Annotated in this window: 57 protein-coding genes and 3 pseudogenes; 30 read left to right on the forward strand and 30 right to left on the reverse strand. The window is 62.7% G+C overall.

Annotated elements, in window-relative coordinates:
* Positions 1–197: 197 nt before the first annotated feature.
* Both NKJ32_RS27425 and NKJ32_RS27430 read right to left on the reverse strand, forming a co-directional pair.
* Positions 198–824 (reverse strand): annotated as a pseudogene (locus NKJ32_RS27425) (glutathione S-transferase family protein).
* Positions 825–835: 11 nt separating this feature from the next.
* Positions 836–2,047: an NADP-dependent isocitrate dehydrogenase gene (locus NKJ32_RS27430; protein ID WP_352637806.1), complete on the reverse strand. Its 1,212-nt coding sequence runs from the start codon at positions 2,045–2,047 to the stop codon at positions 836–838.
* Positions 2,048–2,253: 206 nt separating this feature from the next.
* Here NKJ32_RS27430 and NKJ32_RS27435 point away from each other — a divergent pair, with 206 nt between their 5' ends.
* The 4 genes from NKJ32_RS27435 to NKJ32_RS27450 all read left to right on the forward strand — a co-directional run bounded on the left by NKJ32_RS27435 (position 2,254) and on the right by NKJ32_RS27450 (position 5,080).
* The gene (locus NKJ32_RS27435) at positions 2,254–3,120 is read left to right on the forward strand and encodes an RNA methyltransferase (protein ID WP_352829459.1); all 867 of its coding nucleotides are present in this window, start codon (positions 2,254–2,256) and stop codon (positions 3,118–3,120) included.
* 80 nt (positions 3,121–3,200) lie between these two features.
* A complete protein-coding gene (locus NKJ32_RS27440) occupies positions 3,201–3,845 on the forward strand; it encodes a DUF805 domain-containing protein (protein ID WP_352750200.1) in 645 nt (214 codons plus the stop codon).
* A gap of 157 nt (positions 3,846–4,002) precedes the next feature.
* Complete coding sequence (gene murI, locus NKJ32_RS27445; RefSeq protein ID WP_352788505.1) at positions 4,003–4,815, forward strand: glutamate racemase; 813 nt, start codon at positions 4,003–4,005, stop codon at positions 4,813–4,815.
* A gap of 76 nt (positions 4,816–4,891) precedes the next feature.
* Positions 4,892–5,080: a DUF3008 family protein gene (locus tag NKJ32_RS27450; protein ID WP_023674705.1), complete on the forward strand. Its 189-nt coding sequence runs from the start codon at positions 4,892–4,894 to the stop codon at positions 5,078–5,080.
* 90 nt (positions 5,081–5,170) lie between these two features.
* Here the strand turns inward: NKJ32_RS27450 and NKJ32_RS27455 are convergent, their stop codons facing one another.
* Entirely contained in the window at positions 5,171–5,383 is a 213-nt protein-coding gene (locus tag NKJ32_RS27455) for a hypothetical protein (RefSeq protein ID WP_023674706.1), read from the reverse strand.
* 380 nt (positions 5,384–5,763) lie between these two features.
* On the opposite strand from NKJ32_RS27455, the gene rpsD reads away from it, so the two are divergent.
* The 4 genes and pseudogenes from rpsD to NKJ32_RS35565 all read left to right on the forward strand — a co-directional run bounded on the left by rpsD (position 5,764) and on the right by NKJ32_RS35565 (position 8,695).
* On the forward strand, positions 5,764–6,381 hold the full coding sequence (gene rpsD, locus NKJ32_RS27460) for a 30S ribosomal protein S4 (RefSeq protein ID WP_023717376.1): 618 nt from the start codon (positions 5,764–5,766) through the stop codon (positions 6,379–6,381).
* A gap of 159 nt (positions 6,382–6,540) precedes the next feature.
* Positions 6,541–7,422, forward strand: a complete 882-nt coding sequence (gene ttcA, locus NKJ32_RS27465) for a tRNA 2-thiocytidine(32) synthetase TtcA (protein WP_352457797.1) — start codon at positions 6,541–6,543, stop codon at positions 7,420–7,422.
* Positions 7,412–8,238 (forward strand): annotated as a pseudogene (locus NKJ32_RS27470) (inositol monophosphatase family protein). Before ttcA ends, NKJ32_RS27470 begins: the two are co-directional and overlap by 11 nt.
* Before the next feature lie 49 nt (positions 8,239–8,287).
* Positions 8,288–8,695, forward strand: coding sequence for a UCP034077 family protein (locus tag NKJ32_RS35565; protein ID WP_352457787.1), 408 nt, complete (start codon positions 8,288–8,290; stop codon positions 8,693–8,695).
* Positions 8,696–8,713: 18 nt separating this feature from the next.
* On the opposite strand, the gene NKJ32_RS27480 is transcribed toward NKJ32_RS35565, so the two are convergent.
* Positions 8,714–9,913 (reverse strand): multidrug effflux MFS transporter, encoded by a 1,200-nt coding sequence (locus NKJ32_RS27480; protein WP_352829503.1) that lies wholly within the window; start codon positions 9,911–9,913, stop codon positions 8,714–8,716.
* Between the two features lie 207 nt (positions 9,914–10,120).
* Positions 10,121–10,456, reverse strand: coding sequence for a Grx4 family monothiol glutaredoxin (grxD, locus tag NKJ32_RS27485; RefSeq protein WP_023674712.1), 336 nt, complete (start codon positions 10,454–10,456; stop codon positions 10,121–10,123).
* Positions 10,457–10,619: 163 nt separating this feature from the next.
* On the opposite strand from grxD, the gene NKJ32_RS27490 reads away from it, so the two are divergent.
* The gene (locus tag NKJ32_RS27490; protein ID WP_352829465.1) at positions 10,620–11,426 is read left to right on the forward strand and encodes a phosphodiester glycosidase family protein; all 807 of its coding nucleotides are present in this window, start codon (positions 10,620–10,622) and stop codon (positions 11,424–11,426) included.
* Between the two features lie 12 nt (positions 11,427–11,438).
* On the opposite strand, the gene NKJ32_RS27495 is transcribed toward NKJ32_RS27490, so the two are convergent.
* The 3 genes from NKJ32_RS27495 to NKJ32_RS27505 all read right to left on the reverse strand — a co-directional run bounded on the left by NKJ32_RS27495 (position 11,439) and on the right by NKJ32_RS27505 (position 15,557).
* The gene (locus tag NKJ32_RS27495; RefSeq protein ID WP_023674714.1) at positions 11,439–11,672 is read right to left on the reverse strand and encodes a BolA/IbaG family iron-sulfur metabolism protein; all 234 of its coding nucleotides are present in this window, start codon (positions 11,670–11,672) and stop codon (positions 11,439–11,441) included.
* Between the two features lie 86 nt (positions 11,673–11,758).
* A complete protein-coding gene (gene purL / locus NKJ32_RS27500) occupies positions 11,759–13,996 on the reverse strand; it encodes a phosphoribosylformylglycinamidine synthase subunit PurL (RefSeq protein ID WP_352829467.1) in 2,238 nt (745 codons plus the stop codon).
* A 148-nt stretch (positions 13,997–14,144) separates the two neighbouring features.
* Positions 14,145–15,557, reverse strand: a complete 1,413-nt coding sequence (locus NKJ32_RS27505) for an aminotransferase-like domain-containing protein (RefSeq protein WP_352829469.1) — start codon at positions 15,555–15,557, stop codon at positions 14,145–14,147.
* A gap of 93 nt (positions 15,558–15,650) precedes the next feature.
* On the opposite strand from NKJ32_RS27505, the gene NKJ32_RS27510 reads away from it, so the two are divergent.
* From NKJ32_RS27510 to NKJ32_RS27520, 3 genes are all read left to right on the forward strand, one after another.
* Positions 15,651–15,902 (forward strand): DUF1127 domain-containing protein, encoded by a 252-nt coding sequence (locus NKJ32_RS27510; protein ID WP_023674717.1) that lies wholly within the window; start codon positions 15,651–15,653, stop codon positions 15,900–15,902.
* A 210-nt stretch (positions 15,903–16,112) separates the two neighbouring features.
* Complete coding sequence (locus tag NKJ32_RS27515; RefSeq protein ID WP_245274625.1) at positions 16,113–16,370, forward strand: type II toxin-antitoxin system prevent-host-death family antitoxin; 258 nt, start codon at positions 16,113–16,115, stop codon at positions 16,368–16,370.
* 97 nt (positions 16,371–16,467) lie between these two features.
* A complete protein-coding gene (locus NKJ32_RS27520) occupies positions 16,468–16,770 on the forward strand; it encodes a hypothetical protein (RefSeq protein ID WP_245274623.1) in 303 nt (100 codons plus the stop codon).
* Positions 16,771–16,792: 22 nt separating this feature from the next.
* Here the strand turns inward: NKJ32_RS27520 and NKJ32_RS27525 are convergent, their stop codons facing one another.
* Genes NKJ32_RS27525 through purC form a run of 6 tightly spaced genes read right to left on the reverse strand, consistent with a single transcriptional unit; the run spans position 16,793 to position 20,302 of the window.
* On the reverse strand, positions 16,793–17,440 hold the full coding sequence (locus NKJ32_RS27525) for a Pr6Pr family membrane protein (protein WP_352829471.1): 648 nt from the start codon (positions 17,438–17,440) through the stop codon (positions 16,793–16,795).
* 4 nt (positions 17,441–17,444) lie between these two features.
* Positions 17,445–17,855, reverse strand: coding sequence for a hypothetical protein (locus NKJ32_RS27530; protein ID WP_023674721.1), 411 nt, complete (start codon positions 17,853–17,855; stop codon positions 17,445–17,447).
* Positions 17,856–17,857: 2 nt separating this feature from the next.
* Entirely contained in the window at positions 17,858–18,523 is a 666-nt protein-coding gene (locus NKJ32_RS27535; RefSeq protein WP_352829473.1) for a glutathione S-transferase family protein, read from the reverse strand.
* Between the two features lie 31 nt (positions 18,524–18,554).
* Positions 18,555–19,223 (reverse strand): phosphoribosylformylglycinamidine synthase subunit PurQ, encoded by a 669-nt coding sequence (gene purQ, locus NKJ32_RS27540; RefSeq protein ID WP_352623640.1) that lies wholly within the window; start codon positions 19,221–19,223, stop codon positions 18,555–18,557.
* A 1-nt stretch (position 19,224) separates the two neighbouring features.
* Positions 19,225–19,467, reverse strand: coding sequence for a phosphoribosylformylglycinamidine synthase subunit PurS (purS, locus tag NKJ32_RS27545; RefSeq protein ID WP_023674724.1), 243 nt, complete (start codon positions 19,465–19,467; stop codon positions 19,225–19,227).
* A gap of 40 nt (positions 19,468–19,507) precedes the next feature.
* Positions 19,508–20,302, reverse strand: coding sequence for a phosphoribosylaminoimidazolesuccinocarboxamide synthase (purC, locus tag NKJ32_RS27550; protein ID WP_023674725.1), 795 nt, complete (start codon positions 20,300–20,302; stop codon positions 19,508–19,510).
* A 270-nt stretch (positions 20,303–20,572) separates the two neighbouring features.
* On the opposite strand from purC, the gene NKJ32_RS27555 reads away from it, so the two are divergent.
* Positions 20,573–20,893, forward strand: coding sequence for a DUF1476 domain-containing protein (locus NKJ32_RS27555; RefSeq protein WP_023674726.1), 321 nt, complete (start codon positions 20,573–20,575; stop codon positions 20,891–20,893).
* Positions 20,894–21,011: 118 nt separating this feature from the next.
* Positions 21,012–21,785 carry an HpcH/HpaI aldolase family protein gene (locus NKJ32_RS27560; protein WP_352623638.1) on the forward strand — a complete coding sequence of 258 codons (774 nt, stop codon included), beginning with the start codon at positions 21,012–21,014 and terminating at the stop codon, positions 21,783–21,785.
* A gap of 97 nt (positions 21,786–21,882) precedes the next feature.
* Here the strand turns inward: NKJ32_RS27560 and NKJ32_RS27565 are convergent, their stop codons facing one another.
* On the reverse strand, positions 21,883–22,431 hold the full coding sequence (locus tag NKJ32_RS27565) for an RBBP9/YdeN family alpha/beta hydrolase (RefSeq protein ID WP_023674728.1): 549 nt from the start codon (positions 22,429–22,431) through the stop codon (positions 21,883–21,885).
* A 271-nt stretch (positions 22,432–22,702) separates the two neighbouring features.
* Here NKJ32_RS27565 and NKJ32_RS27570 point away from each other — a divergent pair, with 271 nt between their 5' ends.
* Positions 22,703–23,515, forward strand: a complete 813-nt coding sequence (locus NKJ32_RS27570) for a VOC family protein (RefSeq protein ID WP_352590699.1) — start codon at positions 22,703–22,705, stop codon at positions 23,513–23,515.
* A 1-nt stretch (position 23,516) separates the two neighbouring features.
* Here the strand turns inward: NKJ32_RS27570 and NKJ32_RS27575 are convergent, their stop codons facing one another.
* The 4 genes from NKJ32_RS27575 to NKJ32_RS27590 are packed head-to-tail and all read right to left on the reverse strand — an operon-like array spanning position 23,517 to position 26,693.
* Positions 23,517–24,089 (reverse strand): RBBP9/YdeN family alpha/beta hydrolase, encoded by a 573-nt coding sequence (locus NKJ32_RS27575; protein WP_352646820.1) that lies wholly within the window; start codon positions 24,087–24,089, stop codon positions 23,517–23,519.
* The gene (gene purB, locus NKJ32_RS27580; RefSeq protein ID WP_352829476.1) at positions 24,089–25,396 is read right to left on the reverse strand and encodes an adenylosuccinate lyase; all 1,308 of its coding nucleotides are present in this window, start codon (positions 25,394–25,396) and stop codon (positions 24,089–24,091) included. Before purB ends, NKJ32_RS27575 begins: the two co-directional genes overlap by 1 nt.
* 59 nt (positions 25,397–25,455) lie before the next feature.
* Positions 25,456–25,956, reverse strand: a complete 501-nt coding sequence (locus NKJ32_RS27585; protein ID WP_352829478.1) for a hypothetical protein — start codon at positions 25,954–25,956, stop codon at positions 25,456–25,458.
* 11 nt (positions 25,957–25,967) lie between these two features.
* Positions 25,968–26,693, reverse strand: coding sequence for a DUF2259 domain-containing protein (locus NKJ32_RS27590; protein ID WP_352526619.1), 726 nt, complete (start codon positions 26,691–26,693; stop codon positions 25,968–25,970).
* A 262-nt stretch (positions 26,694–26,955) separates the two neighbouring features.
* Here NKJ32_RS27590 and NKJ32_RS27595 point away from each other — a divergent pair, with 262 nt between their 5' ends.
* The gene (locus NKJ32_RS27595; RefSeq protein WP_352829479.1) at positions 26,956–27,210 is read left to right on the forward strand and encodes a DUF2171 domain-containing protein; all 255 of its coding nucleotides are present in this window, start codon (positions 26,956–26,958) and stop codon (positions 27,208–27,210) included.
* 31 nt (positions 27,211–27,241) lie between these two features.
* On the opposite strand, the gene NKJ32_RS27600 is transcribed toward NKJ32_RS27595, so the two are convergent.
* Positions 27,242–28,261: a P1 family peptidase gene (locus NKJ32_RS27600; RefSeq protein WP_352829505.1), complete on the reverse strand. Its 1,020-nt coding sequence runs from the start codon at positions 28,259–28,261 to the stop codon at positions 27,242–27,244.
* A 14-nt stretch (positions 28,262–28,275) separates the two neighbouring features.
* Complete coding sequence (locus NKJ32_RS27605; protein ID WP_352829481.1) at positions 28,276–29,349, reverse strand: branched-chain amino acid ABC transporter substrate-binding protein; 1,074 nt, start codon at positions 29,347–29,349, stop codon at positions 28,276–28,278.
* Positions 29,350–29,528: 179 nt separating this feature from the next.
* Here NKJ32_RS27605 and NKJ32_RS27610 point away from each other — a divergent pair, with 179 nt between their 5' ends.
* From NKJ32_RS27610 to NKJ32_RS27630, 5 genes are all read left to right on the forward strand, one after another.
* Positions 29,529–30,023: a flavin reductase gene (locus NKJ32_RS27610; protein ID WP_023674737.1), complete on the forward strand. Its 495-nt coding sequence runs from the start codon at positions 29,529–29,531 to the stop codon at positions 30,021–30,023.
* Positions 30,024–30,249: 226 nt separating this feature from the next.
* A complete protein-coding gene (locus NKJ32_RS27615) occupies positions 30,250–30,588 on the forward strand; it encodes an XdhC family protein (RefSeq protein ID WP_352637841.1) in 339 nt (112 codons plus the stop codon).
* Between the two features lie 6 nt (positions 30,589–30,594).
* Positions 30,595–31,299, forward strand: coding sequence for an XdhC family protein (locus tag NKJ32_RS27620; RefSeq protein ID WP_352829483.1), 705 nt, complete (start codon positions 30,595–30,597; stop codon positions 31,297–31,299).
* Positions 31,296–32,906 carry an NTP transferase domain-containing protein gene (locus NKJ32_RS27625; protein ID WP_352788533.1) on the forward strand — a complete coding sequence of 537 codons (1,611 nt, stop codon included), beginning with the start codon at positions 31,296–31,298 and terminating at the stop codon, positions 32,904–32,906. Before NKJ32_RS27620 ends, NKJ32_RS27625 begins: the two co-directional genes overlap by 4 nt.
* 92 nt (positions 32,907–32,998) lie before the next feature.
* A complete protein-coding gene (locus NKJ32_RS27630) occupies positions 32,999–33,856 on the forward strand; it encodes an alpha/beta hydrolase (RefSeq protein ID WP_023674741.1) in 858 nt (285 codons plus the stop codon).
* On the opposite strand, the gene NKJ32_RS27635 is transcribed toward NKJ32_RS27630, so the two are convergent.
* Positions 33,853–34,902 (reverse strand): DUF1176 domain-containing protein, encoded by a 1,050-nt coding sequence (locus tag NKJ32_RS27635; RefSeq protein ID WP_023674742.1) that lies wholly within the window; start codon positions 34,900–34,902, stop codon positions 33,853–33,855. The genes NKJ32_RS27630 and NKJ32_RS27635 overlap by 4 nt on opposite strands.
* 123 nt (positions 34,903–35,025) lie before the next feature.
* On the opposite strand from NKJ32_RS27635, the gene NKJ32_RS27640 reads away from it, so the two are divergent.
* On the forward strand, positions 35,026–35,532 hold the full coding sequence (locus NKJ32_RS27640; RefSeq protein ID WP_023674743.1) for a DUF1993 domain-containing protein: 507 nt from the start codon (positions 35,026–35,028) through the stop codon (positions 35,530–35,532).
* Positions 35,533–35,584: 52 nt separating this feature from the next.
* Here the strand turns inward: NKJ32_RS27640 and NKJ32_RS27645 are convergent, their stop codons facing one another.
* Both NKJ32_RS27645 and NKJ32_RS27650 read right to left on the reverse strand, forming a co-directional pair.
* A complete protein-coding gene (locus NKJ32_RS27645; RefSeq protein ID WP_352829485.1) occupies positions 35,585–35,749 on the reverse strand; it encodes a hypothetical protein in 165 nt (54 codons plus the stop codon).
* 32 nt (positions 35,750–35,781) lie between these two features.
* Positions 35,782–36,135, reverse strand: coding sequence for a hypothetical protein (locus tag NKJ32_RS27650; RefSeq protein WP_352829487.1), 354 nt, complete (start codon positions 36,133–36,135; stop codon positions 35,782–35,784).
* Between NKJ32_RS27650 and NKJ32_RS27655 the strand changes: the two genes are divergently transcribed.
* Positions 36,134–37,201 (forward strand): aldo/keto reductase, encoded by a 1,068-nt coding sequence (locus tag NKJ32_RS27655; RefSeq protein WP_352570861.1) that lies wholly within the window; start codon positions 36,134–36,136, stop codon positions 37,199–37,201. The two genes, NKJ32_RS27650 and NKJ32_RS27655, sit on opposite strands and share 2 nt — an antisense overlap.
* Positions 37,202–37,249: 48 nt before the next feature.
* Entirely contained in the window at positions 37,250–38,515 is a 1,266-nt protein-coding gene (locus tag NKJ32_RS27660) for a cysteine desulfurase-like protein (protein ID WP_352788541.1), read from the forward strand.
* A gap of 18 nt (positions 38,516–38,533) precedes the next feature.
* Here the strand turns inward: NKJ32_RS27660 and NKJ32_RS27665 are convergent, their stop codons facing one another.
* The 5 genes and pseudogenes from NKJ32_RS27665 to NKJ32_RS27685 form a co-directional block, all read right to left on the reverse strand.
* Positions 38,534–39,565 (reverse strand): histone deacetylase family protein, encoded by a 1,032-nt coding sequence (locus tag NKJ32_RS27665; RefSeq protein WP_352623622.1) that lies wholly within the window; start codon positions 39,563–39,565, stop codon positions 38,534–38,536.
* A complete protein-coding gene (locus tag NKJ32_RS27670; protein WP_352829489.1) occupies positions 39,562–40,083 on the reverse strand; it encodes a GNAT family N-acetyltransferase in 522 nt (173 codons plus the stop codon). The genes NKJ32_RS27665 and NKJ32_RS27670 overlap by 4 nt, the downstream gene beginning before the upstream one ends.
* A 1-nt stretch (position 40,084) precedes the next feature.
* On the reverse strand, positions 40,085–41,014 hold the full coding sequence (gene kce, locus NKJ32_RS27675; protein ID WP_352829491.1) for a 3,5-dioxohexanoate:acetyl-CoA acetone transferase: 930 nt from the start codon (positions 41,012–41,014) through the stop codon (positions 40,085–40,087).
* A 9-nt stretch (positions 41,015–41,023) separates the two neighbouring features.
* On the reverse strand, positions 41,024–42,391 hold the full coding sequence (locus NKJ32_RS27680) for an aminotransferase family protein (RefSeq protein WP_352829493.1): 1,368 nt from the start codon (positions 42,389–42,391) through the stop codon (positions 41,024–41,026).
* A 1-nt stretch (position 42,392) separates the two neighbouring features.
* Positions 42,393–44,032 (reverse strand): annotated as a pseudogene (locus NKJ32_RS27685) (N,N-dimethylformamidase beta subunit family domain-containing protein).
* A gap of 156 nt (positions 44,033–44,188) precedes the next feature.
* Between NKJ32_RS27685 and NKJ32_RS27690 the strand changes: the two are divergent.
* The 5 genes from NKJ32_RS27690 to NKJ32_RS27710 all read left to right on the forward strand — a co-directional run bounded on the left by NKJ32_RS27690 (position 44,189) and on the right by NKJ32_RS27710 (position 46,950).
* Positions 44,189–44,437: a ParB N-terminal domain-containing protein gene (locus tag NKJ32_RS27690; RefSeq protein WP_023674751.1), complete on the forward strand. Its 249-nt coding sequence runs from the start codon at positions 44,189–44,191 to the stop codon at positions 44,435–44,437.
* A gap of 121 nt (positions 44,438–44,558) precedes the next feature.
* A complete protein-coding gene (locus NKJ32_RS27695) occupies positions 44,559–45,044 on the forward strand; it encodes an SRPBCC family protein (protein WP_352829495.1) in 486 nt (161 codons plus the stop codon).
* Positions 45,045–45,066: 22 nt separating this feature from the next.
* Entirely contained in the window at positions 45,067–46,023 is a 957-nt protein-coding gene (locus tag NKJ32_RS27700; protein ID WP_352829497.1) for an alpha/beta fold hydrolase, read from the forward strand.
* Between the two features lie 196 nt (positions 46,024–46,219).
* On the forward strand, positions 46,220–46,618 hold the full coding sequence (locus NKJ32_RS27705) for a GFA family protein (RefSeq protein WP_352457758.1): 399 nt from the start codon (positions 46,220–46,222) through the stop codon (positions 46,616–46,618).
* 119 nt (positions 46,619–46,737) lie between these two features.
* Positions 46,738–46,950 carry a hypothetical protein gene (locus NKJ32_RS27710; RefSeq protein WP_023674755.1) on the forward strand — a complete coding sequence of 71 codons (213 nt, stop codon included), beginning with the start codon at positions 46,738–46,740 and terminating at the stop codon, positions 46,948–46,950.
* Between the two features lie 13 nt (positions 46,951–46,963).
* Here NKJ32_RS27710 and NKJ32_RS27715 read toward each other — a convergent pair whose 3' ends face one another.
* A complete protein-coding gene (locus tag NKJ32_RS27715; protein ID WP_352829499.1) occupies positions 46,964–47,878 on the reverse strand; it encodes a hypothetical protein in 915 nt (304 codons plus the stop codon).
* Positions 47,879–48,129: 251 nt separating this feature from the next.
* Here NKJ32_RS27715 and NKJ32_RS27720 point away from each other — a divergent pair, with 251 nt between their 5' ends.
* Positions 48,130–49,149, forward strand: a complete 1,020-nt coding sequence (locus NKJ32_RS27720) for a glycoside hydrolase family 25 protein (protein ID WP_352829501.1) — start codon at positions 48,130–48,132, stop codon at positions 49,147–49,149.
* Positions 49,150–49,411 lie beyond the last annotated feature (262 nt).

Here is a 49,411-nt window from a genome sequence, read left to right on the forward strand (position 1 = left end):
TCCGCTAAACACGGGGGCTGCGCGGCGGACACGCCGACGTCACCGCAATGCCACGCCATTTTGCAGAACTTGACGCACACAACTCTTGTCAATGATTGAAGAAAAGCGGGGCAATGAACCTGCCAATCTCCCCCCTTGAGGGGGAGATGTCCGGCAGGACAGAGGGGGGTGCTGTCCCTCGGCCTCTCGTATCTTTGTCACCCTGCCTTTTCGGCTTTCGCAAAACTCGCGCGTTGAGTGATGCGCGCATACCAATCCCGAATATCGGCAAACTCGGCCAGCAGGGCTTGTCCCTCGGCGACCTTGACGAAATAGCCGATGATCGGTGCGGCGTGCAGGTCGGCCAGCGTCAGGTCCGTTCCCAACAGCCAAGGCCCTTCGGCTTTCAGCGAGGAGAGCGCCTGCAATGCCGTTCTTGCCTGCCGCAACCCGTTGGCGATCACGGCTTCGTCGGGCGGCGTTTTTTCCAGCCGCTCGACAGCGACATCCCAGACCATGGTCCTGTAGGCGTAGGCGTCGAGCAGGCCGGTGATCTGGTTCAGGCGTGCTCGAGGCCGAGGTTCGACCGGTTGCAGCGCCGGGCCGTCAAAGGCTTCGTCGACATAACGGGCAATCGCGCCGGTCTCGTAGAGGCGAAAGCCGTCCTGCTCGAAGGCCGGGATGCGGCCGAACGGCTGGTGCTCGAAATATCAGCCGGGAATGCCATCCGCGGCAAAGATGTCGACGGGCACGAGCTCGTAGCCGACGCCCTTTTCCTCCAGCACCAGCCGCACGATGCGCACATAGACGCTGTAGTCCGCGCCGTAGACGACGGGCTTGCCCATGCCGGTTGGGCTCAGGCCATCGCTTTCTGCAAATTCTCGTCGATCTTGTCGAGGAAGCCGGTGGTCGAAAGCCATGGCTGGTCGGGGCCGATCAGCAGCGACAGGTCCTTGGTCATGAAGCCGGACTCGACCGTCTGGATGCAGACCCTTTCCAGCGTCTCGGCAAAGCGCCTCAGTTCGGCATTGTCGTCGAGCTTGGCGCGGTGCGCGAGGCCGCGCGTCCAGGCAAAGATCGAGGCGATCGAATTGGTCGAGGTCTCCTCGCGCTTCTGGTGCTGGCGATAGTGGCGGGTGACGGTGCCGTGCGCGGCTTCCGCCTCGACGGTCTTGCCGTCCGGCGTCATCAGCACCGAGGTCATCAGGCCGAGCGAGCCGAAGCCTTGCGCCACCGTGTCGGACTGCACGTCGCCGTCATAATTCTTGCAGGCCCAGACATAGCCACCCGACCATTTCAGGCTCGAGGCCACCATGTCGTCGATCAGCCGGTGCTCGTACCAGAGTTTCTTCGCTTTGAATTCTGCTTCGAACTCCGCCTCGTAGACCTCCTGGAAGATGTCCTTGAAGCGTCCGTCATAGGCTTTGAGGATGGTGTTCTTGGTCGAGAGGTAGACGGGGTAATTGCGCAGCAGGCCGTAGTTCAGGGAGGCGCGGGCGAATTCGCGGATCGATTCGTCGAGATTGTACATGGCCATGGCGACGCCGGCGCCGGGTGCGTCGAAGACGTCGTGCTCGATCACCTGGCCGTCCTCGCCGACGAATTTGATCGTCAGCTTGCCCTTGCCGGGGAAGCGGAAGTCGGTGGCGCGGTACTGGTCGCCGAAGGCGTGGCGGCCGACGATGATCGGCTTGGTCCAGCCGGGCACCAGCCGCGGCACGTTCTTCATGATGATCGGCTCGCGAAAGATGGTGCCGCCGAGGATGTTGCGGATGGTGCCGTTCGGCGACTTCCACATCTTCTTCAGCTTGAATTCCTCGACGCGCTGCTCGTCGGGCGTGATCGTCGCGCATTTCACGCCGACGCCGTATTTCTTGATGGCGTTGGCCGAATCGATGGTCACCTGGTCGTTGGTGGCGTCGCGGTGCTCGATGCCGAGGTCGTAATATTCGAGCTTGAGGTCGAGATAAGGGTGGATCAGCTTGTCCTTGATGAACTGCCAGATGATGCGGGTCATCTCGTCGCCGTCGAGTTCGACGACCGGGTTCGCCACCTTGATCTTCGCCATGGAAAGAATGCCTCGCTTTTGGGGAACGGAACGGCCTTGCCCGCACGGCTGCCGGACCTGGGATGCGGCCCGTATATCAAAGGCTTTTTGGCCGCGCAAACGGCGAACCGCGCCGTAGTGCCGGCATTCCTTGCGAAAGCTTCATTTTCGCCGCCAAATGTGGCAGGGGACTGCGAAATGCCGCAAACAGCAGTTCACTGACAACTATGGCCGCTACCCAGGATCCCGACAACCCTCTTGCCTCCGGAACTCCAGCGTCCGGACCGACGATCATCCTGGTCGAGCCGCAGCTCGGCGAGAATATCGGCATGGTTGCGCGCGCCATGGCCAATTTCGGCCTTACCGAGCTGCGGCTCGTCAATCCGCGCGACGGCTGGCCGAGCGAGAAGGCGCGTGCCGCCGCAAGCCGCGCCGACCACGTCATCGATGCCGTCAAGGTGTTCGATGATCTGGCCTCGGCGGTTGTCGATTTGAACTTCGTCTTCGCCACCACGGCGCGCGCGCGCGACAATTACAAGCCGGTGCGCGGTCCGGTCGAGGCGGGCAGGGCGCTGCGGGCGCGGCAGCGGGCCGGCCAGCGCACCGGCATCCTGTTCGGCCGCGAGCGCTTCGGCCTCTATAATGACGAGGTCGGCCTTGCCGACGAGATCGTCACCTTCCCCGTCTATCCAGCCTTCTCCTCGCTCAACATCGCCCAGGCGGCCCTGCTGATGTCCTATGAATGGATGAAGTCCGGCCTGGAAGACGAGACCAGGACCAACTTCTCCGGCCCCGAAATGCCGCCGGCCACCAAGGAAGAATTGCACGGCCTGTTTGCGTATCTGGAAGGTGCACTCGAGGCGCGCGGCTATTTCCGCCCGGCAGCGAAGAAGCCGAAGATGGTCGACAATTTGCGTGCAGTGCTGACCCGCGCCGGCTTTGCCGAGCCGGAGCTCAAGGTGCTGCGCGGTATAATATCATCGCTGGACAGGTTCTCGCCGGCCATGCCGCGCGGCGACGGATCGCCCGGCGACGATCCAAGACGGCTTCCGGCAGCCGCGGCACGCGCTGCGAGGGCGAAAGACAAAGACTAGCCTCGGAACTGCCCATACCTCACCAGTAACCGAATGTTATTTGGTGTGATCCATTGTCTGGAAAACGATGGGTCCTTTCGATGTTCAATTCAAATATCGGGCGTCTTCGCTTTTTCTTCTATTCCGCGGCCTTGCTGGTTGCGGAAATCGTGACCTTTGTGCTGTGCGTCGTGGGGACCGTCGGCTTCGAGGGTTTGGCCAATTCGAAACCCGGTCCTTCCAGGGAAGGGCTGGCCGCGGCTGTTCTCGTTACCTCGCTGGTGATCGTTCTGTTCCGCGCGAATTTCGCCTGGCGTCGAAGCCGCGACGCGCAAGGGTCGGGTTGGATCCTTTGGTCGTATATCGTGTTCTCGACGCTGTTCGCGATCCTGCAGGCCGGCACTGTTCTTGTCGTGAAATTCGACGGCGAAGATTCGCATTCCGGCCTTAACCTGTTGGGATTAGCTCTTGTCGGGCTGTGGGCCGTCATCTTGGCGGGCAAGCCGGCGGGCGGTGGCTCTGCGGATATGGCGTCATCCCTGAGTTTCGACGATTTCGACCCGCCCGGGCCGCTGCGCGGCGCCGCCGCGCTCCATTCAGCGTCAGCCGCCGGCGCGACGGCCCTGGCTCCAGCCTACGCCACGCGGGCCGCGCCGGTGCCGTCGAACCACCCTGCATCTCAACCTGCATCTCCGGCGAACGGCCGGCCGCGGCCCGGCGGCTTCGGCAAGCGCGGCCTTGTGTGACCGGCTCGCCGCATCAAGGCCATGATGGTTCCACATAGAAGCGGCCGGGATAAAGCATCATTGGCCGAAGCAGAAAGCATGGGCCGGGCCTGCCCTCGTGATCTCGTTTGTGATTCCCAGCCCTTAGTGATTCCCAGCCTTTAGTGACTCAATGACAATGACCGATCCATCGAGCGCCCGTCCGATCCTGATGTTCGATTCCGGCATTGGCGGCCTCACCGTGCTGCGTGAGGCGCGCGTGCTGATGCCTGACCGCCGCTTCATCTATGTCGCCGACGACGCGGCGTTCCCCTTCGGCGCCTGGGAGGAACCGGCGCTGAGAACACATATCCTGGAGTTGTTCGCCAGGCTGCTCGACCGGTTTTCGCCGGCCATTTCGGTCATCGCCTGCAACACCGCCTCAACACTGGTCATAGATGCGTTGCGCGAAAGGTTTCCCGGCCACCCTTTCGTCGGCACCGTGCCGGCCATCAAGCCGGCGGCGGAACGCACGCGCTCAGGCCTGGTTTCGGTGCTGGCTACGCCCGGCACCGTCAAGCGCCAGTACACGCGCGACCTGATCAGCAAATGGGCGCAGAAATGCCATGTCCGCCTGGTCGGCAGCGACAGGCTGGCGGGATTGGCCGAAGCCTATATGCGCGATGGTTTTGTCGACGAGGACGCCGTGCGCGCAGAGATCGCGCCGTGCTTCGTCGAGCATGACGGGCTGCGCACCGACATCATCGTGCTTGCCTGCACCCATTATCCGTTTTTGGCCAACCGCATGCGCAAGACAGCACCGTGGCCGGTCGACTGGCTCGACCCGGCCGAGGCGATCGCACGCCGCGCGCTCTCGCTGCTTGCCGATACCGAGGCCGGTTATCGCAGAGAGGCACTGCCGGAAGGCGCCGACCTTGCATTCTTCACCTCGAACAGCGCCGATTTTCCGACGCGCCGGCTGATGCAGGGATTTGGCTTGGCGATATCCTGACCGCAAGCAATTTTCGCTTTGGGAACATCACACCAGACAATGCGTTTTCCTCTCATCGGAAACGGGAGAAACCATCATGCCAGCCACCTCAAAAGCCCAGCAGAAAGCGGCCGGCGCGGCATTGTCAGCCAAGCGCGGCGAGACCAAGAAGGGCGCGCTCAAAGGCGCGTCGAAGGGAATGTATAAATCCATGAGCGAAAAACAGCTCGAGGAATTCGCCGAGACCAAGCGCAAGGGCCTGCCGGAAAAGAAGTCGAAACACTGATCGACTGGCCATTCTGACGGCGGATGCCGGTCGATAAAAGGCCCGCGGCTGAACCGCGGGCCATGAAGTCTCAGCGGGCGAGGGCGAAAATTACCAGTTCCAGCCCCACCCGCAGCGCCGCACTTTGTAGCGGATGACCTTGCGATGACCATGGCGCCATACCACCTTCTTCTTGACCACGATGCGGCAGACCTGGTGATGCCTGTGCCCGTGCCAATGCCGGGCCTGCGCCGGCTCGGGCGCGACCGCCATCGTGCCGGCCATCACCGCGGCGCCTACCAACGTAAGGAAGAACTTCTTCATGCGAATTCCAGCTCCTCTGACTTCAGTCCCTTCCTGATGCCGCTGGCGCAACCTCCCGCCACATCCGGCATGTTCTACAACCGTAACACTATCCGGTTCGGCGATTCGCGCCAGCCAGAAGCTTGACAGCGGTTAAATCTCCGTTTAACCAGCCCACCAACACCGGGCCGCAATGCCCGGTGGTTTTCTTTATGTGTGCAAGACGTTTGGGAAGCCGGTTTTACTTTCCTTATGTCTTGTTTGAAATGACGTGTCCCGTGGGTTTTCCGTCGCGTTGCGTGGAAAACCCTGTCAGGTCTCGAAAACGGAGGCCAGAGGAGGGCGCGTTTCCTTCACCCGGACCATGAGGTTCCGGGTGCATTGTTTTGAAAGGGAATGCGATGAGCAAGCGCGAATCCGCGAAGTACAAGATCGACCGCCGTCTTGGCGAAAACATCTGGGGCCGCCCGAAGTCCCCGGTCAACAAGCGTGAATACGGCCCCGGCCAGCACGGCCAGCGCCGCAAGGGCAAGCTTTCCGATTTCGGCCTGCAGCTGCGCGCCAAGCAGAAGCTGAAGGGCCACTATGGCGACGTTTCGGAAAAGCAGTTCCGCAAGGTCTATGAAGAGGCGGACCGCCGCAAGGGCGACACCTCGGAGAACCTGATCGGCCTGCTCGAATCGCGCCTCGACGCAGTCGTCTACCGCGCCAAGTTCGTGCCGACCATCTTTGCGGCGCGCCAGTTCGTCAATCATGGCCACGTCAACGTCAACGGCAAGCGCGTCAACATCGGCTCGTACCGCTGCAAGCCGGGCGATGTCATCGAAGTGCGCGAGAAGTCGAAGCAGCTGGTCATTGTGCTGGAATCGGTGGGCCTGGCCGAGCGCGACGTGCCCGATTATATTGAAGCCGATCACAACAAGATGACCGCGGCCTTCACGCGCATCCCCGGCCTGGCGGACGTTCCGTTTGCCGTGCAGATGGAACCGAACTTGGTCGTCGAATTCTATTCGCGCTGATCGTCGCGTTCGTCGCGATACAATCGAAGGCCGCCCGTCGAGGCGGCCTTTTCTTTTTTCGTTCCTTTTCCGCGGCGTGATTCCGAAATCGATTTCGATTTTCGGTCCGATGCGCTACTGCGGGCGGCAACAGGATCTTGGGGCCGACGCGCCGTGAACATGCAGCCAGACGCCGAAACGCTCGAACCGGTCGCCGACGCCGAAGGCGGCTTTCATCCTCTGTTTGCCGATGTGCCGTCCTCCGTCGAGTTCAACAAGCTGCGCAAACGGCTGTTGCGGCTTGCCCGCCAGGCGATCGACGATTTCTCCATGGTGAGGCCCGGCGACCGTTGGCTGGTCGCTCTGTCGGGCGGCAAGGATTCCTACGGCCTGCTTGCCGTTCTGCTCGATCTCAAATGGCGCGGGCTGCTGCCGGTCGAGCTGTTAGCCTGCAATCTCGACCAGGGCCAGCCGAACTTTCCCAAGCACATATTGCCCGATTATCTCGATAGATATGCCATTCCGCATCGCATCGAATATCAGGACACCTATTCGGTGGTCACCGACAAGCTGGCCGAGGGCAGCACCTATTGCTCGCTGTGCTCGCGGCTACGGCGCGGCCATCTCTATCGCATTGCCCGCGAGGAGGGCTGCTCGGCGCTGGTGCTCGGCCACCACCGCGAGGACATACTGGAAACCTTCTTCATGAACCTGTTCCATGGCGGGCGCCTGGCCGCCATGCCGCCGAAGCTGCTCAATGACGAAGGCGATGTCATGGTGCTGCGGCCGCTCGCCTATTGTGCGGAAGCCGATCTCGAGAAATTCGCCGGCGCCATGAAATTCCCGATCATTCCGTGCGATCTGTGCGGTAGCCAGGAAGGCCTGCAGCGCAACGCCATGAAGGCGATGCTCGACGACATCGAGAAGCGCATGCCCGGCCGCAAGGACACGATGATCCACGCCATGACCAATGTGCGGCGTTCGCATCTGCTCGACAGGAAGCTGTTCGATTTCGCCGCCCTCAACGAAACCCTCACCACCAGGCGTCCCGATGACATTTGACGATAGCGCGATCGACTGGCTTGCCGACCTTCTGTCGGAAGCCGCCGTCGCCGAGATCATGCCACGCTTTCGCCGGTTGAGCGAGGGCGACGTCCGTCGCAAGACCTCGGCCGCCGATCTCGTCACCGAGGCCGACGTCAATGCCGAACGGCTCATCACCGCCAGGCTGCGCCAGCGTTATCCCCACGCAATGATCGTCGGCGAGGAGGCCTGCTCCGACGACCCGACGCTGCTCGACGGTCTCGGCGATGCCGAACTCGCCTTCGTCATCGACCCGGTCGACGGCACCTTCAACTTCGCCTCCGGCGTGCCGCTGTTCGGCGTCATGCTTGGCGTCGTGATCAAGGGCGAGACGGTCGCCGCATCATTCACGATCCCGTCGGCAAGGATTGGCTGATCGGCGTTAGTGGCGCCGGCAGCCATATCCGCCATGCCCATGGCGATCTGGAAAAGGTCCATGTCGCCAAACCGGCGCCGATGTCGGAAATGACCGGTGCGGTCTCATGGCACTATGTGCCCGAGCCGGACCGCTCACGTTTGGCGCGCAACCAGACCAAGTCGCTATCGCAGTTCAATTATCGCTGCGCCGCCCATGAATACCGCCTGCTGGCCAGCGGCCACGGCCATTTCGTCGTCTACAACAAGCTGATGCCTTGGGACCACTTGGCCGGCGTGCTGATCCATGCGGAGGCCGGCGGCCATGCCGCGCGCTTCGACGGCAGCGCCTATCTGCCGTCGCATGTCGGAGGTGGCCTGCTGGTCGCGCCGGACCGGGAGAGCTGGCGGGAGCTGCGCCGCGAGCTCTGGGCGGAATAACTCTTCGCTGCCAAAGTTGTCCAATCTTGTGCGAAACCGGAGATCTCGAATGAAACCTCGGTCCGCAATTGTTGCAACGGCCTTTGCCCTTGCCTTGGTTGCCGGTGTCAATGAAGCAAGAGCTGGGGAACGCGCATGTCGCAGTCCCGACTCCGTCGACACCATAGACGAGATGTTCTCCGCGATCTTCGCCTGTTGGAAGCCGCCGCGCGGAAGCGCGGGCATGACCCTGACGCTGCAGTTCTCAATTCGCCGAAACGGCACGCTTATCGGCAAGCCGCGCGTCACCTACTCACATCTAGGGGACGATGGTCCGCTCAACCGGGCCTTCGTGGCTTCCGTCCTCGAGGCGCTCGACAAGGCTCTTCCACTGCCCGTTTCGGACAGTATGGGTGGAGCAATCGCAGGACGTACGCTGTTCCCTCGCTTCACCGCGGTCAGTGAGGGTGCATCCTAGGCGCACGCGCAATGGGCATTAAACCGGCGGGTTATGCGGCTGGAACAGTCTGCCGCGCTCGGCCAGCAGGATCATCAGCAGCGCCGCCACCGACACGCTGCAGAACCCGGCGGCCAGCGGCGTCACCGTGCCGTTGAAGGCTTGGCCAATCAGCGTGCCGAGAATGCCGCCAAGAAATGTCTGCATGAACCCAAGGATCGACGACGCAGTGCCGGCCAGGTGCCCCAGCGGCTCCATAGCGAGCGCGTTGAAGTTCGCGCCGAGCGCGCCGAACGGGACCATGGCGCAGGCAAAGAAGGTAATGAAGAGCCAGAGCGGCATCTTTATTTCGATGGAAACGACCAGCCAGGCAAGGCTGATGGCCAGAAACAGCAGCAGCGCGCTTTGCGACAGACGGCGCATGCCGATGCGGCCGACGAGGCGCGAGTTGAGGTAGTTCGAAAAAGCAAGCACACCGGCAACCCCCGCGAAGATGACCGGGAACACCTCGCCGACATTGAACACGCTAACATAGATCTGCTGGGCCGAGGCGATGAAGCCGAACATGGCGCCGAAGATGAAGGTGCTGGCGAAGGCGTAGCAGAGCGCGATGCGGTTGGTGAGAACGATGCGGAAGCCGCCGATGATGGAGGACAACGTCAGCGGCCGGCGATATTCGGGGTGTAGTGTCTCGGGCAGGCGCAGCAGCGACCAGGCGGACACGATCAGCGCGCCGGCTGCCATGGTGACGAAGATCACATGCCAGGTCGCAAACAGCATGATGAACTGGCCGATACCGGGCGCCACCACCGGAATGGCCATGAACACCATGAAGATCAAGGACATGACTTCGGCCATGCGCCTTCCGTCGAACGTATCGCGCACGATCGAGACGGCAATGACGCGCGTCGCCGCCGCACCGATGCCTTGCACGGCCCGGCATAGCAGAAGCGTGGCGAATGACGGGGCGATTGCCGCAGCGCCCGCCGCCACGACGTAGATCACCAGCCCTGCGACAAGAGGCGCGCGGCGCCCGAAACGGTCCGAGATCGGCCCGAAGAACAGCTGTCCGCCGCCAAAGCCCAGGATGTAGGCGGTGATCACATATTGCCGGTGGTTTTCATTTTCGACGCCAAGCGAGGCGCCGATCTGCTGCAGCGCCGGCAGCATGATATCGATGGCCAGCGAATTGAGCGCCATCAGCGCCGCGCATAGCGCAATGAATTCCCAGCGCGGAATAGGCAAGATGCCTGCCTTTTGCTGCGCTTGTGCTTGCTGATCCACGGCCAGTCCGATCTTCAAACGAAAATGCGCCGGCGTGCCGACGCATCCATTCGTTGATTGCCCGATAGCGGGCAGAACTTTTTGCCAAGGTGGGGGCTGCCCCGGCGCTTAGCGCATGACCCCCGAAAATCGCAGGCGGAAGGTCATACGCAGAAACAGAAGTCAGGCGGCGCCTTTGACGCTGACGCCCTTTTCGACGAGGAAGGTCTGCAATTCGCCCGCCTGGAACATCTCGCGGATGATGTCGCAGCCGCCGACGAACTCGCCCTTGACGTAGAGCTGCGGGATGGTCGGCCAGTTGGAATAGTCCTTGATGCCTTGCCGCAGTTCGGCCGACGTCAGCACGTCGACGCCCTTATAGTCGGCGCCGATATAGTCGAGGATCTGCACGACCTGGCCGGAAAATCCGCATTGCGGGAAGCCGGGCGTGCCCTTCATGAAGAGAACGACGTCGTTGCCCTTCACTTCATTGTCGATGTAGTCGTTGATGCCGCTCATGGAATACCCTTTCATGCCTGTGGGAGTCAGGCTCGAACATTACCCTTCAAATAAACCCATGGGTTGCGCGAAACAAGATGTTTGCCGCCTTGCCATGCAAATGGCGCAAAGGAACGTCTGATCTTGGGCCAAGAGCGTTGGCCACCATCTTTCCCGAGTCGCGATGAAAAGACGATATCTCGCCGGGTTCCTCCTCGCCGTTCTGTTCGCCGCACTGTCCTTGATCTGGTGGGCCAGGTCGCCGAGACAGCCATCTCTCGTCGTCGGCGGTGAATTACCGGCGCCGTGCCGCGACGCGAGCTTCGAGGCGGTCGCCTATGTCGTCTGCGAAATCGATCTGCGCCGCTATGACGTCGGTGTGTTCCACACAGGCCTCGACGGCAAGGCTTTCGGTTCACTGGACAAATTCGACAAGGCGATGGCGGATCAGGGCCGGACGGTGCTGCTCGCCATGAACGCCGGCATGTATCACCAAGACCTGACCCCAGTCGGCCTTCTCGTCGAAGACGGCCGGGAGAAGGCGCCGATCAACGTCGCCGGCAGCGGAGGCAATTTCTTCCTGAAACCGAATGGCGTATTCCTGGTCCGCAAGGACGGCAAGGCGGCGGTCATGGAGACAAGCGCCTATGCTGCGACCAGACTGGACGTGATGTTTGCCACGCAATCCGGCCCGATGCTGGTGATAGACGGCCGGCTTCATCCCCGCTTCGAGCAGAACGGCACATCACGCTATATCCGCAATGGCGTCGGCGTGCGTGACGAAAATACGGTCGTGCTGGCGATCTCACGCTCTGAAGTCAGCCTCGGCAGCTTCGCACGGCTATTCCGGGATGCGCTCGATTGTCCCAACGCGCTTTTCTTCGACGGGGTCGTTTCTGCGCTGTCGAACGGCGAGCGGATGATTGTGGGTGGAAAGTATCCGGCGGGGCCGATCATTGCCGTGACCGGTAAGAAGCTTGCGAGCCGGTAACTGCAAGAGAGCTCAGTCCGGCACGCTGGTCTGCAGGGCAAGCGCGTGCAGTACGCCGCCCATGTTGCCCTTCAGCGCGTCATAGACCATCTGGTGCTGCTGGACGCGGCTTTTGCCGCGAAAGCTTTCGGCCACAACCTCAGCCGCATAATGGTCGCCGTCGCCGGCCAGGTCGCGAATCGTCACCTTGGCGTCCGGAATGCCTTCCTTGATCAGCCGTTCGATGTCGTGGGCGTCCATTGCCATGTGAGGATTCCTTGTTCAGGTCGTGATCTCATAGATATGGTCGAAATGGCGGATGAACCACAGGGAAAGGGGCCCACTCGATCACATCACGGGTCCACGACCTCATTTGCCATGAAGCGAGGGAACCAGGATTCGTGGGCGGCGGTCAATTCGCTGACCGGTATCGCACGCGCCTCGCCCAGCTTCAGTTCGCTGCCGCCGGTCGAGCCGATCCACGGCGCAAAAACGCCGAGCTTGTTTTGCTGTTCGCGAATGGCGTCCCATTGCTCGCTCTGCGGGTCGATCGACAGCGTCAGCAGATAACGGCCCTGGTCCTCGCCGAACCAGACCGGGATCGGATCTGCACCGATCAGGCCGGGAATGGTCGCGCCGATGCCGGAGGCCATCGCCATCTCGGCCAGCGCCACCGCGATGCCGCCATCGGAAACGTCATGCGCCGCGGTAACAACACCGGAGGCGATCAGTGCCCGCACATGGTCGCCGACCCGCTTCTCGTGGCCGAGATCGACCTGCGGCGGCGGGCCGTCGGCGCGGCCAAAGATGTCGCGCATATAGACCGACTGGCCAAGATGCGAGCCCCATATCGTCGGGGCGCCGACCAGCACGATCATCTGGTCTTCGGCGGCAAAGCCGATGCGCACCATTTTCGACCAGTCGGCAATCAGACCGACGCCGCCGATGGTTGGTGTCGGCAGGATGCCCTGTCCGTTGGTCTCATTATAGAGGGAGACGTTGCCGGAGACGATCGGAAAGCCAAGCGCCCGGCAGGCATCGCCGATGCCTTTCACAGCACCAACCAGCTGGCCCATGATCTCGGGCCGTTCCGGATTGCCGAAATTGAGATTGTCGGTGGCCGCGAGCGGCAGAGCGCCGGTGGCGGTAAGATTGCGCCAGCATTCGGCAACCGCCTGCTTGCCGCCCTCGTAAGGGTCGGCCTCGCAATAGCGCGGCGTCACGTCGGAGGAGAAGGCGAGCGCCTTGGTCGGATGACCGTCGACGCGCACGACGCCGGCGTCGCCGCCGGGAAGCTGCAGGGAATTGCCCTGGATCAGCGTGTCGTACTGCTCCCACACCCAGCGGCGCGAGGAAAGGTCCGGTCCGCCCAGCAGCTTGAGCAGTGCGTCGGCCACATCGGTTCGCGGTGCATCGCCGGCCAGCGGCGCCGGCTTCTTCGGCTCGACCCAGGGACGGTCATATTCCGGCGCCTGGTCGCCGAGATCCTTGATCGGCAGATTGGCAACCTCGTCGCCCTGATGCAGCACGCGAAAGCGCAGATCGTCGGTGGTCTTGCCGACGATGGCAAAGTCGAGGCCCCATTTGTGGAAGATCGCCTCGGCCTGTTTTTCCTTTTCGGGGCGCAGCACCATCAGCATGCGCTCCTGGCTCTCCGACAGCATCATCTCATAGGCGCTCATGCGCTCTTCGCGCACCGGCACCTTGTCGAGGTCGAGCTCGATGCCGAGGTCGCCCTTGGCGCCCATCTCGACCGCCGAGCAGGTGAGGCCAGCGGCACCCATGTCCTGGATGGCGATAACGGCGCCGGACGCCATCAGTTCGAGGCAGGCTTCGAGCAGGCATTTTTCGGTGAAGGGATCGCCAACCTGGACCGTGGGCCGCTTCTCGTCGATCTTGTCGTCGAACTCTGCCGAGGCCATGGTGGCGCCGCCGACGCCGTCGCGCCCGGTCTTGGCGCCGAGATAGACGACCGGCAGGCCGACGCCCTTGGCCTCGGACAGAAAGATTGCGTCCGTCTTCGCGAGGCCCGCGGCAAACGCATTGACCAGGATATTGCCGTTGTAGCGGGCGTCGAAATTGACCTCGCCGCCGACCGTCGGCACGCCGAAGGAATTGCCGTAGCCGCCGACGCCGGAAACGACGCCGGCAACCAGATGCCTGGTTTTGGGGTGGTCCGGCGCGCCGAAGCGCAGCGCGTTCATCGCCGCGATCGGTCGCGCGCCCATGGTGAAGACATCGCGCAGGATGCCGCCGACGCCGGTCGCGGCACCTTGATAGGGCTCGATGTAGGAGGGGTGGTTGTGGCTCTCCATCTTGAAGACGACGCAGTCGCCGTCGCCGATATCGACCACGCCGGCATTCTCGCCCGGGCCCTGGATGACTTGCGGCCCGGTGGTCGGCAGCGTGCGCAGCCACTTCTTCGAGGATTTGTAGGAACAATGCTCGTTCCACATCGCCGAAAAAATACCAAGTTCGGTAAAGCTCGGTTCGCGCCCGACCAGGTCGAGGATGCGCTGGTACTCGTCGGGCTTCAGCCCGTGCGCGGCAATGAGTTCAGGAGTGATCGGCACGGAATTGGAAATGGTCATGATCGGCAATTGTGTCCTTGGGATCGAGTCCCGTCTTATCGCAAGCGTTGCAGCCGATACACCCCGTTGGATGACTAAAACGATGGAAAGCAACAGCTGACCGCAAGTAGCGAAAGATCGCCACTCGACCCGCCGGTTTCAAGCCGGTTCAAGAAAAGCTGTCGTAGCCGGCGCGGCCTTCGTCCAGAAGCCGCCGGATTACCGCGACCCCGTGCGCGATATCGTCCCGCTGTCGCGGTTGCGAGATGCCAAACCGCACGCCGTGAAAGGCCTGTTCGGAACGCCCTGCCTTGAACTCGTCCTCGTCGTCGATGAGCACGCCATGTTCGAGGCAGGCCTGCTTGAAAGTGCCGGAAAGCCATGGGTCCGGCAAAGTGAGCCAGACGAACGGCACGTTATCCAGCGCCTTGAAATCGAAGCCGTCGAGTGTCTCGCGCACGATCGCGATGCGCGCACCGATCTCGGCAATGCTGCGCTTGCGCACCTCAGCGGCCTGACCGGACAGCACCAGCCGGCTGCCCACCTCCGCCAGCAGAAAGGGCAGGCCGCCCGTCATCATCTTGTGGGCAACCCGGATGCGGTGACGATAGGCCGGCGGGCAAGCGAGCCAGCCGCCGCGAACACCCGCCGCAACCGATTTCGACAGGCCGCCGGCAACGATGGTCCGTTCGGGAGCATATTCGGCCATTAAAGGCGTTGGGTCATCGGTCAGTCCGCCATAGAGATCGTCCTCGATCAGGACGACGTTATATTGACGGGCGACATGCGCGATTGCCTCGCGGCGCGATGCCGACAGCGTTGTCAGCGTCGGGTTCTTGGCCGTCGGCATCAAAAACATCATCTTCGGGTGCTTTTGTGCGCAGACGCGCTCGAAATCCTGGGGATCGATGCCCTCGTCGTCAGTCGCCACCAGTGCGGTCCGGCGACCGATCAGGCCGGCACTGCGCGAGATCTGCGAATAGGTGAGGTGCTCGAAGACGACATAGTCGCCGGGGGCGGTGAGCCCCGCAATGGTTGCCATCACTGCGGCGTGGGTGCCGAGCGTGGGAACGATTGCATCCGCCGCCGGGCGATAGGAATTTCGCGACAGCCAGCGCCTGCCCGCTTCGAACCAGCGGTCCGGGAAATCACGAGTATAGCTTGAAATCTCATGCGGATGGTCTTGCGCCGTGCGTGTCAACACGTCGGCGACGATGGCACCCTGGCCGACGTCCGGTGCGGCCGTGCTATCGAAGCGCAGCTTGTTGCCGGGCGCATCCATATAGCGCGTGCCTTGTTCGACCGGCACCAGGAAATCCGGCTTTGCGCTCTCCGACTGTTGAGCGATGACATAGGTTCCGCGGCCGACCTCGCCGCTGACCAATCCCCGCTCGCGCAGCAATTGATAGGCCCTGCCGACCGTGCCGACGGTCGTGCCGAGGTCGTATGCCAGATCGCGCTGCGGCGGCAGCTTTGCCCCTGCACCGATCAGGCCGCGGTCGATGTCCGTCTCGATGGAATCAGCAAGCCGCTGATAGAGCGGGCCGGTGCCGGCGGTAAGGTCTGGAAGCCAAGTTGTCATGGTGACAATTTTTTACATTGCACCGAAATGAGAGTCAATACATATGAAGCGGGCCGTACGAAAAGGCACAATTGCAATCTTGGTAGAAAGAAAATGGGTACAATAGAGACAATCCGCTACGCCGCAGTTGAATTGCAGGTGCAGGTGGCGCGCCCGCCGGGCAGGCCAACCTATGTCAGTCGGCTGGTGCGTACGCTCAGATCCTTCGCGAGGTGGATCGACGGGTTAATGGATCGCCGGCGCAGCCGGCTGGTCCTGCTCGAGATGACTGACGACCAGCTCAAGGACATCGGTATCTCGCGTTGCGATGCCCATCGTGAGGGGCTGAGGGCGTTTTGGGACTGAGAAGCAGCCGGATGCTCCGTCTCGAACGTCGCGTGGCATATCGGCGGTTAGACGAGAGCGTCAATATCGACATCGGAACCAACGCGATCTTCTTCATCACTGAGATACCATCCTCCTTCGTGCCCTCACAGCATTCGCTCGCGACGTCTCCAGTGAATAGGGGTATTGCTGAAAATAGCTAATTCCCTTATTTTCGGGATAACGAAGGAGATGACCGTGGCTAGTTTCACCCTCACAGATCTCGGCAACAAATCCGGCGAGGTTGTTGAGGCCGCGTTCCGCGGCCCTGTTGACATCACCAAGCGCGGCAAGCGCAAGTTCGTTCTCCTGACGGCAGAGCAGTTCGACCGCATCACCAGTCGCAGCGCGCAACGGGCACACCGCGTCGAGGATCTGTCGGCCGAGGAACGCGACAGGCTTCTAACCGGCCTCGACGCAGTCGCGCGAGATGATGTTCGGGATGACTGAACCCGGCCACGGACAGATCATTCTCTATTCCTATTTGTGGGCAAGGGAATATGACCGGGGCGAGGAAAGCGGACGCAAGGCGCGGCCGACTTGCGTTATGCTGATCGTTGCCGGCAAGAATGGCCGCAAGCAGGCCCTGCTCTTTCCAATCACGAGCCAGCCGCCACGACCTGGCGCGCACTATGTTGAGATTCCTGAGACCGAGGCCCGCCGCGCCACCCTCTTTACCCCAGCCTGGGTTATCGTCGACGAATTCAACACCGATGATCTCGCGACGAGCTGGGCGCTCGAAGATGCCAAGCCGCTCGGCCAATTCACGCGCAAGTTCATGTCACGGATCGCTGGCGAAGCTGCTGCGGCGATCCGTGCAGGCGCCGCGCGAACCGTGCCAAGACGCTAAAGGCTGCCGCGGCGGGAGAGCATCATCGCGGATGAACGCCCGCCGCCCTGATCCGCGTGACACCGTGGTCCACAAGCACCGCCACGATGCACAGCATCAGAAAGAGCCCGGTGATGGCCAGAGCCGAGACGGCGACGCTGGTCGCGCCGTTCTTGGCGAGATCGAGGAACGGGTAGGGCACTTCACCGGCAATCGGCGCCCGCAGCAGCGCGTAGGCCAGATAGGCGATCGGATAGATCATCCACCAGGAGATGTCGCGCCACCGCGTCGAGCCGTCGGCGCCTGCCACAAGCCACCACAGCACGAACAACACCGGCGTCACATAGTGCAGGAGCACATCGCAGAGCAGGAACAGCCCTTGCGGCTGCCAAAGCTGCGCCAGGACCGTTGCATAAACGATGAGGACCAGCGTTATGGCGACGGCTACGCCCGCCCGCATCCGTGGCGCGGAAAAGGCCGGAAACCAGGCATAACCCGTCGACGACAGCAACGAGGCATGGACGAGCACCGCGCCGATGTTGGTCAGGATGGTGAAGAAGCTGAAATAGAAGACCAGCGAGCCGACAAAGCCGCGGCCGGCGTCCATTGACGCCGGAACGGTGATGCAGAGCTGCAGGACGAGCCCGGCCAGGCCGACGACCAGACCGATGATCTGCAGCAGGCGACCCATTGGGCTAGGCAGCAGCGCCGCAGGCCGGATTGCCCGCCTGCCAGCGGGCAATGTCCGAGCCAATGCGCGCGCCGAGCGGTTCCGCCATCAATGGGCCGAACACGTCGACGCGGCTCGAATTGCCTTGCGCCTGCACGACCAGCAGCGGCTTTCCGCCATAATGCTTGGCCGGCACCAGCAGGAAGCGGGGCGTGCCGCTAAACGAATTCAGTTCGTTGGCCATCTGGTAAGATTTGAAGGCAGGGTCCTTGCTGGCGATCCAGCATTTGTGGGCACCGATTGCCACCTGTTCCATGGCAAGCAGTGACGCGCTCTTGCCCGCCGGCGCCGGCGTGCTCTTCGGGCCTGACTGGCATGAGGCGAGTACAAGCCCGGCGGCAGTAGCGACGGCGAGGCGCGTGGTCGTCGGTCTCATGTTCAAGCGGCGCCCATCTCGAGTTCGGACAGAAAGATCTTCAGACCGTCTGTCATCTCACCCCAGACGCGCGACAGCGCCGGATGCTGCAAGGCGATTTGCTCGTAGGCATCGAATTTCGGATAGGCGTCAAGCAAATCGGGGCGGCCCATCGTTGTCCTGAAATTGTTGAAGACGAAGCGGGTCGGCGTCAACCACGCATCGGCAAAGGAGATGTCGTCGCCGAGCGCGAACGGGCCATGCGCCATGCGGGCCTCGATTGCCGCAAGCCCGTGATGCAATCGGGCGAACTGTGCCTTGATCTCCGCCTCGTTGCGCTGCGGCACGAAATAGAGTTCGAACAGCTTCATGGTCGGGGCGAGCACGTCAAGGTCGGTGATGCGGGCGAACATGCGCACCAACGCCCGGTCTTTCGTATCCTTGGGCAGCAGCGCCGGCTCGGGGAAACGCTCCTCCAGATATTCGGCAATGACTACCGATTCGACGATCGTTTCGCCGGAACCGGTGATCAGCACCGGAATCCTGTTGAGCGGCGAGATGGCACGAAATGCCTCGGGGATGGGAAACCCCAGTGGCGGTGCCATGAGCTTGAGCGGCACGTTCTTGATGTAGGCCAACGCCCGCACGATCGACGAATAGGGCGACAACGGCCGCGAATAGAGTTTCATGACCGTCGCTCCAGGAGGAAAATTGAAGGTATCAAGCGGCGATGCCCAGCGCGCTTTCGAACAGCGCCCGGCCGTCGCTTCCGCCATGCGCCGCTTCGATCAGGTTCTCGGGATGCGGCATCAGGCCGAGCACATTGCCATGGCCGTTGACGATGCCGGCAATGTCGTTGATCGAGCCGTTGGGATTGGTGCCTACGGCATAGCGGAACACCACCTGGCCTTCGCCTTCGAGGCGGGCCAGCGTTTCGGCATCGGCAAAATAATTGCCGTCATGGTGCGCCACCGGCGCGCGGATGATCTGGCCCGGCTGATAGCGGCGGGTGAACATCGTGTTGGCGTTGGCGATCTGCAGCTTCACCTGACGGCAGACGAATTTCAGCGAGGTATTGCGCATCAATGCGCCCGGCAGCAAGCCGGCCTCGACCAGGATTTGGAAGCCGTTGCAGACGCCGATGACCGTGACGCCCTTGGCCGCCTTTTCGGCCACAGCCCGCATTACTGGCATGCGCGCGGCAATGGCGCCGCAGCGCAGATAATCGCCGAACGAAAAGCCGCCGGGAATGGCGATCAGGTCGACATCGGGAATTTCGGTGTCGGTCTGCCAGACGGTGACCGGCGGCGTGCCGGAAATCTTGGTCAGCGCCGCGATCATGTCGCGGTCGCGATTGAGGCCTGGGAGCAGGACGACGGCTGATTTCACCTCAGGCGATCTCCACCGCGTAATTCTCAATCACTGTATTCGCCAGAAGCTTGTCGCACATGGCTTTCAGATCGGCCTCGGCCTTGGCGCTGTCGCTCTCGGCCAATTCGACGTCGAAAACCTTGCCTTGCCGCACCTGGCCGACGCCGCCGAAACCCATTCCGGACAGCGCGTGCTCGATTGCCTTGCCTTGTGGGTCTAGCACGCCGTTCTTGAGGGTTACGGTAATGCGGGCCTTGATCACGCTGGACATGCTCCTGTTCACCTGTTGAGCGGGCAAGCCGTCAGTGCGGCTTACCTTTGACACCGTCGGTCGATGCGACGAGCACCGGCCCGGCCGGACGCGGTGGCTCGTTCTCGTTCATGATGCCGAGACGGCGGGCAACTTCCTGATAAGCCTCGACCAGCCCGCCCATGTCGCGGCGGAAGCGGTCCTTGTCGAGCTTGTCCTGCGTCGCCACGTCCCACAGCCGGCAGGAATCCGGCGAGATCTCATCGGCAACGACGATGCGCATCATATCGCCTTCGAACAGGCGGCCGCATTCGATTTTGAAATCGACCAGCTGGATGCCGACGCCCATGAACAGGCCGGAAAGGAAGTCGTTGACGCGAATGGCCAGCGCCATGACATCGTCGATCTCCTGTGGGCTCGCCCAGCCGAAGGCGGTGATGTGCTCTTCCGATACCATCGGATCGTCGAGCGCATCGGCCTTGTAATAGAATTCGATGATCGAGCGCGGCAGCACGGTGCCTTCCTCGATGCCCAGGCGCTTGGCCAGCGAGCCGGCGGCGACGTTGCGCACCACCACTTCGAGCGGGATGATCTCGACTTCCTTGATCAACTGCTCGCGCATGTTGAGCCGGCGGATGAAGTGGGTCGGAATGCCCATCCGGTTGAGATGGTTGAAGATGTGCTCGGAAATGCGGTTGTTGAGCACGCCTTTGCCATCGACGATTTCATGCTTCTTCTTGTTGAAAGCGGTAGCGTCGTCCTTGAAGAACTGGATCAGCGTGCCAGGCTCCGGTCCCTCATAAAGGATCTTGGCCTTGCCTTCATAAATGCGGCGGCGATTTTTCATCTGATTTTTCTCTGGATTTGCGGGCAGGCGGCAAGCGACCAGTTCCTGTCCGTCTGCCTAAAATAAGATGGCGACGGTGGGGTTCAATGCCGGTGTCTATCCCAATCGCACTGTTTGCTCAATCGGCAAATCCTTTCAATCAACCGCTTTCGGGCACCGAAATGCCGCAGCGCAGCAAGCAATGTAGCATATTGACCGGCCGGCGCCCTTTTGGTTTGTGCTCCGGCAACACATATTGGCACAACGAATCGGATTTCACGGAGGGATGCCATGAGCAGCATGAAAGACCGCGAAGAGGGCTTTGAGCGCAAATTCGCATTCGACGAGGAACTTCGGTTCAAGGCTGCGGCACGCCGCAACAGAGCGCTCGGCCTGTGGGCTGCCGAAAAGCTCGGCAAGTCCGGCGCCGATGCCGACGCTTATGCCAGGGAAGTGGTCGTCAGCGACATCGAGGAAGCCGGCGATCACGACGTTTTCCGCAAGATACGCAAGGATTTCGATGCGGCCGGCATCGACCAGTCGGACCATCAGATCCGCCGCACCATGGATGAATTGATGGCGCAGGCGATCGAGCAGATCAAGAACACCTGATCCCCATCGATACTCTTCGAATGCTGGACCAATCGACCGCCCGGCATCACCGGGCGGTTTTTCTTTGCCTTTGCGGTCATTTCCGGCTGAATTGCTGCAAGCAAAGAGGAAATCGCCAATGTCCCTGAAGTCACGCCTTGCGGCCGACGAGACGCTGTTCACCGCATGGTCCGGCGTGCCGGATGCCTTGACGGTCGAGATACTGGCCAGGCAAGGGTTCGACGCGGTTACGCTCGATATGCAGCATGGTGGGCATCACGAGGATAGCGTGCTGCGCGGGCTTGTGCCGGTGCTGGCCGCCAACAAGCCGGCTTTGGTACGCATCCCGGTCGGCCGCTTCGACATGGCCAGCCGTGCGCTTGACTTCGGCGCCGAGGCGGTGATCGCCCCGATGGTGAATTCGGTGGCGGACGCAAAGCTGTTTGCTGCCGCAATGAAATACCCGCCGCTCGGCGAGCGCTCATGGGGCCCGACCTATGCTTTTCCGCGCCATGGCAAGGGCGACTATGCCGACTGGCTGCGCGACAGCAACCAGCGCACCATGGCGTTCGCCATGGTCGAAACGCGGGCCGCGCTTGATGCACTCGACGGCATCCTCGACACGCCGGGCATCGACGGTATCTTCCTTGGCCCGTCGGATTTCTCGATCGCCTGGTCGCAGGGCACCACCGTCAGTTCGACGCTGGAGAGCATGATGGGGACCGTCGCCTCGATCGCCGAGCGCACCCGCAAAGCCGGCAAGCATGCGGCGATCTATGTGATGGAACCGGCCATCGCCGGTCGCGTGGTGTCGATGGGTTACCGGCTGCTGGCGATGGGTTCCGAGCATTCGCTGATTTCGCTTGGGGCAAAGACCCTGCTGAGCAGCGTCAGGGATTCGATCGCTTCCTAGAGCAATTCCAGAAAAGTGTGAAACGGTTTTCCGTCCGGAATTGCGTCAAAACAAAGAGATAGAGCGGTTCGCCGTTTCCGTGAAGCGGTGAACCGCTCTAGAGATCCGTCAGGAATTTCGCGAACGTCATCGAGCCTTCAGGCCAGGGGCCGAAGCCGGAATCCGCGTTGAGATGACCGGCATCCCCGGCGTCGATGAACAGCGAGCCCCACGCCCCGGCAATGTCCTCGGCGACGCCGAAGGCGCAGAACGGGTCGTTGCGGCTGGCGATCACCACCGACGGAAACGGCAGCGGGTCGCGCGGATAGGGGCCGAAGGTCATCAGGTGCCTCGGCTTTATCTCTGGATTGGCGACATCGGGCGGCGCCACGAAGAAAGCGCCGGCGACCGGCCTCTCGAACCGAGGCAATGCTTGAATGACCGCCGCGACGCCAAGCGAATGGGCGACGATGACGACCGGCCGCTCGGCCTCGTTAACCGCCTTGGCGACACCGGCCGTCCAATCCTCGCGCACCGGCTTCGACCATTCCGCCTGTTCGACGCGGCGCGCTGTCGATAGTTTCGACTGCCAGCGGCTCTGCCAATGATCGGGGCCGGAATTGGTGTAGCCCGGCACGATGAGAATATCTGCTTCCCTGACTTTCATGGCGCGCATGTAGCGAGAGGCGCTGTCGGGTGCAACCGGGTATGAACTCAACAGCGACACGCAAACGGCCGCTCACGAGCCCGGTTCTGCTCGCTATTGTGAACACCCTGTTCGCTTCTTGCGCTCTTGTGTGAACGATCGCGATCAACGATCTGTCGCCAGGAAAGAATGGCTGTTCCGAGATTTTGGCACGGACATGGCGTAGAATGATTGATGGCGCCGGATTGCTCTGTTGGAAGCTTGTCGAGCGCCGCCTGAACGGAGCACTTTGATGAGCGAACTGCCTTTTGCCGCGACGACCCCGGTCAGCGTTGCCCGCGTCGGCTTGCGGGCGCGCGATGCAGACAATCTCGCTGCCTACTATCGCAAAGTCGTCGGTTTGCAGGAACTGAGCCGCGCCGGCGGCACGATTACGCTCGGCGCAGTCAATCGCCCTTTGCTCGACATCGAAGCGGATCCGGCCGCGAAACCCGATGACCCGCGCAGCGCCGGTCTTTTCCACACCGCCTTCCTGCTACCCAGCCGGGCCGATCTCGGCCGCTGGATCAATCACGCCATCGCCGGCAAGATCGGCATCGAGGGCGCATCCGATCATCTGGTCAGCGAGGCTCTTTACCTAACCGATCCGGAAGGCAACGGCATCGAGATCTATGCCGACCGCCGTCCGCAGGACTGGAAATGGAACGGTGACAAGATAGCGATGGCGACGGAGCGGCTGAACATTCCGTCGGTCGTTGCCGAGGTGCCGGCCGGCGACACCGGCTGGCAGGGCGCGCCGGAAAACAGCATTATCGGCCACGTCCATTTGCGGGTCGGCAGGCCGGAAGAAGCCGAAGCATGGTGGCATCAGGAGTTCGGTTTCGACACAGTGGCAAAGTACGGTGGCGCGGCGGTGTTCCTGTCGTCCGGCGGCTATCATCACCACATTGGCGCAAATGCGTGGCAGAGCGCGGGCGCCGGTCGCCGCGATCCCGCCCGCTCCGGCTTGGCCTGGGTCGAGATGCGCTCGGACAATGCCGCAAGCGAGACCACCCGCGAGGATCCGTGGGGCACGGTAATAAGGACGGTTCCCGGTAAGGCGTAGGTTAGAGGTTCGCTTTTTCGAGCAAGCGGCCAAGCATGAGCAGGCCCGCTGGCCATACGCCCAGGCGGGCCTCGTTTCCCATATGGCCGAGATCGCCGGCATCGGCGATATCCGCGCCCCAGGCTGCGGCAAAAGCGGTCGCCTTGTCGAAGGTGACGCGTGGGTCGCTGCGGCTCGCCACCACCAATGCCGGGAAGGGCAGGCGCTTCAGCGGCATCGGCGCGAACGGGCGCACCGCGTCGAATGAGGGATCGGCATCCTCGACGTTGGTCGCGGCAACCAGGAATGCCGCCGCGACCTTGTCGAGTTGGCCTTGACTGGCCCCAGCAGCCCACTTCACCGCCGTCGCCACCGCCAGCGAATGCGCAAGCAGCACGACGCGGCGCGGAGCGGCGGCCACCGCGGCATCCACCTGACCGATCCAGTCTTCAGGCTTTGGCCGGTCCCACTCGGCCTGCAGCACGCGGCTCGAATTGGGGAACACCCGGCACCAATGCGACATCCAATGATCCGGCCCGGAATTGCCGCGCCCGGGCAGGGCAAGGAAATCGAAATCTCCGGCCGACGAAATCATCAGGCTTCTCCGAACACTCTGCTGAAGATCGTATCGACGTGCTTGGTATGATAGCCCAGATCGAATTTCTCGCGGATCTCGGCCTCGGGCAAGGCTGCGACAACGTCCTTGTCGGCCAGAAGTTCCTCAAGAAAATCAGCGCCTTGCTCCCACACCTTCATGGCATTGCGCTGCACCAGCCGGTAGGCGTCCTCGCGCGAAACGCCGGCTTGCGTCAGCGCTAGCAGCACGCGCTGCGAATGCACGAGGCCGCGGAATTTGTTCATGTTCTTCAGCATGTTGTCGGGGTAGACGAGCAGTTTGTCGACAACGCTGGTCAGCCGCGAGAGCGCGAAATCGAGCGTCACCGTCGCGTCGGGCCCGATCATGCGCTCGACCGAGGAATGCGAGATGTCGCGCTCGTGCCACAGCGCCACATTCTCCATTGCCGGCAATGCGAACGAGCGCACCATGCGGGCAAGGCCGGTGAGGTTCTCGGTCAGCACCGGGTTGCGCTTGTGCGGCATCGCCGACGAGCCCTTCTGGCCGGGCGAAAAATACTCTTCCGCCTCCAGCACCTCGGTGCGCTGCAGATGGCGCACCTCGATCGCCAGCCGCTCGATCGACGAAGCGATGACGCCGAGCGTGGCGAAGAACATCGCATGGCGGTCGCGCGGGATCACCTGCGTCGACACCGGCTCCGGCCTCAGCGCGAGTTTCCTGGCCACGTATTCTTCGACATAGGGATCGATATTGGCGAAGGTGCCGACCGCACCCGAGATGGCGCAAGTCGCTATATCCTCACGCGCGTGCACCAGCCGCTCGCGGCAGCGCGAGAATTCGGCATAGGCCTGCGCCAGCTTGACCCCGAAGGTGGTCGGCTCGGCATGAATACCGTGGCTGCGGCCGATGGTGATAGTATCCTTGTGCTCGAAGGCGCGGCGCTTGAGCGCCGCAAGCAGCCCGTCAATGTCGGCCAGGAGGATGTCGCTGGCCCGGGTGAGCTGCACGGCAAAGCAGGTGTCGAGAACGTCGGAGGATGTCATGCCCTGATGGATGAAACGGGCATCCGGTCCGACGAATTCGGCAAGATGGGTGAGGAAGGCGATGATGTCGTGCTTGGTGACGCGCTCGATCTCGTCGATCGCTTCGACGTCGAACTTCGCCGCCCCGCCTTTTTCCCAGATGGTCTTGGCGGCCTCCTTCGGAATGACGCCGAGTTCGGCCAGTGCGTCGCAAGCATAGGCCTCGATTTCGAACCAGATGCGGAACCGGGTTTCGGGCGACCAGATGGCCACCATTTCCGGCCGGGAGTAGCGAGGGATCATCAGTCGGTCCTGACTTGCGAGAGCGTTTGCCCGCGTCCTAACAGAGGCAGGCAAAATGCTCAACGCTGCTGCCGCGCAAACCAGACGCTGGCGACTGCGAGCGCAATGAAACCGAGCGGAAAATACAACCGGATGCCGAGGACGACGAACTGGTAGAGCGCCGTCAACATCGTGAACACGAACTGCAAAGCCCAGGTGATGGTGAGCGCGGGCGCATGCCATTGGACATAGTAGGAGCGGTATTGCAGCCCAAAAAGGCCGCCGGTGAAGGCGATAGTCGCGGCGAGAAGGCAGACGAAGGCGGCGGCGAGGGCGATCTCCCAGTGGCGTCCGAGCGAGACCAGCCGCGCCAGGAAAAGCCCAACCGGGAAGGCCAGCGCACCGCCGGCAGCATAAATCAATGAGACGCAGCGGATCTTTACCGGGGTCTCCCAATCGTACTGCATTAGATTGAGCAGTGCGCTGACGCCCATCGCCATGGCCCACAGCAAGGCACCGACAAATGCGGTGCACAGCGGCGGCAGAGCGCGGCGGAGACGATGCAGGGCGCGGTAGCGCATGGCGGGAGGCGTCACAGGCGGCCGGTCACAGCGATCCAGCGATAGTCCGGCCCTTCGAAGTCGTATTGGCGCACCGCGATCAGCACGGCATAGGTGCTGAGGCTATCCAGCGAAAATGTCTGAACCGCGCCGATCCGGTAGCCATTCGGACAACCGCGGCTTTGCGGTACGGATTTGTCCTCGTGGATAATCTTTGTCTGGCCGCCGTCCTTTGCCTCGATGCGCAGCAGGCGAAAGCCGTTGATCTCGCCCTGGCTCTGGCAACGTTCGGTGTCGTTCATGCCGATCTGGTCGAGCCGGAACTCGAGCGGATCGTCGACGGGCGAAAAGATCGGGCGCGGGTTGACTACCATGCGGAAGGGATCGGCAGAAAGCTCGGTCACCGGGTTGAAGCCGGCGGTGATGCCGCGATTTGCCGTGAGTTCCGCCTGGCTGACGATCGCTTCGCCCCTTTGCCGGGCCTGCAGCCGCGCTGCCTCCGGCGTGGCATTCTCGTCTTCGTGCCGAATCCGGATCGGCGAGCCCTTCAGAAAACTGTCGTCGGCGGTGTCGATGTAGTAGCGGTTGGCATACGGGAATCCCGATCCGTCCTGGACGCCATATTCTTCGAAGGCGAAGACCCCGCCGTCACGGCTGAAGCCGAGGATCTCAAGCTCGGCGACATCGCCTGCGTGGGCGGCGACCAAAGTTGCAAGCTGGGCAAGCAGGCAGACGGCAAACAGGGCAAGATTTCGCATGGGGCTTTCCGTTCAGGCAGTCGACGTCGTTAAATTCCCTATCACGATGCCGTCAAAAGATCGTGCTGCCTGAAACACAAAGTCGATGCATCCAATCCGGCCGCCGTTTGTTATTGTCGGCAGCTTCACCGCATCGGCCCGAAAATCGGAATCGATTTTCCGAAAGTACGATGCGCTGATTTAAAGTGTTTAGAGCGTCCTTTGCGCGTCCAAAGGGACGCGCGGCGCTCTAATGGAGACCCCCATGACAATGGAGACCCCCATGACCGATGCAGCCAAGATTCGCGAACATATGGAAGTGATCGGCGCCGACGGCGTCCATGTCGGCACCGTCGACAAGGTGGATGGACAAAGAATCAAGCTGACCAAGCGCGACAGCGGCGAGGGCGTTCACAAAGGCCATCACCACTTCATTCCTCTCAGCCTCGTTGCCGAGGTCGAGGGTCAGAAGGTGCGGCTGTCGGCAAACTCGGATGTTGCGGTCACGTTCGAGGAAGAAAAATCCGACCCCACCTGATCGCGGTCGCCCGACCATAGCGTCGGCGCGTTCAGCGCGACGACCAGACCGGGAACAGATCGCCCTCGGCAGGCGTCGCGGCAAAGACGCCGCGGCTGATGGCGCGCGCCATGGTGGCGCCGGCCGCGGCGTAGAGATCGATGGCATCGTTGGGCGCGAGCTCAATGCCGCTCTTGCCCGTTGCCAGCGCGAAGACCAGATCGCCGTCGGCGGGCGTGTGCGTCGGCCAAATGGCGCGCACGAAGCCGTCATGCGCTGATATCGCCAGGCGTTTGGCGGCGGCCTTGGTAAGGACGGCATCGGTGGCGATCACGGCGATAGTGGTGTTGGCGCCGGTTTCCACCTGCTCTGCCGCATGCTTGTCACGGAACTTCAGCAGGACCTTTCTGGCATCGTCAGGCATCGGATAGGGATAGCCTAACCCGCCGAACTCGTCGCCGATCTCGAACGGCGCCGCCCAGAAATGGCGGGTCCCGGCGACCGTCACCGAGCCGGTCGGGTTGACGGCGGCGAGCGCGCCGATGGTGACGCCGCTGTCCAGCACCGTCGAGGCCGAGCCGAGCCCGCCCTTCAGGCCGGAGCTCAGCGCGCCGGCACCCGCGCCGGCGGTGCCGAGCGCAAAGTCGATCGCGGCGGCTTGCGCGGCTTCGTAGCCGAGGTCGCGGTAAGGCGGATACCGGCCCCAATCCTTGTCGCCGCCATTGCGCAGATCGAACAGGATCGCCGCCGGCACGATCGGCACGCGAAAGCCGCCAACCTCGACGCCGATGCCCCTTTCACGCAACGCCGCCTGCACCCCCGACGCGGCGTCGAGGCCAAAGGCCGAACCGCCCGAAAGCACCACGGCATGGATGGCGTGGATCGAATTGTGCGGCTCGAGCAGGTCGGTTTCGCGGGTGCCCGGCGCACCGCCCAGGATTTGCACGCCGGCCACGGCCGGTTCGTCGCAGATGACGGTGGTCACACCGGATTTCAGCTTGGCATCCGCCGCATTGCCGACACGCAGGCCGGCGACGTCCGTGATGAGATTGCGCGGACCCGTATGGAACATCCCCGTGCTGGACATCATTGGCTCTCCGCCGGCACGAAACGGCCGCCGTCGAAACGGTAGGCTCGATAAGGATTTTGCGTCAGGTCACCTTTTTCGTCAAAGCGGATCGGTCCGATCGCCGTGGTGAAGTCATGCGCGGTCAGCACGTTGGCTAGCCTCTCGCCGGAGCTTTGCGGCAATGCTGAAGCCGCCTTGGCGATCTCGACCGCGGCATAGGCGGGAAGCGTGTAACCTTCCGGCACGATATTTTGTCCGGCAAAGCTCTGCAACACCTTGGGGTCGGCGACATCGGCCCATTCGGGCGGCGCGATCATCAGCGTGCCGACGGCATAAGGCACGTCGCCGAGCGGCGCGCGCAACGCTTCGCCGCCGGCAAACACCATGCCGGTATTTAGCTGGCCGGCATCCCGGCCCATAATGGCGACATCATCGCCGTCGCCGCCGGCAAAGACATGCGTTGCGCCGGCTTTCTTCAGCCGGCCGATCAGGCCGATCTGGTTGTCGAGCTGCGGCCGGAACGTGTCGACGAACACCGGCTTCAGAGCCGCTTGCTCGGCGGCTGCCCGAAACGTCTCGGCCATTTCGCGGCCATAGATCGTGCCGTCGTCGACTATGGCGAACAGCTCGGTCTGCCATAGGCGGGCGAGGATGGCGGCGACGGCATTGCGCTCGTCGTCGCCGCGCGGCCCGAGACGATAGATCGGCCATCCGGTCTTGGCGCGCCGGTCGGTCAGGCTTTCCGTGCGCACGCCGACGGTGATCACCGGTATGCCGGCATCCTTGAGGATCGGCAGAGCCGCCTCGATTGCGTCGGTGCACAAAAACCCGATGACGACGTTGACCTTGGCCGCGGTGAACTCCCGCGCGGCGGCGGCGCCACCGTCGGCCGTGCAGGCGTCATCGATCGTCTTGATTTCGGCATCGTTCGCTTCAGCCGCCATTGTCGCGCCGGCCTCGATCTGTTTGCCGAGGATCGCCGACGGCCCCGACAAAGGTGCCGCGACGCCGACCAGCAGCGTCTCGGCATTTGCACTGCAGGCGACCGAGAGCCAGGCCAGCACCGCTATCGTGGTTGTCCAAGGTCGCATGCGAGCGAAGAATTCCTCCACGCCGGTCGCGTGGTTGCCGGCGCCAATGCCGTCAAGACCTAAAGGCTGGCCAGCTTTGGCGCAACACGCGAATTCGGGATATAGGTCAAGCACTTCGCTTGTGGCCTGCAATATCCCCCCATATATAACGGTTGGTTCTGACTAGTGGAAAATCATCGGTGCTGAAGAAGAATGACATCGGGCCGCAGGCCTACCGCGACGCGATGGCCCATTTTGCTGGCCATGTGCATGTAGTCACCACCGATGGCCCTGCCGGCAGGCGCGGCGCGACGGTGATCGCGGCCTGCTCGGTGTCGGACACGCCGCCAACCATCCTGGTTTGCCTCAATCGTGAAAATCCCAAGAACGAGCCGTTCGTGGAAAACGGCAAATTTGCCCTGAACACGCTGGCTTCGGATCAGGAGCCGCTGTCGATCGCCTTTTCCGGCATTACCGGCCTGCCGGTCGAGGAGCGTTTCGCGTTGGCCGAATGGGATGTGATCTCGACCGGTGCGCCGACGCTGAAGGGCGCGCTCGCCGTCTTCGACTGCGAACTGATCGACTCCAAGGATCTGGCCACCCACCGTGTGCTTTTTGGCAAGGTTACAGGTTTGCGCATCGGCGATAATTTGCGGCCGCTGATCTATCACAACCGCGGCTACCACGCTCTGTAGAGGCTTTCAGATGGCCGCGTCCGCGAAGACAGGATGACCGAGTTGAAAACCGCGTCCGGCGCCGCGGACGATCGACGAGACGCTCGATCCGGTTGACCCGTGCGGATTGTGTGGCGGACCGGTCGCTGGCGACCGTGTTGTTTTTATGCGTTCGGTCAACCCGCGGCGGTGGATCGAGGCTGGCGTGAAGCGCGTCGCATAACCACATGTCTGCCAGGGAGAAATCATGGAACACAGTATCTATCTCGATGAGGCTCGCGACCCGCTGATCATCGCGGAGGGCTGGATGAAGGACGGCAAGGATGTCGCCATTGCCACCGTGGTCGAGACCTGGGGCTCGGCGCCGCGCCCGGTCGGCAGCCACCTGGTCATCGACGCCGAAGGCAATTTCCACGGCTCCGTCTCGGGCGGCTGCGTCGAAGGCGCCGTAGTCACCGAGGCGGTCGAGGTTATCGATAGCGGCAAGGCCAAAATGCTCGAATTCGGCGTCGCAGACGAGACCGCCTGGCAAGTCGGCCTGTCCTGCGGCGGCCGCATCAAGGTCTATGTTGAAAGATTGGGCTGATTCTCGATGGATCCTTACGCGCTGAAGACACTCAACGCCGAACGTCGTGCCCGCCGCGCGGCGATTTTGGTAACCGATCTTGGCGACGGCCGCGACCGTATCGTGCGCGAGAGCGACCAGGTTGCCGGCGAACTCGGGGCGGCCGTCGCCAAGGCATTTCGCACGGGCAATTCCGGTTCGGTCGAAGCTGAGGGACGGACCTTCTTCCTCAACGCACATCTGCCGCAGCCGCGCCTGGTAGTGATCGGCGCCGTCCACATCAGCCAGGCGCTGGCACCGATGGCCAGGATCGCCGGCTATCCCGTAGAGATCATCGACCCGCGCACGGCGTTTGCCACGTCCGACCGCTTTCCCGATATCGCGCTACATGCCGAATGGCCGGAGGATGTGCTGAATCGCCAGCCGCTCGACGGCTATACGGCGCTGGCTGCCCTCACTCATGATCCGAAGATCGACGATTTCGCGCTGAAGGCGGCGCTCGACGCCGGCTGCTTTTATGTCGGCGCGCTCGGCAGCCACAAGACCCACGCCAAACGTGTGCAACGCCTGCTGGCTTCGGGAGCGACCGCCGACCAGATCGCCCGCATTCATGCCCCGATCGGCCTCGACATTGGGGCTGCCAGCCCGGCCGAGATCGCCGTCGCGGTGTTGGCGCAAGCGATCCACGCCTTTCGCTCCCGTGGTCTCGAATCCAAAGGCGCGGTCGCGTGAAATTTGGTCCCGTTGCGATCGATACGGCCGAAGGGGCAGTGCTTGCGCACGCCACCACGGTCGGAGAGCGCCGCTTCCGCAAGGCGCACAGGCTAAGCGCCGGGGATGTGTCCCTGTTGAAGGCCGCTGGCGTTTCCGAGGTCGTAGCGGCGGTGTTGGCGCCCGATGATCTCAGCGAGGACGTCGCTGCCGAAAAGATCGCCGCATCCATGATCCATCGCAACATCGAGGCGAGGCCCGCCGCGACAGGTAGGGTCAACCTCCACGCGCAGGCTGCCGGCATGTTCACCGTCGACGCGGCGATGATCGACGCCATCAACGCCGTCGATCCGACGATCACCATCGCCACGCTGGCGCAGCATGCGCCGGTCGAAAAAGGTCAGATGGTAGCAACGGTGAAGATCATCCCATTTGCGGTCGCCTCCGCTTTGGTCGATGCCCTGGCAAGGATCTGCGCCGGCGGCGAGATATTTGCGGTCAACGCCTATCAGCCGGTGCGCGTCGGCGTCATCCAGACGGTGCTGCCCGGCATCAAACCCAGCGTGCTCGACAAGACGCTGCGCGTCACCGAAGCGCGCCTGGCGCGTTCGGGCGGCAGGCTGACGGCGGAGCGTCGAACCCCGCATGAAATTATCCCCGTCGCCGACGCTGTGGCCTCGCTGATCCGCGACAACGATATGGTGGTTATCTTCGGCGCCTCGGCGATGGCCGATTTCGGCGACGTCGTTCCTGCTGCGATCGAAAGGGCGGGCGGCACTGTCATCCGCGCCGGTATGCCGGTCGATCCCGGCAATCTATTGGTGCTCGGCACACTCGGCGGCAAGCGCATCATCGGTGCGCCGGGCTGCGCCCGCAGTCCCAAGGAGAACGGCTTCGACTGGGTGCTCGACCGGCTGATCGCCGGTCTCGACGTGACCGCCAGGGATATTGCCGGCATGGGTGTCGGCGGGCTGTTGATGGAAATTCCGACGCGGCCGCAACCGCGCGAGCCGTTGCCGGCCAAAGCCGAACCAAAGATCGAGATCGTGCTTCTGGCCGCCGGCCGCTCCAGCCGCATGGGCGGGCCGAACAAGCTCTTGGCACTGTTCGATGGCAAGCCCCTGGTCCGCCGCACCGCCGAACGCGCGGTCGGTTCGAAAGCCGCGGCCACCATCGTCGTCACCGGCCACCAGAGCGAGCGCGTGCGCAGTGCACTGTCTGGCCTCGATGTGACCTTCGCCGACAATCCGGATTTCGCCGAGGGTCTGTCTTCGTCGCTGAAGGCCGGCATCGCCAAGATTTCCGGCGACGCCGCCGGCGCCATGATTGTCCTCGGCGATATGCCCGGCGTCGCCTCGGCCGACCTCGACAGGCTGATCGAGGCGTTCCGCAGGTCCGAAGGCCGATCAGTGGTGCGGGCCTCGCACGATGGGCGGCGCGGCAATCCGGTGCTGCTGCCGCGTTCGCTGTTTGCCGCGATCGCTCACCTCGAAGGCGATACCGGCGCCCGCCATCTGGTCGAGGCCGAAGGGCTCGACGTCATCGATGTCGAGATCGGCGAAGGGGCAGCCGTCGACGTCGACACGCGCGAGGCGCTGGAAGGCGCCGGCGGCGTGCTGCAGGATTGACAAACCGAAGCCGAAAAACGCATGGCTGAGGGATGGCCTTTCGTTCCTGCTTCCGGTTCCGCTTGCCCCCCTCTGGCCTCCCGGCCCTGCTGATGGCGATTCTTTTGCAGCTCTTTTGTGTCGCCTACGCCAACGCTCTCGAACTCAAACCCTTCAAGGACGATCTGTTCGCCTATCCGGTCACACTCTCGTCCGAGAGCAACGGCGCCTATACGGTCGTCGATTATCGTGAGCTGCGCGACATCAACGCTCGTGACGAAGTGCCTGAGCGTCGTGTGCACGCGCAATACACCGACACCGGCGTGCGTAAGGTGCAGCAAGATCTATTGCTGCCGACCGATGCAGGCGATGTCCGCCACATTGCCGTCGGCAAGACCGGGGGCGCCAGCATCATCGTGCTTTATCTGCACGGGCAGGGCGGCAGCCGTAAGCAGGGTGCTGACGATTTCACTTTCGGCGGCAATTTCAACCGTATCAAGAACCTGATGGCCGGTAATGGCGGCCTCTATCTGTCGCCGGATTTTTCCGATTTCGGCGACACCGGTGCCGCCCAGATCGCCGCATTGATCGGCCACTATGCCGAACAGTCGCCGCGCGCAAAAATCTTCGTCGCCTGCGGCTCTATGGGCGGCGCGTTGTGCTGGAAGCTGGCAGGCCGAAAGGACTCCGGCGGGCGCATCGACGGGCTGCTGCTGCTCGGCTCGCTGTGGGACGAGAGTTTCTTCTCAAGCTCCGCATTCAAGCGCCGTGTGCCGGTCTTCTTCGGCCAGGGCAGCAAGGACCCGGTGTTTCCAATCGAGAAACAGGAAGCCTTCTTCCGATCGATTCTGGGCAAATCGAAAGCCTACCCGACCCGCTTTGTCCGCTTCGAGACCGGCACACATGGCACGCCGATCCGCATGACCGACTGGCGGGGCACACTCAACTGGATGTTATCGAAGGTCCCTTAGGGCGCGGTGTTGTAGTCGAGCACGGTCTGCGGGTTGATCTCGCCGTCATAAGAGGCATCGACCTCATACTGCACCAGCGAGAAATTGCCGTGGCGAAACAGGTAGGTGCCGGCCGACGAGGCGTCGCCGACGCCGCGCCACTTGTTCAAGGATGAAATCGTTTTGGTGGCCTCGTCATATTCGGAGTTGACCAACTGGTCGTCAGTCTGGAAGCCGATGATGTTGATGCCCTCGACCTTGCCTTCGCTATTGTTGTTCTCATAGCGAATATCGAGTTCCGGTGACGCGAATTGTAATTGCCGGACGCCCGATACGTCGTCGTAGATGTAATAGACTGCGCTCTCATTGTAGGCGGCCATCGAGCAGAAAAAGCGAAACAGCCGTGTCTCGCGTTCGGGCTCGTTTTCGGCCGCCCCCGCATCCTTGTAGCGGAGCGAGTAGGCGTCCGGCTCTCCTCGCGGATCGCCGCCGGGCATGTCCTTGTCGCACTGGTCGCCATAAGTCGCGGCAAACGCCTTGTTGGCCTGCTCAAGCGCTGCGTCCTTCTTCGGCGGCGGCGGTCCTTCGCCGCAGCTTGCCGGCCCGGCATCTTCGAAATCGGCCTTTGAGGGTTTCAGCGCACCCTTGTCGATGAAGATTGCGCGAAATGGCGGTTCCTGGATCGAGGCGTTGATCTGGCGCAGCGTATAGCAGCCGGCAAAGACATTCTCGCTGCCGTCCTTGGCCGTCGCCCGGATGGCGACCGGAACGCTGTAGTAGATGCTGCCGGCAGCCCCGTCTTCGGATACGCCACCGGTTTTGACTTCGACCGTGTCCGTGCCGTCATAGCCTTTGACGAAGGAATTGAAATCCTTTGCCGGCTTGGTGTCGCCGAAATAGTCCCAGGCGCGCGCGAATTCGTGCCGGCTGATGGCACTATAAAGCGACCGGATGACCGCTTCGGCATTCGACCTGTCGTCTATGTAAGGCGCGTCGGCGGCGAGCACCGGTTGGCTGGTAGCGGCAAGGGAGAAAAAAGCGGTCGCTGCGAACAAGGCGCGTCTCATCGGGAACCTCCACTCGATGAAAAATCCTATCATATCGATTGCGGCGGCGTGGTGACGCTTGAACAATCGCCTGCGAAAGCGCTACCTCTCGCCGTGGGCAGTCGGGCCGCGTGGAGATTTCTTGTGACCATATCAATGTATGAAGCATCCGTGCCGGTATTTTCGGCGAGGCTGAAGGCACTAGCCAATGTGCTGAACATTGCCGAGCAAAATGCGGCTGATCGCAAGATCGATCCGCAGGTGTATCTGACGGCGAGGCTGGCGCCGGACATGTTTGCGCTGACCAGGCAGGTACAGATTGCCACCGATCACGCCAAAGGCGCGCCGTCGCGGCTTGCCGGGCGCGAGGTGCCAAAATATGAGGACAATGAGGCGAGCTTCGCTGATCTGCAGGCCCGCCTTGCCAAGACATTGGCTCATCTCGCGACATTTTCGGCGGCCGAATTCGATGGTTCAGATGACAGGATGATCGAACTGCGGCTTGCGGGACGCGAGGTTTCGATGCCGGGAATGCAGTATCTGCTGCATGCCGCCATGCCCAATTTCTATTTCCACCTGACCACCGCCTATGACATCCTGCGTCACAACGGCGTGCCATTGGGCAAGTCGATTTTCCTCGGATTGCGTTGAGATTCGCTCGGGAGATATCCCGGCCGCGCCGGGATATCTCGCGGCGCGCTGTTTAGCGTAGGGACATTTCCCGGGCGGTGCGCGGGAAATCGGCCGGCTTGACGCCGATATCGGCGCGATCGGCATTGCTCATCGAATGGAGCAGCGCCAGCGCGGCTCGATAGCGCAGCTGTTCCCGCGGACGCGGACGGGCGAACATTTCAGTGAAGAATCCCATGATTCAAGCCCCTTATTGAACCTCCACGGCCGTCAATATAGGCAGATCATGACAATTGTGCAGTGCGGCATTCGCATGGCAGCCATGCTGCCCTGATCTTTTTTGACATAATTCGGCTGTTCCGGCGAAACTTCTGCGATGCTTCGACCGTAGGCCTCAGTGCCGGCACTTGGCCGGTTTTCCTCGCCATTCCTGGCGAACTTCCGGACTGCATTCACATGCAGTCCGGCTTTTTTGTTAGCCGCACGAAAAAAAGTCCGTTTGCCGGCATCCTGGGAAAGTCGCCGGGCCTGCCGTCGGTGGGCTTGGAAGCGGGCGGCGCTTTCCTGTATGCTATTGCTTCCTCCTCGCGCAGCCGCGCAAAATTCCCGCCGGAGAAACTCCATGCACAAACGCCGTCTCGGCCAGACCGATCTTTTCGTGTCGCAAATCTGCCTCGGATCGATGACCTGGGGCCAGCAGAACACCGAGGCGGACGGTCACGCCCAGATGGATCTGGCGTTTGCTCGCGGTGTCAATTTCATCGACACCGCCGAACTCTATCCGATCCCGCCCAAGGCGGAGACACAAGGCCGTACCGAGACATTCATCGGCAATTGGATGAAGGAGAAGCGCAATCGCGACCAGGTGATCATCGCCTCGAAGGTAGTTGGTCGCACCGCCAACAGTTGGTTTCGCGGCGACCGCCCGTCTAAGCTGGTGCGCGCCGACATCTTCGACGCTATCGATAAGTCACTTGCCAGGCTCAACACCGATTACATCGACCTCTATCAGATCCATTGGCCGGAACGCGACGTGCCGTGGGGCGCCAATCCGAACCGCATCGGCGCCGTACCGCGACGCTCCGATGCCGCCGGCGTGCCGGAAGGCGAGACGCCGATCGCCGAGACGCTTGCCGTATTTGATGAACTGGTGAAGGCCGGCAAGATCCGCCATTTCGGCCTGTCGAACGAGAATTCCTGGGGCGTCATGCGTTTCATCGCCGAAGCCGACAAGGGCCTCGGCCCGCGCGTCGCCTCGCTGCAGAACGCCTATAATTTCGTCAATCGCACCTTCGAGGTGAACCTTGCCGAAGTCTGCGAGCGCGAGCAGGTGTCGCTGCTTGCCTATTCGCCGCTGGCGCAAGGCTATTTGACCGGCAAATACGATCATGGCGCGCGGCCGCAGGGCTCGCGCTCGCAGTTGTTCAACCGCGGCCAGCGCTACGAGACGCCGAATGCTGCCGAGGTGCAGCTCGAATACAACCGGTTGGCGCGCACCTTCGGCATGGAGCCGGCGCTGTTTGCCAATGCCTATGTCTCGAACCGGCCCTTGGTCACCTCGAACATCATCGGCGCCACCACCATTTCGCAACTCGAAATGGCGCTCTCTTCCGCCGACGTGGTCTGGACCGAGGACATGCAGAAAGCCGTTGATGCGATCCACCAGCGCGTCGGCAATCCGTGCCCTTGATGCGTCGGGACGCGGTTGTCCGATCGTCATAAGGAGAGGGGAACAGCCATGGACTTCCGGATCGACGCGGTGCGCGCGAAATTTCCGGCCTTGTCGCTGACCGACAAGGGCCGCCGGCGCATCTATCTCGACAATCCTGCCGGCACGCAGGTGCCGCAGTCGGTGGGGGACGCAGTATCGCGTTGCTTGCTGACCACGAATGCCAACCTCGGCGGCTTCTTCGAGACCACCGTTGCAGCACAAGACATAGGGGACGAGGCCCATCTGGCGATGGCGGATTTTCTCGGCGCTGCGAGCCCGCAGGAAATTATCATCGGTGCCAACATGACGACATTGACCTACCACATGTCGCGAACGCTCGGCCGCACGGTGAAGCCCGGGGACGAGATCATCCTCACCCGCATGGACCATGAGGGCAACGTCTCACCCTGGCTGCAACTGGCCGAAGACCTTGGCCTTGTGGTGCGCTGGCTGCCTTTCGACCAGCAGAGCTGGCAGATCGAGGAGGCGGCGCTCGCCGCGCTGCTTTCCGAGAGGACGCGGCTCGTCGCGCTCAACTACGCCAGCAATCTCACCGGGTCGATCAACCGGGTGAAGGCGTTGACCGGCATCGCCAGGCGGGCTGGTGCGTTGGTCTACGTCGATGCCGTCCAGTTCGCGCCGCATGGCCTGATCGACGTCCAAAACCTCGGCTGCGATTTCCTGATCTGCTCGGCTTACAAGTTCTTCGGCCCTCATATGGGAATTTTGTGGGGCAGGCTGGACGTTATCGATGCGCTTAAGCCGTATAAATGCCGTTGCTCGTCCAATGCCTTGCCGGAGCGCTTCGAGCTCGGCACGCCGCAAATTGAATTGATGGCCGGCCTGTCGGCGGCTGTCGATTATTTTGCCGAGTTGGGCGCGGCAGCCGGCGCGCAAGGATCGCGTCGGCTGAAAATCGCCAAGGCCTTCGAAGTTTCAATCGCTTACGAGAACCCGCTGGCGCAACAGCTGATCGACGGTCTGTCGGATATTGCCGGCCTGACCATCCACGGCATCACCGATCCGAAGCGGATCAATGAGCGTGTGCCGACGGTGTCGTTCACTGTCGAAGGCATCGTGCCGGAGACGATCGTGCGGCAGATGAATGCCGAAAACATCTTCCTGTGGTCCGGCCACAACTACGCCTGGGAGATCGTCCACCAGCTCGGCATTCCGGCCGAGCAGGGGGTGGTGCGCATCGGAATCGCTCATTACAACACTTCAGCCGAAATCGACGAGACGCTGGAGAGCGTGCACCGCGTTGTCGCCATGCTGAGGCAGGAACGATCCTGAGCGGCCCTCGCGGGCGGATCATCGCTTGTGGGCGCCGCCAAAACCGGTGAGGAAGGCGGTGAGATTGTCGCCGAGCTCGTCGCAGAGATAGCCGCCTTCCTGGACGATGACCGTTGGCAGGCCGAGCCCGGCGATCACCTCGCCAATGCGCGAAAAACCAGGCGTGCTCACCGACAGCCCGCCGAACGGATCGCCTTCGAAGGCATCTAGCCCCAGAGCCACCACAAGCGCATCGGGCGAGAAGGCGTTGATGCGCTGGAACGATGCCTCCAGCGCTTCGAGGAACGCTGCATCGCCGGATTTGCGCGGCAGCGGCAGGTTGAGATTGTAGCCGAGGCCGGCGCCTTCGCCGCGCTCGTCGCCATAGCCCCAGAAAAACGGGTAGAAGCGCACCGGGTCGGCATGCAGCGACACGGTGAGCACGTCCGGCCGGGCATAGAAGATGCCTTGCGTGCCGTTGCCGTGGTGCAGGTCGACATCGAGGATCGCCACCCGCGCCGCCTGCTTGCGCAGAACCTGTGCAGCGACCGCCGAATTGTTGATGAAGCAGAAGCCGCCGGCGACATCGGCAAAGGCGTGATGGCCGGGCGGCCGGCACAGCGCATAGGCGGCCGGCGCTCCCGACATCACCGCCTCGGCGGTTTCAACCGCGCTCCAGGCGCTCCAAAGCGCGCTCTGCCACGTCTCGCTGGAGATCGGGCAGGCGGTGTCGGCCATGTGGTAGCCGGCCTGGCCGACCGCCGAGGCCGGATAGGAGCCGTTCCGCGCGATCGGATGGATATTGGGGATGACCTCGGCCGAGGCGCCCTCGATGCGCTGCCAGCGCGCGAAGATATGCTGGAGAAAATCGAGATATTCCGGCGTATGCACCGCCGCAATCGGGCCGAGCTCGTGATCCCGCGGCCGTTCGATCGTGCAGCCGGCAGCCTTGGTGCCGGCTAACAATCGCTCGACCCGTTCCGGCTTTTCCGGATTGGGCTGCGGCGCGCCGCTTGAGAGGAACGCCTTCGGGTCGTGGCGCTTCTGTTCTTCGGCATAGAAGGCTTTCATGTTGGCTCCTCCGGTGCATCGGCAAAGGCGAAAAAGGCGTCGCCGACGATCTTCTGCACCTGCTCGTAGCTCGACCAGCCAATGCCTAACCGTTCGTAAAAAGCCTTGGCGGTCTTGTTGTCGGTGTCGACGGACAGCCTGAGATAGACGCCGCCTGCCTTCCGGCACTGCGCCGCCACCCGGCGCAGCAGGCGCTCGCCGATCCTGCGGCCACGAAAACGGTCCTCGACATAGAGGTCCTGCACATAGACGCCGGGCCGTCCCATCCATGTCGAGAAGATCGGAAAATACAGGCAAAGCCCGGCAAATTCGCCACCGACTTCGGCGATCAAGGTCGAGAAGGCAGGCTTCTCGCCAAAGCCATAGGTGCGGAGATCCTGAGCTGTCGAGGTGATCTCCTGATGTGCGCCGACATGCGCGCCGAGCCGCAGGAGCGCGGCGTGGATGGTTTCGACGTCCTCGACGGTCCCGGGCCGGATGACAATGTCTCTTGACGGTGGGTTGGTCACGGCCTTCATCTCAGAACGCCACGCGGTCGCCGCCCTTGAGCGCCAGCATCTGCCGTGCCTCGGCCGGCGTTGCGACGTCCAGCGACAGCCCTTCCAGCACGCCGCGGATCCGGCGGACCTGGTCGGCATTGGACTTGGCAAGCTGGCGCCCGTCGTAGAGGCTGTCCTCCAGCCCGACGCGGACATTGCCGCCCATCGCCGCCGCAATCGAGATCATCGGCATCTGGTGGCGTCCGGCCGCCAGCACGGAAAACTGGTAGCTGTCGCCGAACAGTTTGTCGGCGATGCACTTCATGTGGACCAGGTTTTCTGGATCGGCGCCGATACCACCCAATATGCCGAGCACGAATTGGATGAACAATGGTCCCGAGACCAGCCCGCGGTCGCGGAAATGCGCAAGCGAATAGAGATGGCCGACATCGTAGCACTCGAATTCGAAACGCGTGCCACAGCCGCGCCCAAGCTTTTCCAGTACCGTCTCCATATCGGCAAAGGTGTTCTTGAAGATCGTGTCACGGGTAGCCTCGAGCAGCTTCGGCTCCCATTCGTGCTGCCATTCTCGCGGCCGCTCGAGCATCGGGAACAGCGCAAAGTTCATCGACCCCATATTGAGCGAACACATTTCCGGCTCGGCCCTGAGCGGCGCGGCCAGCCGCTGGTCGAGCGTCATCAGCGACGATCCGCCGGTGGTGATGTTGATCACCGCATCGGTCGCCTGCTTGATGCGCGGCAGAAACTGCATGAACACCTCGGGGTCGGCGGTCGGCCGCCCATCCTTGGGGTCGCGGGCATGAAGATGCAGGATCGAAGCGCCGGCCTCGGCGGCGGCGATCGCGTCTGCGGCGATCTGGTCCGGCGTCACGGGCAGATGCGGAGACATCGACGGGGTGTGTACCGACCCGGTGACGGCGCAAGTGATAATGACCTTTCGCGGCGCCATGTTCGCCTCTCAGCCTTCGACCGGCAGGTCGAGCTCGCCGGCCAGCACCTCGAGCGAGTCGCCGATGATGGATATGATCTCGCCGATCTGCGCGGCGGTGACGATCATCGGCGGCGCGACCATGAAATTGTCGCCGTCGACACCGCCCTTGACCTTGCGTCCGTAGATGATCAGGCCGCGCTCATAGGCGAGGTCGAGCAGCCGCTGGGTGGCCTTCTTTGCCGGCTCGATCGGCCTCAGAGTGTCGGGATCCGCAAGCATCTCGGCACCGGTGAGCAGGCCCTTGCCACGGACGTCGGCGATGAACGGAAACCGCTTCGCCAATCGCTTCAACTCGTCCATCAAAAGCTCGCCCATGTCAGCCGCATTGGCGATCAGGCCGAGACCGTCCATTTCGCCGAGTACGGCGAGCCCGGCGGCGCAGGCGAGCGGGTTGCCGGCGTAGGTATGGCCGTGCTGAAAGCCGCCCGATGCGAGCAAAGGCTGCACCAGCCGCATCGGTGCCGCCAGCGCGCCGAGCGGCGCGTAGCCAGAGCCCAGCCCCTTCGACAGCGCGACGATGTCGGGCTTGCAGTTCCAGTGGTCGCCGCCGAGGAATTTTCCGGTGCGGCCGGCACCGCTCATCACTTCGTCATGGATGAGCAAGATGCCGTAGCGATCGCAGATCTCGCGGATGCGCGGATAGTAGCTGTCCGGCGCCACCAGTGCTGCCGTGGCAGCGCCGCCGACTGGCTCCATGATGAAGGCGAGCACGCTCTGCGGTCCCTCGGCGAGGATCTTTTCCTCCAGCATGTCGGCGTAGCGGATGCCGCGCTGTTCCATCGAAAGATTGTCGCGGTCGCGCCAGGCGATGGGCGCCGGCACGGTCGGCATCATCTGCATCATCGGCACAAATGGTTCGGACAGCGCATCGTCGCCGGTAACGGCGAGCGCGCCGAGCGTGCCGCCATGATAGGACGGAAAGCGCGAGATCACCTTCCAACGGCTGGGCTGGCCGGTGGCGACCGCCCATTGCCGCGCCAGCTTGATGCAGGATTCGGTCGCTTCCGAGCCGCCGGAGACAAAGAAGATGCGGTCCATGCCTTCAGGGAGTTTGGCGGCCAGCTGCCGCGCGAGCTCCTCTGCCGGTTCGTTCTCGAAATGCAGACGGTAAGCGAAGGTGGCGCGGTCCATCTGCCTTTTCATCGCGTCGAGCACGTTGCGATTGGAGTGGCCGATATTGGCAACCATCGGACCGCTCGATCCGTCGATGAAGCGGCGGCCATCCTGCGTCCACATGTAGATGCCTTCGGCGCGGTCGATCAGCGGCCGGCGCAGGCTGGATAGATAAAACAGATGCGAGGCTTCGCGAGTTTCCGGGGCAGGAGACTTCAACATGTCATGGCTTTCCAAGATAGCGGTCGAGGACATTCTGGTGACGCGCTCGACCATCGCATCCTGCCTTAGCAAGCCGGCAACCCATTCGCAGCTTCCGGCGTGAAACACCTCGCCTTTGCCGCGCGGGAAATTGACGATCATGCCGTTGCCGCGTTTGACCTTGTCGAGGTTGGCATCGCTTGCCTCGCCGAACAGCGTCTCGGCGGTGAAGCGTCCGTCCTCGTCGCCGAGAAACTGGTCCTCGAACGCAATGTCGGCGCTTTCCTCGACCTGGCTCGCCATGCCGACGGCCAGCACTTGCAGCCCGTCCGGTGCACCGCTGTCGGGCTTGGGGTAGGGCAGGCCGCCGCGGATCTCGAAATCGAGCCCGTCGACCTCGTAGCCATAGACATGGCTGTCGGCGCCGAGCAGATCGCCATAGTAGATGCCGGTGCCGGCAAACGCCCAATGCTCCGGGCGGTAGACCGGAAAGCCGCGCACGCCGCGCGGCGCGCAGCCGCCCCAGCCGGCATAGACGCCTCTTGTCGCGTTGAGGCCGAAGGTCGCCGCACCCGGCCGGCCGGTTTCCGGCGCTTCCCAGGAATTGGTGGCGCGCCTTATATCGCCGCCGCGATAGGCCGGGTCCTCGGCGCGAGCGCGGTATTTGTAGCAGACCTGCCGGCGGCCTTCGTCCTCCAGCCTGGTCTGCCACATGAAATTGCCGGCAAAGCGCGCCGCATGACCGCCGCGCTCGACATAGGTGTCGACCGCATCGCGCATTTCCCAGGTCCAATATTCGTCGTGGCCGACGAAGACGACGCAGTCATAGCCGTCGAGAATGTCGGGCGAAAAATGCAAATCGTGCTGGCTGGCGAGATCGACGGCGTAGCCGGCACGCTCGGCGAAGCGGAAGAAATGGCTGTCGTAGCTTGCCCAGCCGGCTGAGGCGTATTTCTTCGAATGGCCGGTGGCAAAGGCCCATTCCATGTGCGGATAGCGCGGCACGGTTTTCGGCGGCACCGCGACTTCGAGCGGCACGCGCGGCGCGTCCCTGGGCAGCACGACGAAGCCGCGGCACCACGGCCGTTGGGTCGACACCATTCGTGCATATTGGTCCCGGCTTGGCCCGGTGATGCCTTCGTAATGGTTGGAACCGCCCCATGTATTGTAGGCGAGCCAGGTGCCGGTGGCAGCCACCTGCAGCACGCGGCCGGGTTTCTTGCCGGGCTGCGGCGAGACGATGAAAAGGTGATGACAGCGGATCGGCTTGCCGTCGCGACCGTCCGCTTCAAGCGTGACGCGATAGGCGCCGGATGGCCAGTCGTCGCCGATGCGAAACTCGAACGACGCTTGCCAGCCGCAGCCTTCGACCGAACATTGATCCGGCGTATCTTGCCAGCGCGCCGCAATCCCGGTCCTTTCGAACATTGTCGTTTCCGCGCCGCCGTCGCGGATGATTGCGATGCCGAAACCGGCGGCCGTCGAACTGACATGCAGCGCCACCATCTCGCCGGGGCGATAGGAAAAACGGTCGCTGTAGCACCAGATTTCGCCGCGCCTGCCATCCATACCGGGCCATTCCCAGTAATGGCTGCGCACCGCCTGGCGTCGCTGCTCCGGCGTCAGTCCGAAATCGGGAAACTCGGTCGGCGGATGGTTCATGGACACCGCTAAGGTCGAAGGCCGCCATTTCGGCCATCCGCCGGCCAAGCGTCAATTGGAAACGATCGGGCCAGCCATTGCCGGGTTGCTCACTTGGCCTTGCCTGACAAACAGACTATCTCACAAAGGGCGGCGTTGTCCGCCACGGGAGCCGATATGCTGAGAGTGCAAAAGGTCAGGGTCAACGATATCTACGTGCCGACGGCGCGCAAGAAGACGCTGCATCCCGAAACCGTCCGCCATCTGGCCGAGGACATTCTGGAAAACGGCATGAAGATGCCGATCCAGGTGCGCCATGACGGCAAGCGCCATATCCTGGTCGAAGGGTTGCATCGGCTGGAAGCGGCCAAGTGGCTCGGCGAGACCGAGATCGACGCCTACCTCGTCCAAGCCAAGCGCCACTGAAGCCACTTATTTCCGTCGTTCGAATCTCCTGTCCCGCGGATTTTTTCGCGGACCGTGTCGGCTTGCGTCTTGTCGGTTCGTCCTAGACACGGAAGCCAAAACCGACGTGTGAGGAAACATCATGACCACCAAGCTCGACATCGCCCCCAACTCCGATCGCGAGCTGGTTCTCGCCCGCATCATCGATGCGCCGCACGAGAACGTCTATCGCTGCTGGACCGAGCCAAAGCTGTTGACGCAATGGTTCTCGCCGAAGCCGTGGACGACGCCGCACGCCGAAATGGATGTGCGGACCGGTGGCTCCACCCTTGTCGTCATGGCCGATCCCGACGGCAAGGAGTTCCCGAATCCAGGCATCTTCCTCGAAGTCGTACCGGGCAAAAAGCTCGTCTTCACCGATGCCTATACGAAGGCGTGGGAGCCGTCCGAAAAGCCGTTCATGACGGTCGTGCTGACCTTCGAGGACGAGGGCGAGGGCAAGACCCGCTACATTGCCCGCGTCGCGCATTGGTCGGTCGCCGACCGCGAACAGCACGAGAAAATGGGTTTTCACGAGGGCTGGGGCCAGTGCGCCGAACAGCTTGAGGAGGTCGCCAAGCGACTTTGATGCAAACGGGAGAGGGAGACTGATGTCCAGATCGGTATTTTTCGCCATTTTCGCCTCGGCCGCCGCGCTGTTTGCCGCGCCGGGCACCATCAACGCAGAGGAGGCCAAGCCCGCCATGACGACCGCAACCGCAACACTGCCGACGCCGGAAAAATCCGGCCTGCTGCCGATTAACGGCCTGAACTATTATTACGCCGTCTATGGCAAGGGCGAGCCGCTGCTTCTGCTGCATGGCGGCCTCGGCACGACCGACATGTTCGCGCCGATCCTGCCAAAACTTGCCGAAAACCGCACCGTCATCGGCGTTGACCTGCAGGGCCATGGCCGCACCGCACTCGGCGACCGGCCGCTCAGCCTGGAGGCGATGGGCGACGACATGGCGGCGATCGTCAAGGCACTCGGCTACGACAAGGTCGACGTGATGGGCTATTCGCTGGGCGGCGGCGTCGCCTTCCGCATGGCCGTCCAGCATCCCCAAACGGTGCGCCGCCTGGTGCTGGTCTCGACCGGCTACGCCGCGGACGGCTTCTATGCCGAGATGCGTGGCCAGCAGGCACAGGTCGGCGCGGCGATGGCCGACATGATGAAGGACACACCGATATACAAATCCTACGTCGCGGTTGCGCCGCATCCGGAGGATTTTCCGAAACTGCTCGACCAGCTCGGCGCCTATATGCGCAAGGACTACGACTATTCGGCCGACGTGCCGAAGCTGAAAATGCCGGTGATGCTGGTGTTCGGCGACAGCGACATGTACCGGCCCGAGCACGAGATCAAGTTCTATCAGATGCTCGGCGGCGGGTTGAAGGACGCCGGCTGGATGCGCGAGAACCTGTCGCAGAACCGCCTGGCGATCGTGCCGAACCGCACCCACTACGATGTGTTCTTCGCGCCGGAACTGACAGCTGCCGCGCTGCCGTTCCTCAATGGCCAGACCAAGGTCAAGACCTGGGACGAGGTCGTCAACGAAACGAACTGACGCCCAGTCAATTGTCTGCCGGCCGTCTTCCGCGAGATGGCCGGCATGTCGCCCATGGGGCCTTGGCCCGGCGCATCGGCCAATCGTGTATTGGCCGCATCACAGCTATAGATGGCGCCATCAAAGCTTTTCAATTGACGCTGCCACGCCTATCGATAGGTATGCCGCCTATCCTCACAGGGCAGGGACGCGGGTGATGGCAAGATATCAGGGCGGGTGTTTGTGCGGTGCGGTGCGCTACCGCGCCGAGGCGGCACCGATCAATGAGCGCGTCTGCCATTGCCGGTTGTGCCAGAAGGCGCTGGGTGCCGCCTTCAATGCGCGCGTGCTGTTCCGCATCGATGATGTGACGGTCGACGGACCGCTGGCGACGGTGAATTCCTCGCCCGATCTCAAGCGCGGCTTTTGCCCGCGCTGCGGCACGACGATGTTTTCCCGGCGCGATTCCGCCGGCATTATCGGCATCACCACCGGCTCGCTCGATGATCCCTCGTTGTTCAGGCCTGAGATGCATATCTGGACCGCCTCGAAGCAGCCCTGGGTGCAGATCGACGACGGCCTGCCGCAGTTTGAAGGCGCGCCACCTCCGGCTTGAGGTGGAATCTGGACAAAATTTAATCCGAAGCGACACGAGATAGCCGGCAAAGCGTCATTGGCGGGCCATCATTGCTGCCTATCTATTGGCATGCGGGCAGGCAGTCGAGGAGGCGACGGATGAACGACAGCATCAACACCCTGGATGAACTCTTGAGCGATCCGATGATCAAGCTGGTAATGGAGCGCGACCGCGTGCAACCGGCACAACTTCGCACGTTGCTCGAAGAAAAGGTCCGCCGGGTAGACGATGATGCGCCGGTCAACGATCGCTTTGTACCGCCGGCCCACCTCATGGCCACGACCTGTCACAAGCTGTGGTTGTGCAGCTAGGGTCTTGAAGCGGTCAGCCGGAATTTGCCGGCAAATAGCTGTAATGGCTGCGGAAATAGGCAAGCTTGAAGCCGAGGCGTGCATAGTTGCGGTAGGCTGGCCCGTCACGTTCGGCTCGCGGCGCCTCGATATCGGCCACGAACAGTTTTGCACCGGCCGCAAGTCCGTCGCGCACCATCGCTTCGCCGAGCATTGCATCGAGGTCGAAGCTCGGCGCCATGATGCCGGGCACCGGCGCGTCGATGCCGCTCCAGGCCATGCCGTCGGCGCCGATGAACATCGAGCGCACCGCCGCCACCGCGTCTTCCCGCCGCAGCATGTAATGATGCCAGCCGCGTCGGCCGGCCAGCGCCAGCAACCACGGTGAGGTCGGCAACCGATATTGGCTGTCGATGAACCCAGCCCATTCCCTTGCCGTTGCCGGCGTCACCCGCTCGACCGAGACATCCTCCGTCGGGAAAACCGGCTCAGCGGGCAATGGCGTGGCGTCGCGAAAGATGCGTTCCCAGCCGCCCTGACGTTGCAGGCCGCGCGCCTCGAGCCAGCAGCTGAGCGTCGCGGGCTCGGTGTGTGGGTTGGTGTAGAACCAGGGCCGCAGAATGCCGGCGTCGCGATAATGCGCCAGAAGCGCGTCGAGCCGGCTCTCGGTGGCCGCGCTCTCGACGCCGAAATTTTTGACACAGTTGAAATGGATGAACGGGATCGTCGTGCAGGTGGTCCAGACGAGATCGCCATCTTCGGCGATGGCAAGGCCTTGCTTTGCGGCAAAGTCTGCCGGGGCGGCGCGATAGAGATCGAGCCACGCATTGACCTCGGCGCGTTCGATGGCGCGGCTGAGGTTGCGAGGTATCTCGTCGACCCCGATGGCGGGCGAGCATGGCTCCGGCGGGACTACGGGCTGCAATTCTGACAGGGCGGCGGGCTGCATGACGTCCTCCACGTGGTGCCTTACACCGTAAGATTAGTGGAGACTAATCTCATGCCGTGAGTTGTCAAGCCGAGGCAGCGACGTGGCCGAACATTGGAGGGACAGCGCACCTCCGCCCGGCCAACGTCCCGCCGCAAAGCCCTAACAATTCGATTCAAACTTTGTTGGTAGTTTCTTGTTAGGAATCCAGCTTGGTTTGTCCGGCGGCGTTGTCCTGCCTTCGGTCTGTTGTGTTTTGCGTACAGGTCCAGATGCGGTTATCAGGCGTCGTCATCTTTTCGATCGCAGCGCTGTGCCTTGCCGGCTGCACGTCAACCTCCGGCGTCGATGCGCTGCAAGTGCCGTCCAGCGAGACCACCAGCTCGGTTGTGCGGCCACTCGCGCCGGTGGCATCCGTGGCGAAAACTGATGCTGCGCCCGCTTTTGCCGACCAGGAGCAGGACGAACAGCCGGTCGCGATGGACGTACCCGATCAGGACGTCGAACCGCCGGCCGAGGTGATCGCGCTGATGTCGCCGCCGAAGCGGCTGACACGCGCGGCACCAGCAATGCTTGCCGAAGCGGTCACACGCTATGGTTTTCGCGATGCCAAGCCGATCAATTTCGGCAAGGCATCCTCGCCGAGGCGTCTCGCCGTCCACGGCGTCGACGTTTCGCGCTGGCAGGGCAATGTGAACTGGGGAAAGCTGCGTGCCCAGGGCGCCAACTTCGCCTACATCAAGGCCACCGACGGCGGCGATCATCTCGACCCGATGTTCACCAGGAACTGGCGCAGTGCCGATGCCGCCGGCCTCAAGCGCGGCGCCTATCACTTCTTCTATTGGTGCCGCACCGCCGGCGAGCAGGCCGACTGGTTCATCCGCAACGTGCCGCGGGTCGAGGGTGCGCTGCCGCCGGTGATCGACGTCGAGTGGAACGGCGACTCCAGCTGCAAGCGCCGCCCATCGCGGCAAAAGGTGCTGGAAAAGATGCAGGTGTTCATGGACAAGCTCGAGCGCCACTACGGCCAGCGGCCGATCATCTACACCGCGCCCGACTTCTACCGTGACAATCTCAGGGGCGCCTTCCTCGATTATCCGTTCTGGCTGCGCGCCGTGGCGGCGCACCCGTCAAAGGTCTATCCCGACCGCAAATGGCTGTTCTGGCAATATTCCGGCTCCGGCCTGTCGCACGGCGTAAGAGGCCGCATAGACCTCAACGTCTTCCACGGCGATGAGAGGGCCTGGCGCGACTGGGTGGGCGGCCGGCAGATGGTGGCCGAGGCGGAGTAGCGCGGCAGCTTCTTCCTTCTCCCCCTGTGGGAGAAGGTGGATTGGCGCGCAGCGCCGAGACTGTTGAGGGGTGTTGGACGGAGCGCCGCCGGTGCCAAGCTGGAGCACCCCTCATCCGACCTCGCTTCGCGAGGCCACCTTCTCCCACAAGGGGAGAAGGGGAGGCGCCGCGCCATCCCCTTTGGTTGGTCTCGAACGTCGGCCCTTATCTGAGGATTCCTTGGAGGTCGTCCCCAGGATTGGATAACGTCGCCCCATGCCG

Origin of the sequence: Mesorhizobium sp. M0159 (genome assembly GCF_040322295.1) — a bacterium.
Lineage (GTDB): Bacteria > Pseudomonadota > Alphaproteobacteria > Rhizobiales > Rhizobiaceae > Mesorhizobium.

Bases quoted from the DNA above. Each gene is read 5' to 3' on its own strand.
- NKJ32_RS27430 (WP_352637806.1), bottom strand. From the start codon at position 2,047: ATGGCGAAGATCAAGGTGGCGAACCCGGTCGTCGAACTCGACGGCGAC.
- NKJ32_RS27435 (WP_352829459.1), top strand. From the start codon at position 2,254: ATGGCCGCTACCCAGGATCCCGACAACCCTCTTGCCTCCGGAACTCCA.
- NKJ32_RS27440 (WP_352750200.1), top strand. From the start codon at position 3,201: ATGTTCAATTCAAATATCGGGCGTCTTCGCTTTTTCTTCTATTCCGCG.
- murI (WP_352788505.1), top strand. From the start codon at position 4,003: ATGACCGATCCATCGAGCGCCCGTCCGATCCTGATGTTCGATTCCGGC.
- NKJ32_RS27450 (WP_023674705.1), top strand. From the start codon at position 4,892: ATGCCAGCCACCTCAAAAGCCCAGCAGAAAGCGGCCGGCGCGGCATTG.
- NKJ32_RS27455 (WP_023674706.1), bottom strand. From the start codon at position 5,383: ATGAAGAAGTTCTTCCTTACGTTGGTAGGCGCCGCGGTGATGGCCGGC.
- rpsD (WP_023717376.1), top strand. From the start codon at position 5,764: ATGAGCAAGCGCGAATCCGCGAAGTACAAGATCGACCGCCGTCTTGGC.
- ttcA (WP_352457797.1), top strand. From the start codon at position 6,541: ATGCAGCCAGACGCCGAAACGCTCGAACCGGTCGCCGACGCCGAAGGC.
- NKJ32_RS35565 (WP_352457787.1), top strand. From the start codon at position 8,288: ATGAAACCTCGGTCCGCAATTGTTGCAACGGCCTTTGCCCTTGCCTTG.
- grxD (WP_023674712.1), bottom strand. From the start codon at position 10,456: ATGAGCGGCATCAACGACTACATCGACAATGAAGTGAAGGGCAACGAC.
- NKJ32_RS27490 (WP_352829465.1), top strand. From the start codon at position 10,620: ATGAAAAGACGATATCTCGCCGGGTTCCTCCTCGCCGTTCTGTTCGCC.
- NKJ32_RS27495 (WP_023674714.1), bottom strand. From the start codon at position 11,672: ATGGCAATGGACGCCCACGACATCGAACGGCTGATCAAGGAAGGCATT.
- purL (WP_352829467.1), bottom strand. From the start codon at position 13,996: ATGACCATTTCCAATTCCGTGCCGATCACTCCTGAACTCATTGCCGCG.
- NKJ32_RS27505 (WP_352829469.1), bottom strand. From the start codon at position 15,557: ATGACAACTTGGCTTCCAGACCTTACCGCCGGCACCGGCCCGCTCTAT.
- NKJ32_RS27510 (WP_023674717.1), top strand. From the start codon at position 15,651: ATGGGTACAATAGAGACAATCCGCTACGCCGCAGTTGAATTGCAGGTG.
- NKJ32_RS27515 (WP_245274625.1), top strand. From the start codon at position 16,113: ATGACCGTGGCTAGTTTCACCCTCACAGATCTCGGCAACAAATCCGGC.
- NKJ32_RS27520 (WP_245274623.1), top strand. From the start codon at position 16,468: ATGCTGATCGTTGCCGGCAAGAATGGCCGCAAGCAGGCCCTGCTCTTT.
- NKJ32_RS27525 (WP_352829471.1), bottom strand. From the start codon at position 17,440: ATGGGTCGCCTGCTGCAGATCATCGGTCTGGTCGTCGGCCTGGCCGGG.
- NKJ32_RS27530 (WP_023674721.1), bottom strand. From the start codon at position 17,855: ATGAGACCGACGACCACGCGCCTCGCCGTCGCTACTGCCGCCGGGCTT.
- NKJ32_RS27535 (WP_352829473.1), bottom strand. From the start codon at position 18,523: ATGAAACTCTATTCGCGGCCGTTGTCGCCCTATTCGTCGATCGTGCGG.
- purC (WP_023674725.1), bottom strand. From the start codon at position 20,302: ATGAAAAATCGCCGCCGCATTTATGAAGGCAAGGCCAAGATCCTTTAT.
- NKJ32_RS27555 (WP_023674726.1), top strand. From the start codon at position 20,573: ATGAGCAGCATGAAAGACCGCGAAGAGGGCTTTGAGCGCAAATTCGCA.
- NKJ32_RS27560 (WP_352623638.1), top strand. From the start codon at position 21,012: ATGTCCCTGAAGTCACGCCTTGCGGCCGACGAGACGCTGTTCACCGCA.
- NKJ32_RS27565 (WP_023674728.1), bottom strand. From the start codon at position 22,431: ATGAAAGTCAGGGAAGCAGATATTCTCATCGTGCCGGGCTACACCAAT.
- NKJ32_RS27570 (WP_352590699.1), top strand. From the start codon at position 22,703: ATGAGCGAACTGCCTTTTGCCGCGACGACCCCGGTCAGCGTTGCCCGC.
- NKJ32_RS27575 (WP_352646820.1), bottom strand. From the start codon at position 24,089: ATGATTTCGTCGGCCGGAGATTTCGATTTCCTTGCCCTGCCCGGGCGC.
- purB (WP_352829476.1), bottom strand. From the start codon at position 25,396: ATGATCCCTCGCTACTCCCGGCCGGAAATGGTGGCCATCTGGTCGCCC.
- NKJ32_RS27585 (WP_352829478.1), bottom strand. From the start codon at position 25,956: ATGCGCTACCGCGCCCTGCATCGTCTCCGCCGCGCTCTGCCGCCGCTG.
- NKJ32_RS27590 (WP_352526619.1), bottom strand. From the start codon at position 26,693: ATGCGAAATCTTGCCCTGTTTGCCGTCTGCCTGCTTGCCCAGCTTGCA.
- NKJ32_RS27595 (WP_352829479.1), top strand. From the start codon at position 26,956: ATGACCGATGCAGCCAAGATTCGCGAACATATGGAAGTGATCGGCGCC.
- NKJ32_RS27600 (WP_352829505.1), bottom strand. From the start codon at position 28,261: ATGTTCCATACGGGTCCGCGCAATCTCATCACGGACGTCGCCGGCCTG.
- NKJ32_RS27605 (WP_352829481.1), bottom strand. From the start codon at position 29,349: ATGCGACCTTGGACAACCACGATAGCGGTGCTGGCCTGGCTCTCGGTC.
- NKJ32_RS27615 (WP_352637841.1), top strand. From the start codon at position 30,250: ATGGAACACAGTATCTATCTCGATGAGGCTCGCGACCCGCTGATCATC.
- NKJ32_RS27620 (WP_352829483.1), top strand. From the start codon at position 30,595: ATGGATCCTTACGCGCTGAAGACACTCAACGCCGAACGTCGTGCCCGC.
- NKJ32_RS27630 (WP_023674741.1), top strand. From the start codon at position 32,999: ATGGCGATTCTTTTGCAGCTCTTTTGTGTCGCCTACGCCAACGCTCTC.
- NKJ32_RS27635 (WP_023674742.1), bottom strand. From the start codon at position 34,902: ATGAGACGCGCCTTGTTCGCAGCGACCGCTTTTTTCTCCCTTGCCGCT.
- NKJ32_RS27645 (WP_352829485.1), bottom strand. From the start codon at position 35,749: ATGGGATTCTTCACTGAAATGTTCGCCCGTCCGCGTCCGCGGGAACAG.
- NKJ32_RS27655 (WP_352570861.1), top strand. From the start codon at position 36,134: ATGCACAAACGCCGTCTCGGCCAGACCGATCTTTTCGTGTCGCAAATC.
- NKJ32_RS27650 (WP_352829487.1), bottom strand. From the start codon at position 36,135: ATGGAGTTTCTCCGGCGGGAATTTTGCGCGGCTGCGCGAGGAGGAAGC.
- NKJ32_RS27660 (WP_352788541.1), top strand. From the start codon at position 37,250: ATGGACTTCCGGATCGACGCGGTGCGCGCGAAATTTCCGGCCTTGTCG.
- NKJ32_RS27665 (WP_352623622.1), bottom strand. From the start codon at position 39,565: ATGAAAGCCTTCTATGCCGAAGAACAGAAGCGCCACGACCCGAAGGCG.
- NKJ32_RS27670 (WP_352829489.1), bottom strand. From the start codon at position 40,083: ATGAAGGCCGTGACCAACCCACCGTCAAGAGACATTGTCATCCGGCCC.
- kce (WP_352829491.1), bottom strand. From the start codon at position 41,014: ATGGCGCCGCGAAAGGTCATTATCACTTGCGCCGTCACCGGGTCGGTA.
- NKJ32_RS27680 (WP_352829493.1), bottom strand. From the start codon at position 42,391: ATGTTGAAGTCTCCTGCCCCGGAAACTCGCGAAGCCTCGCATCTGTTT.
- NKJ32_RS27690 (WP_023674751.1), top strand. From the start codon at position 44,189: ATGCTGAGAGTGCAAAAGGTCAGGGTCAACGATATCTACGTGCCGACG.
- NKJ32_RS27695 (WP_352829495.1), top strand. From the start codon at position 44,559: ATGACCACCAAGCTCGACATCGCCCCCAACTCCGATCGCGAGCTGGTT.
- NKJ32_RS27700 (WP_352829497.1), top strand. From the start codon at position 45,067: ATGTCCAGATCGGTATTTTTCGCCATTTTCGCCTCGGCCGCCGCGCTG.
- NKJ32_RS27705 (WP_352457758.1), top strand. From the start codon at position 46,220: ATGGCAAGATATCAGGGCGGGTGTTTGTGCGGTGCGGTGCGCTACCGC.
- NKJ32_RS27710 (WP_023674755.1), top strand. From the start codon at position 46,738: ATGAACGACAGCATCAACACCCTGGATGAACTCTTGAGCGATCCGATG.
- NKJ32_RS27715 (WP_352829499.1), bottom strand. From the start codon at position 47,878: ATGCAGCCCGCCGCCCTGTCAGAATTGCAGCCCGTAGTCCCGCCGGAG.
- NKJ32_RS27720 (WP_352829501.1), top strand. From the start codon at position 48,130: ATGCGGTTATCAGGCGTCGTCATCTTTTCGATCGCAGCGCTGTGCCTT.